Annotated in this window: 47 protein-coding genes and 2 tRNA genes (1 of these 49 running past the window's edge); 27 read left to right on the top strand and 22 right to left on the bottom strand. The window is 65.7% G+C overall.

Going from position 1 to position 57,671, the window contains the following annotated elements:
• Both J0H39_21675 and J0H39_21670 read right to left on the bottom strand, forming a co-directional pair.
• Positions 1 to 1,141, bottom strand: partial view of a TRAP transporter large permease subunit gene (locus J0H39_21675; GenBank protein MBN9499373.1) — the 5' portion only. Its footprint begins 686 nt before the window's first position; the window shows 1,141 of its 1,827 coding nt (coding positions 1–1,141); its start codon is at positions 1,139 to 1,141; its stop codon lies beyond the left edge, outside the window.
• Between the two features lie 8 nt (positions 1,142 to 1,149).
• On the bottom strand, positions 1,150 to 1,545 hold the full coding sequence (locus tag J0H39_21670; protein MBN9499372.1) for a phosphomannose isomerase type II C-terminal cupin domain: 396 nt from the start codon (positions 1,543 to 1,545) through the stop codon (positions 1,150 to 1,152).
• 85 nt (positions 1,546 to 1,630) lie between these two features.
• Here J0H39_21670 and J0H39_21665 point away from each other — a divergent pair, with 85 nt between their 5' ends.
• Positions 1,631 to 2,662 carry an ABC transporter substrate-binding protein gene (locus tag J0H39_21665; GenBank protein MBN9499371.1) on the top strand — a complete coding sequence of 344 codons (1,032 nt, stop codon included), beginning with the start codon at positions 1,631 to 1,633 and terminating at the stop codon, positions 2,660 to 2,662.
• Positions 2,662 to 3,240 (top strand): HutD family protein, encoded by a 579-nt coding sequence (locus J0H39_21660; protein ID MBN9499370.1) that lies wholly within the window; start codon positions 2,662 to 2,664, stop codon positions 3,238 to 3,240. The genes J0H39_21665 and J0H39_21660 overlap by 1 nt, the downstream gene beginning before the upstream one ends.
• Here the strand turns inward: J0H39_21660 and J0H39_21655 are convergent.
• The 3 genes from J0H39_21655 to J0H39_21645 are packed head-to-tail and all read right to left on the bottom strand — an operon-like array spanning position 3,227 to position 8,405.
• A complete protein-coding gene (locus J0H39_21655) occupies positions 3,227 to 4,564 on the bottom strand; it encodes an HlyD family type I secretion periplasmic adaptor subunit (protein ID MBN9499369.1) in 1,338 nt (445 codons plus the stop codon). The genes J0H39_21660 and J0H39_21655 overlap by 14 nt on opposite strands.
• A complete protein-coding gene (locus J0H39_21650; protein MBN9499368.1) occupies positions 4,561 to 6,741 on the bottom strand; it encodes an ATP-binding cassette domain-containing protein in 2,181 nt (726 codons plus the stop codon). The genes J0H39_21655 and J0H39_21650 overlap by 4 nt, the downstream gene beginning before the upstream one ends.
• A complete protein-coding gene (locus tag J0H39_21645; GenBank protein ID MBN9499367.1) occupies positions 6,738 to 8,405 on the bottom strand; it encodes an ATP-binding cassette domain-containing protein in 1,668 nt (555 codons plus the stop codon). Before J0H39_21645 ends, J0H39_21650 begins: the two co-directional genes overlap by 4 nt.
• A gap of 188 nt (positions 8,406 to 8,593) precedes the next feature.
• Between J0H39_21645 and J0H39_21640 the strand changes: the two genes are divergently transcribed.
• Positions 8,594 to 16,441, top strand: a complete 7,848-nt coding sequence (locus J0H39_21640) for a hypothetical protein (GenBank protein ID MBN9499366.1) — start codon at positions 8,594 to 8,596, stop codon at positions 16,439 to 16,441.
• A 156-nt stretch (positions 16,442 to 16,597) separates the two neighbouring features.
• Positions 16,598 to 17,884 (top strand): HlyC/CorC family transporter, encoded by a 1,287-nt coding sequence (locus J0H39_21635; GenBank protein MBN9499365.1) that lies wholly within the window; start codon positions 16,598 to 16,600, stop codon positions 17,882 to 17,884.
• Positions 17,885 to 17,887: 3 nt separating this feature from the next.
• On the opposite strand, the gene J0H39_21630 is transcribed toward J0H39_21635, so the two are convergent.
• Entirely contained in the window at positions 17,888 to 18,349 is a 462-nt protein-coding gene (locus J0H39_21630) for a cupin domain-containing protein (protein MBN9499364.1), read from the bottom strand.
• 109 nt (positions 18,350 to 18,458) lie between these two features.
• Between J0H39_21630 and gcvA the strand changes: the two genes are divergently transcribed.
• Entirely contained in the window at positions 18,459 to 19,412 is a 954-nt protein-coding gene (gcvA, locus tag J0H39_21625; GenBank protein MBN9499363.1) for a transcriptional regulator GcvA, read from the top strand.
• Positions 19,413 to 20,015: 603 nt separating this feature from the next.
• Positions 20,016 to 20,558: a hypothetical protein gene (locus J0H39_21620; protein MBN9499362.1), complete on the top strand. Its 543-nt coding sequence runs from the start codon at positions 20,016 to 20,018 to the stop codon at positions 20,556 to 20,558.
• Between the two features lie 4 nt (positions 20,559 to 20,562).
• On the opposite strand, the gene J0H39_21615 is transcribed toward J0H39_21620, so the two are convergent.
• Genes J0H39_21615 through J0H39_21605 form a run of 3 tightly spaced genes read right to left on the bottom strand, consistent with a single transcriptional unit; the run spans position 20,563 to position 23,031 of the window.
• A complete protein-coding gene (locus J0H39_21615; GenBank protein ID MBN9499361.1) occupies positions 20,563 to 21,069 on the bottom strand; it encodes a DUF934 domain-containing protein in 507 nt (168 codons plus the stop codon).
• Between the two features lie 2 nt (positions 21,070 to 21,071).
• Positions 21,072 to 22,730: a nitrite/sulfite reductase gene (locus J0H39_21610; GenBank protein MBN9499360.1), complete on the bottom strand. Its 1,659-nt coding sequence runs from the start codon at positions 22,728 to 22,730 to the stop codon at positions 21,072 to 21,074.
• Position 22,731: 1 nt separating this feature from the next.
• The gene (locus J0H39_21605) at positions 22,732 to 23,031 is read right to left on the bottom strand and encodes a DUF2849 domain-containing protein (protein ID MBN9499359.1); all 300 of its coding nucleotides are present in this window, start codon (positions 23,029 to 23,031) and stop codon (positions 22,732 to 22,734) included.
• Positions 23,032 to 23,190: 159 nt separating this feature from the next.
• Here J0H39_21605 and J0H39_21600 point away from each other — a divergent pair, with 159 nt between their 5' ends.
• The 3 genes from J0H39_21600 (at position 23,191) to J0H39_21590 (ending at position 27,023) form a co-directional block, all read left to right on the top strand.
• Complete coding sequence (locus J0H39_21600) at positions 23,191 to 24,354, top strand: adenylosuccinate lyase family protein (protein MBN9499358.1); 1,164 nt, start codon at positions 23,191 to 23,193, stop codon at positions 24,352 to 24,354.
• Position 24,355: 1 nt separating this feature from the next.
• Positions 24,356 to 25,534: a 3-oxoadipate enol-lactonase gene (pcaD, locus tag J0H39_21595; GenBank protein MBN9499357.1), complete on the top strand. Its 1,179-nt coding sequence runs from the start codon at positions 24,356 to 24,358 to the stop codon at positions 25,532 to 25,534.
• A gap of 73 nt (positions 25,535 to 25,607) precedes the next feature.
• Positions 25,608 to 27,023, top strand: a complete 1,416-nt coding sequence (locus J0H39_21590; protein ID MBN9499356.1) for an MFS transporter — start codon at positions 25,608 to 25,610, stop codon at positions 27,021 to 27,023.
• On the opposite strand, the gene J0H39_21585 is transcribed toward J0H39_21590, so the two are convergent.
• The 3 genes from J0H39_21585 to J0H39_21575 are packed head-to-tail and all read right to left on the bottom strand — an operon-like array spanning position 27,004 to position 29,358.
• Positions 27,004 to 27,456 (bottom strand): fucose-binding protein, encoded by a 453-nt coding sequence (locus J0H39_21585; protein ID MBN9499355.1) that lies wholly within the window; start codon positions 27,454 to 27,456, stop codon positions 27,004 to 27,006. The genes J0H39_21590 and J0H39_21585 overlap by 20 nt on opposite strands.
• Entirely contained in the window at positions 27,449 to 28,270 is an 822-nt protein-coding gene (locus tag J0H39_21580) for an amidohydrolase family protein (protein ID MBN9499354.1), read from the bottom strand. The genes J0H39_21585 and J0H39_21580 overlap by 8 nt, the downstream gene beginning before the upstream one ends.
• Positions 28,267 to 29,358, bottom strand: a complete 1,092-nt coding sequence (locus J0H39_21575; GenBank protein ID MBN9499353.1) for an aldo/keto reductase — start codon at positions 29,356 to 29,358, stop codon at positions 28,267 to 28,269. Before J0H39_21575 ends, J0H39_21580 begins: the two co-directional genes overlap by 4 nt.
• A gap of 33 nt (positions 29,359 to 29,391) precedes the next feature.
• Between J0H39_21575 and J0H39_21570 the strand changes: the two genes are divergently transcribed.
• From J0H39_21570 to J0H39_21530, 9 genes are all read left to right on the top strand, one after another.
• A complete protein-coding gene (locus J0H39_21570; GenBank protein MBN9499352.1) occupies positions 29,392 to 30,294 on the top strand; it encodes a dihydrodipicolinate synthase family protein in 903 nt (300 codons plus the stop codon).
• The gene (locus J0H39_21565; protein MBN9499351.1) at positions 30,294 to 30,962 is read left to right on the top strand and encodes a GntR family transcriptional regulator; all 669 of its coding nucleotides are present in this window, start codon (positions 30,294 to 30,296) and stop codon (positions 30,960 to 30,962) included. The genes J0H39_21570 and J0H39_21565 overlap by 1 nt, the downstream gene beginning before the upstream one ends.
• A 55-nt stretch (positions 30,963 to 31,017) precedes the next feature.
• The gene (locus J0H39_21560; GenBank protein ID MBN9499350.1) at positions 31,018 to 32,358 is read left to right on the top strand and encodes an extracellular solute-binding protein; all 1,341 of its coding nucleotides are present in this window, start codon (positions 31,018 to 31,020) and stop codon (positions 32,356 to 32,358) included.
• Between the two features lie 7 nt (positions 32,359 to 32,365).
• Positions 32,366 to 33,286, top strand: a complete 921-nt coding sequence (locus tag J0H39_21555; protein MBN9499349.1) for a sugar ABC transporter permease — start codon at positions 32,366 to 32,368, stop codon at positions 33,284 to 33,286.
• A gap of 1 nt (position 33,287) precedes the next feature.
• Positions 33,288 to 34,133, top strand: a complete 846-nt coding sequence (locus J0H39_21550; GenBank protein ID MBN9499348.1) for a carbohydrate ABC transporter permease — start codon at positions 33,288 to 33,290, stop codon at positions 34,131 to 34,133.
• 50 nt (positions 34,134 to 34,183) lie between these two features.
• The gene (locus J0H39_21545) at positions 34,184 to 35,176 is read left to right on the top strand and encodes a DctP family TRAP transporter solute-binding subunit (GenBank protein ID MBN9499347.1); all 993 of its coding nucleotides are present in this window, start codon (positions 34,184 to 34,186) and stop codon (positions 35,174 to 35,176) included.
• On the top strand, positions 35,176 to 35,667 hold the full coding sequence (locus tag J0H39_21540; GenBank protein MBN9499346.1) for a TRAP transporter small permease: 492 nt from the start codon (positions 35,176 to 35,178) through the stop codon (positions 35,665 to 35,667). Before J0H39_21545 ends, J0H39_21540 begins: the two co-directional genes overlap by 1 nt.
• An 8-nt stretch (positions 35,668 to 35,675) precedes the next feature.
• Positions 35,676 to 36,950, top strand: coding sequence for a TRAP transporter large permease (locus J0H39_21535; GenBank protein MBN9499345.1), 1,275 nt, complete (start codon positions 35,676 to 35,678; stop codon positions 36,948 to 36,950).
• A gap of 257 nt (positions 36,951 to 37,207) precedes the next feature.
• Positions 37,208 to 38,047: an NAD(P)-binding domain-containing protein gene (locus tag J0H39_21530; protein MBN9499344.1), complete on the top strand. Its 840-nt coding sequence runs from the start codon at positions 37,208 to 37,210 to the stop codon at positions 38,045 to 38,047.
• A 62-nt stretch (positions 38,048 to 38,109) separates the two neighbouring features.
• On the opposite strand, the gene J0H39_21525 is transcribed toward J0H39_21530, so the two are convergent.
• Both J0H39_21525 and J0H39_21520 read right to left on the bottom strand, forming a co-directional pair.
• A complete protein-coding gene (locus J0H39_21525; protein MBN9499343.1) occupies positions 38,110 to 39,630 on the bottom strand; it encodes an altronate dehydratase in 1,521 nt (506 codons plus the stop codon).
• Positions 39,631 to 39,665: 35 nt separating this feature from the next.
• Positions 39,666 to 40,904, bottom strand: coding sequence for an amidohydrolase family protein (locus tag J0H39_21520; GenBank protein ID MBN9499342.1), 1,239 nt, complete (start codon positions 40,902 to 40,904; stop codon positions 39,666 to 39,668).
• Between the two features lie 41 nt (positions 40,905 to 40,945).
• On the opposite strand from J0H39_21520, the gene J0H39_21515 reads away from it, so the two are divergent.
• Together J0H39_21515 and J0H39_21510 are read left to right on the top strand one after the other, a co-directional pair.
• Positions 40,946 to 43,603 carry an FkbM family methyltransferase gene (locus J0H39_21515; GenBank protein ID MBN9499341.1) on the top strand — a complete coding sequence of 886 codons (2,658 nt, stop codon included), beginning with the start codon at positions 40,946 to 40,948 and terminating at the stop codon, positions 43,601 to 43,603.
• A complete protein-coding gene (locus J0H39_21510; GenBank protein MBN9499340.1) occupies positions 43,600 to 44,541 on the top strand; it encodes a GDP-mannose 4,6-dehydratase in 942 nt (313 codons plus the stop codon). Before J0H39_21515 ends, J0H39_21510 begins: the two co-directional genes overlap by 4 nt.
• Here J0H39_21510 and J0H39_21505 read toward each other — a convergent pair.
• Positions 44,501 to 45,988 (bottom strand): beta-lactamase family protein, encoded by a 1,488-nt coding sequence (locus tag J0H39_21505; GenBank protein ID MBN9499339.1) that lies wholly within the window; start codon positions 45,986 to 45,988, stop codon positions 44,501 to 44,503. The two genes, J0H39_21510 and J0H39_21505, sit on opposite strands and share 41 nt — an antisense overlap.
• Before the next feature lie 137 nt (positions 45,989 to 46,125).
• Between J0H39_21505 and J0H39_21500 the strand changes: the two genes are divergently transcribed.
• Positions 46,126 to 47,739 (top strand): ABC transporter substrate-binding protein, encoded by a 1,614-nt coding sequence (locus tag J0H39_21500; GenBank protein MBN9499338.1) that lies wholly within the window; start codon positions 46,126 to 46,128, stop codon positions 47,737 to 47,739.
• A 58-nt stretch (positions 47,740 to 47,797) separates the two neighbouring features.
• Here the strand turns inward: J0H39_21500 and J0H39_21495 are convergent, their stop codons facing one another.
• Positions 47,798 to 48,991, bottom strand: coding sequence for an FAD-binding oxidoreductase (locus J0H39_21495; protein ID MBN9499337.1), 1,194 nt, complete (start codon positions 48,989 to 48,991; stop codon positions 47,798 to 47,800).
• 66 nt (positions 48,992 to 49,057) lie between these two features.
• Between J0H39_21495 and J0H39_21490 the strand changes: the two genes are divergently transcribed.
• Complete coding sequence (locus tag J0H39_21490) at positions 49,058 to 50,380, top strand: histidine--tRNA ligase (protein MBN9499336.1); 1,323 nt, start codon at positions 49,058 to 49,060, stop codon at positions 50,378 to 50,380.
• On the opposite strand, the gene J0H39_21485 is transcribed toward J0H39_21490, so the two are convergent.
• The 4 genes from J0H39_21485 to J0H39_21470 form a co-directional block, all read right to left on the bottom strand.
• On the bottom strand, positions 50,377 to 50,757 hold the full coding sequence (locus J0H39_21485; GenBank protein ID MBN9499335.1) for an MAPEG family protein: 381 nt from the start codon (positions 50,755 to 50,757) through the stop codon (positions 50,377 to 50,379). The two genes, J0H39_21490 and J0H39_21485, sit on opposite strands and share 4 nt — an antisense overlap.
• Positions 50,758 to 50,799: 42 nt before the next feature.
• On the bottom strand, positions 50,800 to 51,426 hold the full coding sequence (locus J0H39_21480; protein ID MBN9499334.1) for a hypothetical protein: 627 nt from the start codon (positions 51,424 to 51,426) through the stop codon (positions 50,800 to 50,802).
• 63 nt (positions 51,427 to 51,489) lie between these two features.
• A complete protein-coding gene (locus J0H39_21475) occupies positions 51,490 to 51,843 on the bottom strand; it encodes a hypothetical protein (protein ID MBN9499333.1) in 354 nt (117 codons plus the stop codon).
• On the bottom strand, positions 51,840 to 53,144 hold the full coding sequence (locus J0H39_21470; protein ID MBN9499332.1) for a hypothetical protein: 1,305 nt from the start codon (positions 53,142 to 53,144) through the stop codon (positions 51,840 to 51,842). The genes J0H39_21475 and J0H39_21470 overlap by 4 nt, the downstream gene beginning before the upstream one ends.
• Before the next feature lie 142 nt (positions 53,145 to 53,286).
• Here J0H39_21470 and J0H39_21465 point away from each other — a divergent pair, with 142 nt between their 5' ends.
• Positions 53,287 to 53,613 carry a multidrug efflux SMR transporter gene (locus tag J0H39_21465; GenBank protein MBN9499331.1) on the top strand — a complete coding sequence of 109 codons (327 nt, stop codon included), beginning with the start codon at positions 53,287 to 53,289 and terminating at the stop codon, positions 53,611 to 53,613.
• A 14-nt stretch (positions 53,614 to 53,627) separates the two neighbouring features.
• Positions 53,628 to 54,173 (top strand): HD domain-containing protein, encoded by a 546-nt coding sequence (locus J0H39_21460; protein MBN9499330.1) that lies wholly within the window; start codon positions 53,628 to 53,630, stop codon positions 54,171 to 54,173.
• Here J0H39_21460 and J0H39_21455 read toward each other — a convergent pair.
• Positions 54,170 to 55,465: a hypothetical protein gene (locus J0H39_21455; protein ID MBN9499329.1), complete on the bottom strand. Its 1,296-nt coding sequence runs from the start codon at positions 55,463 to 55,465 to the stop codon at positions 54,170 to 54,172. The two genes, J0H39_21460 and J0H39_21455, sit on opposite strands and share 4 nt — an antisense overlap.
• Positions 55,466 to 55,599: 134 nt before the next feature.
• Complete coding sequence (rlmB, locus tag J0H39_21450; protein ID MBN9499328.1) at positions 55,600 to 56,736, bottom strand: 23S rRNA (guanosine(2251)-2'-O)-methyltransferase RlmB; 1,137 nt, start codon at positions 56,734 to 56,736, stop codon at positions 55,600 to 55,602.
• A 422-nt stretch (positions 56,737 to 57,158) separates the two neighbouring features.
• Here rlmB and J0H39_21445 point away from each other — a divergent pair.
• From J0H39_21445 to tuf, 3 genes are all read left to right on the top strand, one after another.
• Positions 57,159 to 57,244 (top strand) — tRNA-Tyr (locus J0H39_21445).
• A 113-nt stretch (positions 57,245 to 57,357) separates the two neighbouring features.
• Positions 57,358 to 57,431: transfer RNA gene (locus tag J0H39_21440), tRNA-Gly, on the top strand.
• 92 nt (positions 57,432 to 57,523) lie between these two features.
• The coding region (gene tuf, locus J0H39_21435) for an elongation factor Tu (protein MBN9499327.1) at positions 57,524 to 57,671 on the top strand (148 nt) is incomplete at its 3' end.

Here is a 57,671-nt window from a genome sequence, read left to right as displayed (position 1 = left end):
TGTAGCCGCGCATGCGTGCGACCGCCCACACCGCCAGCATCAAGGCGCCCGCGAATAACAGGCCGGGCACAATGCCGGCGACGAACATCTGACCGACCGAAATGCCGGTGGCCGCCCCGACGATCAGCATGCCGACCGACGGCGGGATGATGTTGTCGGTCATCGACGCGGCGGCGCATACGGCGGCGGCGAAAGGCGGCTTGTAGCCGTCCTTCACCATCGCGGGATACATGAGGCGCGCGTTGAGCGCGGCGTTGGCGTTGGACGATCCCGACACGCCGCCATAAAGCGTCGCGGCGACGATGGTGACCTGTGCAAGGCCTGCGCGCATGTGGCGCACCAGCGTATGCGCGAAATCGATCAGGCGTTTGGCGAGGCCGCCCACATCCATCAACGCGCCCGCCAGCAGGAACAGCGGAATCGCCAGCAGCAGGAACTGCCCCGATCCGCGCACGACGTTTTGCGCGATGGCGGCGGGCGGCAGCACGCCCGCCGATAGATCGGCCAAGAAAACCGACAGCAACATCGCGAAGGCGATGGGCATGCCGAGCGCCATGCCGCCCAGGAACACGACGATCAGCATCGTCAGCGGGGCGATCGGCGGCAACGCGATCAAATCGGCGGCCAAGTGGAACGCGGCGCCCAAAGCGACGCCCAACGCGCCGAGATAACGGCCCGCGTCGCGGTCGAGATCGCGCAAAGCGATATACAGCAAGCCCGCCACGCAGCTCGCCGGAATGCCCGCATATTGCAGCCAAGCGGGCAAGGCGAGGGCGGTGGATTTGCCGCCGATCAGATCGAGCAATTCCTGCGCGCCGGTCATCAGCACGATCGTCGTATAGGCGACGGCGGCGTCGATCAGGACTTGATGGATTTTGCGCGCGCGCGGCGGCAGAAGTTTTTCGAAGCCGCCGATGGCGATATGCAAGCGACTGCGATGGGCAAGCGGCACGCCCAGGAAGATCAGGTAGATGAAAAGCCACTGGCCCGCTTCGCCGGTCCAGGTCAGCGATGCGGCGAAGATATAGCGCGAGATCACGCCCGCCAGCGTCGTCGCGGCGATGGCGACCAGGCAGAAGACGGCGGCGGCGCCCAGCCCCGCATCGAGCGCGTCGAGCAGCCGTGTCGCCGCCTTGCGCATCGCCCCGGTTAGCGCCGCTTGGGCGCGCGCGCGTAATCGTCGGACAGGCGTTCGATATCCGATTCTTCCAGGCGCGGACCGTATTGGATTTCGATCAGCACCAGCGGCGCTTTGCGGTCGTTCTCCAACCGATGGACGGTCTTGCGCGGGATCACCACCGTGCCGCCCACGCCCAAGCGCTTGCTGCGCGTGCCGAGCGTGACCTTGCCTTCGCCCGCGACCACGACCCAGCGTTCGGTGCGGCCTTCATGGCGCTGCAACGACAGGCGATGGCCGGGCGAAACCTCGATGCGTTTGACCGCGAAGCCGTCGCCCGTATCGGTCACGCGCCAATTTCCCCAGGGGCGTTTGCCCTTCTGGCCGGTCTTGTATCCATTCACTTGCTTCACGCGCGTCGCGGGCATGGGCGATATTCCACTCTTGGGGCTGTTCCGAGCCTTTGGCGAGCGGCATCATGCTCGCTTCAGTCCCCCAGCGCTAGAGTTGGAAATGCGCCCCCTTATCGCCGTCCTCGCCGTTTCCGCCGCCCTGATCTCGCCCGCCCGCGCCCAGGCGCCGGCCGGCGAATTGGCACTCGTCTGCTCGTTCCTGGAAGAATGGTGCCGCCTGATGGCGACCGAGTTCGAGCGCGAAACGGGGATGCGCGTCGCCATGCTGCGCAAATCGACCGGCGAGGCCTATGCCCAGATCAAGGCCGAAGCCCAGCGCCCGCGCATCGATGTGTGGTGGGGCGGGACGGGCGATCCGCATGTCCAGGCCGCCGCCGACGGGTTGACCGAAGCCTATCGCTCGCCGCGTCTGGCCGAGCTACGCCCCTGGGCGCGCGAACAGGCGGAAGCGACGGGCTATCGCGCCTATGGCGTCATCGCGGGGGCACTCGCGGTTGCCTATAACGCGCCGGCCTTGCGCGCCAAGAACATCGCCCCGCCGCGCTGCTGGGCCGATCTCGCCGACCCGCGCTTCAAGGGCCTGATCCAATCGAACGACCCGACCGCGTCGGGTACCGGCTACGCCTATCTCGCCACGGTCGTGACGCTGATGGGGGAGGACGGCGCCTTTGCCTATTTGAAGCAGGTTCACGCCAATGTGAATTCCTATGCGCGTTCGGGCTCGATCCCCGCGCGTTCGGTCGCCACGGGCGAATCGCCGGTCGGGATCACGTTCCTCGACAATGCGCTGTTCCAGATGGCGCAGGGGGCCCGCGACATGGTGCCGTTCGCGCCGTGCGAGGGCACGAGCTTCGAGGTCGGCTCCATGTCGATCGTGAAGGGGGCCCGCAATCTTGACGGCGCCAAGCGCTTCCACGATTGGGCGCTGTCGGCGGCGGCGCAAGCCTTGGGCGTGAAGGCGCGGATGTCGTTTTCGATCCCATCGAACATGAATGCGCCGTTGCCCGAAGGCTTGCCCGATCCCGCGACGATCAAAACCGTCGACTACGATCATGCCCGTTTCGGCGACCCGCAAACGCGGTCGCGTTTGCTGCGCCGCTTCGAAACCGAAATCCGAGGGAACGCCCCTTAATGGCCCGCATCACGCCGCTGCCGCCCGAAGGCTTCGGGCGCTATACCTGGAACAACGGCAAGGTCGCGGTGATCGACATCGCGTCGCGCTATCGCGAGGGTGCGGCGGAACGCGATTGGCCCGCCACGCTCTGGCGCCTGGGCCAAACCGCGATCGTCGAGGAATCGCGGTTCTCCGATCTGTCGGGCTTCGGCCGTTTGCAGGTCGTCACGCGCGGCAAGGGTTTGACGCTGCACACCGACGACGGCGCCGTGCATCGCGATTTGTCGCGCGCGTTCGACGTGGTGCGCTACGACGGTGCCACGAAGCTCACCGCCAAAATCGCCGACGGTCCGGTCGAGGTGTTGAATCTGATCTATCGCGCCGATTCGTTCGACGCCGATCTGTTCGTGCCGCTGGGCGATGTCACGCTGAAGCCGGGCGAAACCGTGCTCTACGCGTCGGGCAATCCCGCGCGCGTAACGATCGACGGCATGTTCTTCGAACTGCCCGCCGGGCACGCGTTGAAGATCGACGGCGCTGCGCGGTTGTCGACGACGGGCGGTCCGATCTTCGCGGCGAGCCTTATTTCTCGCTGAACGCGGCGTCGAGCGAGCGGTAGATCGGGTTCAGCAGATAGCGCAGCACCGTGCGCTCGTCGGTGCGGATATCGGCCAGCACCGTCATGCCGGGCACCAGGCGATTGCGCTGCGGATCGGTCCCCGCGTAATCGCGTTCCAGCGTCACGATCGCGCGATAGAACGGGCGGCCTTGCGGATCGGTGAAGGTCGAGGCGGAGATATGCCGCACCGTGCCGGGCACGTTGCCGAAGCGCGCGAAGTCGAAGGTCGAGACCTTGACCGCGACGCTCTGGCCGATACGGATCTGGCCGATATCGGAAGGCTGCACGCGCGCCTCGATCTCCAGCTCGCGCCCGACGGGGACGAGTTCCAGCAGCGTCTGACCCGGTGTCGCGACCGCCCCTTCCGAGCGCACGCGCAGTTCCTTGACCAGCCCGCGCACCGGCGCCTTCACTTCCGTGCGCGCGACGCGATCTTCCAGCCGCACGCGCGTTTCCTCGATCTGGCGAAGCTCGGTCGTGACCGAGCCGAATTCGCGCATCGATTCGGTGGCGAGGCGCGTGTCGAGTTCGATCAAGCGCTGCTCGGCCTCGGCGATGGCCTCGCGCGCGCGGGCGATGCCGATTTGCGCGTTCGAGATATCGCCCTGCACGCGCGATTGCTCGCGCTGCACGTCGAGCAGCGACAGGCGCGAATTCAGGCCCTGGTCGTAGAGCTTCTGGCGCATATCGGCCGCTTCGCTGATGAAGCGCAATTGGCGTTGCAGCGTTTCGCGCTGGCCTTCCAGCGCGGTCAAATCCTGGCGGCGCGCGCCCAATTGGCGTTCCAGCACGGCGCGCTGGCTGGTGCGCGATTGCTCCTGCGTGCGCAGAATCGCCGCTTGGTCGCGCGACATTTCCGCTTCGCCCGCGGAAACGAGATTGGCGCCGCGCCCTTCGGCGAAGGCGCGCAAGCGCTCGGCCTGCAAGCGCAGCGATGATTCGCGCGCCTTCATCTGATCGAGCTCGGCCAGCGCGCCCGTGCGATCGATCTCGACCAGAATCTGACCCGCTTCGACCAGATCGCCTTCGCGCACGTCGACGCGGCGCACGATGCCGCCTTCCAAATGCTGGACGGCGATGACGTTGCCGGCCGGCACGACCTCGCCGGGCGCGCGCGCGACTTGCGCCACCTCGGTGACCGAGGCCCAGGCCACGCCGCCGGCGAGCATGCCGAGGACGAGCCACACGGCCAAGCGCATCAACTTCGACTGGCCGCCTTCCTCCAACTGGATCGCGAGGCTCAATTGGCGGATGCGCGCGGGGTCGGCGCGCGTGGCCGACGGAACGGGAAGGTTGCTCATCTGACGGCTCCGGCTTTTTCGGGCTCGCTGGCTTTTTGCATCTTCACGATGCGGCCTTGGTCGAACACGGCCACGCGATCGCACAAGGCGAGATGGCTGGGGCGATGGGAAACGAGAAGGATGGTCTGCTTGCCTTTGCGGCGCTTCAGCGCCTCGATCAGCGCGCGATCGCCCGCTTGGTCGAGCCATTGGCCCGGCTCGTCAAGCATCAGCACCGCCGATTGGCGCAAATAGACGCGCGCGAGCGCGATACGCTGCAGCAAACCGGCGGGCAAACCGGCGGTTTCGGAATCGCCGAGCATGGTTTCGAGGCCTTTGGGCAGCGCCAGCGTTTCGTCGAGCGCGCCCGCTTCGGCCAGTGCATCGCGGATCGCGGCTTCGGTCGCGGTGGGGGCGGCGAGGCGCAAGTTCTGAAGGATCGTGCCGTAGAACAGATGCCGCACCTGCGGCGCGTAGGTGACGGCGTTGCGCAATTCGGCGGGCGACATCTGGCGGATGTCGAGCCCGTCGAGCGCCACATTGCCCGCCTGCGGCTGGTAAAGCCCGGCGATGACCTTCAGCACCGTCGACTTGCCCGCCCCCGAATTGCCGGTGAAGCCGATCATTTCGCCCGGCTTCACGTCGAGATCCACACCCAGCAAGGCGGGATCGGTATCCGGGCGATAGCGCAGCGACACGCGCGTCAAGCGCAAGGCGCCGCGGAATACGCGCTGCACGACGGAGGCGGTGGCGCGCTCCTGCAATTCGGGTTTGAGGCGCAGCAAGCCGTCGATCTGGCGCAGCGATTGGCGCATCGCGTCGAGGCGTTGCAGCGTGACGAGGCCCATTTGCAACGGCGCCAGCACGCGCCAAGTCAGCGCCATCACCGCGATCAAGGCGCCGACGGTCATCGTGCCTTCGATGATGAGGGCCGCCCCCCAGGCGAGCGTGGCCGCACCGGCGAGCATCATCAAGCCTTGCGCGGCGTTTTGCAGACCTTGCGAGATCAACTGGCCGCGATACCCGGCTTGTGCCGCTTCGGCCGACGCGGCGCGGAACCGGTCGAGCCAGGTGTTGCGCGCACCCAGCTGCTTGATCGCGCGCAAGTTCGAGACGATTTCGACCATCAAACCGTGGCGCGCCGAGCGCGCGCGGGCGAGGCGCTTATTCGCCGCCGCTTGGCGGGCGGCGGTCGCCCAGCCCAGCAACGCGATGGCCCCACCCAGCACGACGGGGATCGCGACCAGTGGGCCGCCCAGCCACGCGATGACGATCAGGAACAAAATCAGGAACGGCAGGTCGAGTGCGATGCCCGCCATCGGCCCCGTGAAGAATTCGCGGATCTGGTCGAACTCCTTGAGGCGCGAAAGCTGCTGGCCGATCGGGGCCGCTTCGACGAAGCCCGCCGGCAAACGTAGCAATTGGCGCAACACCGCGACCGCGACGAGACGCTCGACCCGCGCGCCGACAAAGGCGAGCAGCTTCGCGCGCACGCCGCGTAGCGCGAAATCGAACGCGAAGGCGCCCGCCACGCCGGCGAGAAGATAGAACAGCAGCGTGCGCGAGTCCGATCCGATGACCTTGTCGTAGACGGTCATCGAGAAGAACGGGAACAGCAAAGCCAGCGTGTCGGTCGCCAGTGTGATCAGCAGCAATTGCCAGACGATCGGCCGGAAGCGCTGGAACAGATCGGCGCCGAAGCTGCGCCCCTGCGCCTCGGCTTCCTTCGCCGTCTCGACCGCCTCGATCAGATAGGCCGTACCCGACGGCCCGCGTTTGCGCGTGGTTTCGACATGCGTGGCGCCGTCGAACACGCGTACGCCGTCGGCGTCGATGCTCAAGATCACGCGCGGGATGCCGTCGTCGCCGACATGCAGGCAGGGCAGCAAGCGCGGATCGACCTTGTGCAGCTTCGCGCGCGTCGGCTTGGTGACGTAGGAAAGCTCCGCCAGCACGTTGCGCAACGCTTCGAGGTCGAGATTGGCGGCGAAATGCGGCAGCGCCTCGACGATGTGACGCGGATCGCCGCGCCAGCCCAGCGCGTCGAGCAACGGCATCAAGCACGCGGCGAAGGGCGACAAAGCTTCGAAGTCGCCCATGCGGCCGCCGCGCAGCGCTTCGACCAGCGGCTCGGCGCGCACGACGCCGATATCGTCGGTGGTGCTGCGGATGGCGGGAACGGCGATCGGATCGGTCATGCGCGCCGCTCCACCAGAATGCCGTCCTTCAATTCGAAAATGCGGTCGGCGAGGCGCAAGACCGACGGCTGATAGCTGACCAGCACCAGCGTCGTGGTTCCCTTCATCTCGCGCAGCAGCGCCAGGAGCTTTTCGTTGGATTCGTGATCGAGGCCGTTATTCGCCTCGTCGAACAGCACGATGCGCGGATCGTCGGCGAGGGCGCGCACGATCGCCACGCGCTGGCGCACGCCGCCGGGCAGCGTTTCCGTCTGGCCGCCGCGTATTTCGGTCTCGTAGCCGTCGGGCAAGCCGGCGACATAGGCGTCGAGGCCCAATCGCATCGCGAGATCGAGCGCGCGATCGACCACGGGGCCGCGCCGGAAGGCGGTCAGATTGTCGATCAGCGAGCCATGGAACACCACGCCCTGGCGCGGTAGCACGGCGATTTCGCTGGGGCCGGGGCGCGGGTCTTTGACGCCCAACGCGCGCTCGTCATAGAGGATGCGGCCCGCTTGCGGGCGCAAGGCGCCCGAAATCAGCGACAGGATGGTCGAGCGGCCGCCGCCATTGGCGCCGACGATGGCGACGCAATCGCCCGGCGTGATCGCCAGATCGGCGTTTTGAAGGATCGGCGCTTTCGCGCCGGGATAGGCGAAGGTGACGCCATCGAAACGAATGGCGCCTTCGCCGACGATCGCGACTTGCTGGCCTTGCGACGGCTCCTGCGGCAGATCGTCGAGCGCCTTGAGCCGTTTGCGCGCCACCCGGATCGATTGGAAATTCGTCCAGATACCCATCGCGCGCAGCAGCGGCTGCATCATGCGCCCCGCCAGCAGCGTCGATGCGGCGAGCTGGCCTACGGTGATGACGCCGTCGAGCACCATCAGCGAGCCATAGGCGGCCAGCGCCACGACCGTCAGGTTCGAGAACAACCCGCCCAGGCTTTGCGAAACCGCCGAGATATAGGCGACGCGATGGGCGGCGGCCGCGGCGCCGTCCATCAGACGCTCGTAGCGGCGCATCATCTGGCGTTCCATCGTCAAGGCTTTGACGGTGGTGATGCCGCTCAGGATTTCGATCATGAAGCTGGTGCGCCGGTCGTCGGAATCGGCGCGCCGCGAAAGGGCACGATGCAAGGCACCGCCGATCATCAAGGCGAGGATCGCGAACAACGCGAAGGCGCCGAAGGCGACGTATGCCAGATCGCCCGCGATCAGCCAGATCAGCGCGCCGAAGACCAGCGCGAAGGGCAAATCGATCGCGATCGTCGCACCCTGGTTGGCGTAGAACTCGCGCAGCCGATCGATCGCGGCCAGGCGTTCCAATTGCTGGCCGGGAGATTCGTTGCGCAATGCCGCTTGATCGGCGTCGAGCAAGCGTTCGATGACGCGCACGCCGGTTTCGTGTTCGTAACGGGCCCCCGTCCACGCGGCGAGGTGGCCGCGCGCCGCGCGCATCAGCGCTTCGCCGACCAGCACGGCCAGCAGCAGGGCGGACAGCAGGGTCAGCGTATCGGTCGCCGCGTTGGGGATGACGCGGTCGTAGATTTGCAAGGTGAAAATGGGCAGCGCCGCGCCGAATAGGTTCAGCGCCAGCGAGGCGGCCATCACGCTGGGATGGAAGGCCATCGTGAATCCCGCGTCGGTCGCGGTCGATCGCACGGGCTTCGTCGTGGACGCCAATTTTTTCTCCCCGAGGACCGGGTTTGACGTTTGGGGGGCCCAATCCTGCGTCGGTGATATACGTTAAGGTTCTGACTGGCAATAAGAAATACCGATATAGACAATTTTATAGGAATTCCGTAGATTTAGCGGTGGGTTTCATTCGGGCGACCGGTGGATAGCCCCAACCGTGGACGGAGAAACCGTACGTGCCCGACGATCGCGCCCCCCAAGATCGCGCCGGACAAGTCCAGACGGACGAGCTGACCGTTCTCGCGAAGGATTCGGCCGCCGGCGAAGCCGCCGCCGTTCAACCGCCCGCCGCTCCGCCGCCGCCCGCGCCGGACAATTCCATCGCCCAATCCGCGCAAACGCTTGGCGCCGTCCAATACGGATCGCTGGTCGCCGACGACCGCACTTTCGCGGGCCAAGCGCCCGGCCAGATCGACGCAACGCCGCCGGTTGCGGGCGATTTCCTGGGTGTGGCCGGTGCCGCGATCGAAGCGCCCGACGAAGATTCGACGGACACGCCCGCCAATGCGGGCGAGACGCGCGGTCCTGGCATATCGCTGGCGCAGGCTGCCCAAGCGCGCGGCGACATCGCGAATGTCGAAATGCGCGCCGATATGCGCGGCGAAACGCATAGGGATGCGGGCAACGCGCCGGCCGCCGCCGCCGTGCCCGCCGCCGACGCGCCGCATGTCGCCGATCATGCGGGCCCCGCCGCCGATGCGCCCGCGAATGTGTCGGGCACCGATGCGAACGCGCCGACCGCTGCCGCGGTCGCAAGTGCTGCTGCCCCGGCGGCGTTGAACGCGCTGCTGCCGGGCCTTGCCAATATTCTGAATGCGGCGGCGGCCCCGGCGGTCGAAGCTGCCGTGCAGCCGGTATTGAACGAGTTGCGCGGCCAATTGCTCGATCGCCTCGCCCAGCTCGAGCGTGCGGATACGCCGGCACCGGCACCGGTATCGAACGAACCGCCGCCCGACACGACCGCCAGCCCGCCCGAACTCGACGTGGCGCCGGCTTCGGGTCTTGAAGATCATGCGGTGGCGCTGGATATCGCCGCCCAGCTTACGGACCGCGACGGATCGGAAACGCTAGGTGTGACCATCGCGGGCGTGCCCGAAGGGGCGACGCTGTCGGCGGGCACCGATTTGGGTGACGGCGCGTGGCTGCTCACGCCCGACGATTTGCCGGGCCTGACGATCACGCCGCCGCCCGATTTTTCGGGCACGCTAAACTTGACCGTCACCGCAACGTCGCATGAAGGCGGAGCGACCAGCAGCGTCACGTCGACTCTCGCGGTCGATATTGAAGCGGTGGCGGATACGCCCACGCTTTCCGCGACAAATGCGAGCGGTGCCGAAGATCACGCCATCGCGCTGAATATCGCCGCGTCGCTGTCCGATACGTCGGAAACGCTGGGTGTGACCATCGCGGGCGTGCCCGACGGCGCGACGTTGTCGGCAGGCACCGATCTTGGCGATGGCGCGTGGCTGCTGACGCCCGACGATCTGCCGGGCTTGACGATCACGCCGCCCGCCGATTTCAGCGGCCAGATCGATCTGACCGTCACGGCCACCACGACCGACGGCACATCGACCAGCAGCGCCACGTCGAATCTCGTCGTCGAGGTCGAAGGCGTTGCCGATACGCCGTCGCTGAATATCGCGAACGCGAGCGGTGCGGAAGATCACGCGATCGCGCTGGATCTTTCCGCGACGCTTTCCGACGCATCGGAAACGCTGGGTGTGACCATCGCGGGCGTGCCCGACGGCGCCACGCTTTCCGCCGGGACCGATCTCGGCGATGGCGCGTGGCTGCTCACGCCCGACGATCTGCCGGGCCTGACGATCACGCCACCCGCCGATTTCAGCGGCCAGATTGATCTGACCGTGACGGCCACCTCGACCGACGGCACATCGACCAGCAGCGCCACGTCGAATTTGACCGTCGAGGTCGAAGGTGTGGCCGATACGCCGACGCTGAATGTCGTAAACGCCACCGGCACCGAAGATCATTCGATCCCGCTCGATATCGCGGCGGGTTTATCGGACGTTTCGGAATCGCTGGGTGTGACCATCGCGGGCGTGCCCGAAGGCGGGCATTTGTCGGCCGGGACGGATCTCGGCGACGGCGCGTGGCTGCTCACGCCCGACGATCTGCCGGGCCTGACCTTCACGCCGCCCGCCGATTACGCGGGCACGGTCAATCTGACCGTCACGTCCACCTCGTCCGACGGCGGCTCGGTCAGCAGCAATACGGCGACGCTCGCCATCGTCATCGATGCGGTCGCCGATGCGCCGACCGATCTGTCGGTCGTCATCCAATCCGCGACCGGCAGCGACACGACCTTCTATCCCGACGAGGCGGGCACGATCCGCGTTCAAGCGAGCTACCCCGATCACGACGGATCCGAAACGCATGAAGCGCGGTTGAGCGTGCCCGACGGCATGCAAGTGACCGATGCGGCCGGCGGGTTGTGGATTCCGGGCGACGACGGCACGGGCGGCTATATCGAACTCTCCGACCAGATCGGCGCCGACGGCAAACTGGACGTGACGATCGGCGTGCGCGCGACCGAGATGGTCGAAGTGCCGTGGTCGGGCGATTTCGAATTGACCGCGACGGCCGCCGACGGCCAATCGGCCATCACCACGGCGGCCGAGGGCGCGATGGATGTCGCATTGCCGCCGGGTGTGGGTACGGTGCGCGACGACACGATGCTCGGCACGGCGGGCGCCGACAATTTCGACGGGCGCGGCGGCAGCGACACGCTTTCCTACGAGGATTCCAACGCCGGCGTGACCGTCAATCTCGGCACGGGGGCCGCATCGGGCGGTTACGCGCAAGGCGACACGATCGCCAATTTCGAGAACGTCACGGGTTCGAATTTCGCCGATCGTCTCACCGGCGACGCCAACGCGAATATCCTGTCGGGCGGTGCGGGTGCGGATACGCTCGACGGCGGGTCGGGCGACGACACGCTGATCGGCGGGGCCGGTGCGGATTCGATCGTCGGCGGCGCGGGGACCGATACGGTCAGCTATGCCGGTTCGGCGGCGGGCGTCACCGTCAATCTCGGCACGACCAGCGCGCAAACGTCGGCGGGCGACGCCTCGGGCGATCGTCTGTCGGGGATCGAGAATGTCCAAGGCTCGGCCTTCGCTGACTCGCTGACCGGCACGACCGGCGCGAACGTTCTGTCGGGCGGGGCGGGCGACGACACGCTGATCGGCGGGGCCGGGGCCGACACGCTGATTGGCGGCGAAGGCAGCGACACCGCGAGCTACGCGACCAGTTCGGCCGCCGTCACGGTCGATCTGCAAAACGGCACGGCCGGCGGCGATGCGGCGGGCGACGTTCTGCAAAGCATCGAGAATCTTCTCGGCGGATCGGGCAACGACACGCTCTACGGCGATGCGGGTGCGAACCGCATCGACGGCGGGTCGGGCAACGACACGATCGAAGGCGGTGCGGGGGCCGATACGCTGATCGGCGGGGCGGGCACCGATACGCTGTCCTATTCGCGTGCCGATGCGGGCGTGAACGTCAATCTCGCGACCGGCGCCAATTCCGAAGGCGATACGATCTCGAGCTTCGAGAACGTGTCGGGCTCGGCCTTTGCCGACACGCTGACGGGCGACGCCAACGCCAATCGCCTGGAAGGCGGGGCGGGCGACGATACGTTGGTCGGCGGCCTTGGCAACGACACGCTCGTGGGCGGAGCCGGGATCGACACGGCGGATTATTCGTCTTCCGGCGCGGGCGTGACGGTCAATCTCGCGACCGGGGCCGCCAGTGGCGGGGCGGGCACGGATAGCTTGTCGGGCATCGAAAACGTGATCGGCACGGCCTATGCCGACACGCTGACCGGCGACGCTAACGCCAACCGCCTCGACGGCGGGGCCGGCAACGATACGATTCAAGGCGGGGCTTCGAACGACACGCTGATCGGCGGCGACGGCACCGACACGTTGAGTTTCGCCGCCGACACGTCGGGCGTGAACGTGGATATGACCACGGGCTCGGCCACGGGATCGTCAACGGGCACGGACAGCTTCAGCGGTTTCGAAACCGTCATCGGCGGATCGGGGGCGGATACGCTGCGCGGCGATGCGGGCGCCAATCGCCTGGATGGCGGGTCGGGCAACGACATTCTGATCGGCGGTGCCGGCGCCGATACGCTGATCGGCAATGCCGGCAACGACACGGCCGATTACAGCGCCTCAGCCGACGCGGTTCAGGTCAATCTCGCTTTGACCACGGCGCAGGTTTCGACCGGCGACGCTTCGGGTGATGTGCTCTCGGCCATCGAAACCGTCATCGGCTCGGCCGGCGCCGATACGCTGACGGGCGACGCCAACGCCAATCGCCTGGACGGCGGTTCGGGCGACGACACGCTGCAAGGCGGCGGCGGTGCCGATACGCTGGCCGGCGGCGCGGGTATCGACACGGCGAGCTACGCGGCCTCGTCTCAGGGCGTGACGGTCGATCTCGCGCGCACGACGGCGCAAACATCCTCCGGCGACGCGTCGGGCGACGTGTTGTCGGGCATTGAGAATCTGCTCGGCTCGGCCGCCGCCGATATTCTGACCGGCGATGCCGGGGCGAACCGTATCGATGGCGGCGCGGGTGCCGACACGATTCAAGGCGGGGCGGGCGACGATACGCTCGCCGGTGGAGCTGGAAACGATACATTGACTTTCGCCGCCGATAGCGACGGCGTGAACGTCGATCTGGCCGCTGGTACGGCGATGGGTTCGGCGAGCGGCACCGACACGATCGACGGCTTCGAAACCGTGATCGGCGGGGCGGGGGCCGACACGCTGCGCGGCGACACGGGCGCCAATCGCCTTGATGGCGGGGCGGGCGACGATACGATCCATGGCGATGCCGGGGCCGATACGCTGGTCGGCGGCACGGGCACGGATACGCTCGATTATTCGGCGTCGAACACCGCCGTGCAGGTCAATCTCGGACTTACGACCGCGCAGGCCTCGACGGGCGACGCGTCGGGCGACGTGCTCTCGGGTTTCGAGAATGTCGTCGGCTCGGCGCAAGGCGACACGCTGACCGGCACGACCGGCGCCAACCGCATCGATGGCGGTGCGGGCGACGATACGCTGATCGGTGGTGCCGGTGCCGACACGCTGGTCGGCGGCGAAGGCAGCGACACCGCGAGCTACGCGACCAGCACCGCCAATCTTTCGGTCGATCTGCAAAACGGCACGACTGGCGGCGACGCCGCGGGCGATGTTCTGCAAAGCATCGAAAACCTGCTCGGCGGGTCGGGCAACGACACGCTTTTTGGCGACGCGGGTGCCAACCGCATCGATGGCGGATCGGGCAACGACACGATCGAAGGCGGGGCGGGGGCCGACACGCTGATCGGCGGTGCGGGCACGGATACGCTCGCCTATACGCGCGCCGAAGCGGGCGTCACCGTCGATCTGTCGTCGGGCGCCAATTCCGAAGGCGACACGATTTCGGGTTTCGAGAACGTCACTGGCGGCGATTTCGCCGATACGTTGGCGGGCGATGCCGGGGCGAACGTCCTGACCGGCGGCGCGGGCGACGATACGCTCGTGGGAGGATTGGGGAACGATACCCTGGTCGGCGGTGCGGGCATCGACACGGCGGATTATTCGTCCGCGGCCGCGGGCGTGACGGTCAATCTCGCGACCGGTGCCGCCAGCGGCGGTGCCGGGACCGATAGCCTGTCGGGCATCGAGAATGTGATCGGCACATCCGCCGCCGATAGTTTGACCGGCAGTTCCGTCGCCAACCGTTTGGATGGCGGTGCGGGGGCCGACACGATTCAAGGCGGGGCGGGCGACGACACGCTGATTGGCGGGGCCGATAACGATACGCTGAGCTTCGCCGCCGATACGGCGGGCGTGAATGTCGATCTCGCCGGCGGAACCGCGACGGGCAGTGCGACCGGCAGCGATACGATTTCGGGTTTTGAAACCGTCATTGGCGGTTCGGGGGCGGATACGATTTCCGGCACCGACGCGGCCGAACGCCTGGATGGCGGCGCAGGCAACGATATTCTGATCGGCGGCAAGGGTGCCGATACGCTGATCGGCGGAACCGGCAACGACACGGCCGATTACAGCGCCTCCGACGCCGCCGTGCAGGTCAATCTGAACCTGACGACCGCGCAGGTTTCGACCGGCGATGCGTCGGGCGACGTGCTCGCGACGATCGAAACGGTGGTCGGCTCGGCGTTCGACGATACGCTGATCGGCAACAGCGCCGCCAACCGTCTCGACGGCGGGGCAGGCGACGACACGATCACCGGCGGCTCGGCCAACGACACGCTGATCGGCGGCGACGGGATCGACACCGTCGATTTTTCCGCGTCGACCGCCGCCATCACGGCCAATCTCGCCACCGGTGTGGCGACCGGGGCCGGTACGGACACGCTGTCGGGCTTCGAAAATCTTACCGGCGGTTCGGGCGCCGATACGCTGACCGGCGATGCGGGCGCAAATCGCATCGACGGCGGCGCGGGCAACGACACGATCCAAGGCGGTGCGGGTGCCGATACGCTGATCGGCGGTGCCGGGAACGACACGTTGAACTACGCCGCCGACACGGCGGGCGTGAATATCAATCTCGCGACCAGCGCGGCTTCCGGCGGCGACGCGGCGGGCGACGCGATCTCGGGCTTCGAAAACGTCACCGGCGGTTCGGGGGCCGATACGCTGCGCGGCGACGCCAATGCCAATCGCCTCGATGGCGGTGCGGGCGACGACACGATCTTCGGCGATGCCGGCGCCGACACGCTCGTGGGCGGCACCGGCAACGACAGGCTCGATTATTCGGCGTCGAACGCGGCGATCAGCGTCAATCTTGCGACCAACGCGGTGTCGGGCGGTCACGCCCAAGGCGATTCGATTTCCGGTTTCGAACAGGTCGCCGGATCGGCGTTCAACGATACGCTGACCGGCTCCACCGGCGCGAACATCATCGATGGCGGTGCGGGTAACGACGTCATCCAAGGCGGTGCGGGGGCCGACACGCTGATCGGCGGCGACGGCCTCGATACGCTGTCCTATTCGGCGAGCGCGTCGGGCGTGAACGTCAATCTCGCGACGGGCGCCGTCTCGGGCGGCGACGCGGCGGGCGATACGATTTCGGGTTTCGAAACGCTGATCGGTTCGTCCAAGGCCGACACATTGACCGGATCGGCGGGCGACGAACGCATCGAGGGCGGGGCCGGCAACGATCTGATCACCGGTGGCGGCGGTAACGACACGTTCGTCGGCGGCGCCGGCTCGGACTCGATCATCGGCGGTTCGGGGACCGACACGGTCGATTTCTCCTACACCTCCAGCCGCGTGAACGTGAATCTCGAGACCGGTGTGGGCGCCACGGGCGATGCGGCCGGCGATCGCTACACGTCGATCGAAAACGTGCTCGGCTCCACCGGCAACGACACGATCACCGGCTCGGCCGACGCGAATTTGCTGGTCGGCAACGCCGGGAACGACAGCATTCTGGGCGGGGCGGGCGACGACACGATCCGGGGCGGTGCCGGCAACGACATCCTGCGCGGCGGGACGGGCAGCGATACGCTCGACTATTCCGACAGCACCGCCGGCGTGACGGTCAATCTCTCGAACAACACCGCGTCGGGCGGGTTCGCGCAGGGCGACAATATCGCCGAGTTCGAGAACGTCACTGGTTCCAGCTTCGCCGACCGGTTGACCGGCGATGCGGCCGACAATGTTTTCGACGGGCGCGGCGGCAACGACACGATCACCGGCGGGGCCGGGTCGGATATCGCGTATTTCGGTGTGGGCGGCGGGCGCGACACGTTCGACGGCGGGGCGGGCGGCGGCTGGACCGATACGGTCGTCGTCGATGGCGGCGGGGCCGGCCCCGGCCAAGGCGGCTGGACGGTCATCCTGTCGGACGGCACCGAGCTCGCGGCCGAAGGCGCGACGGGCGCCCTCGACCTTGGCCAGGACGCGTCGGGGACCATCGTCCTTGCCGACGGCAGCGAGATGACCTTCGACAATCTCGAGCGGATTAGCTGGTAATCACCGATCCTGGATTGTCGATTGTCCTATAAGGCACTGAAAATGCTCATATTTATATAATCGATGCCGCGCAATACACCGCGCGCGCTCGTGCTATACCTGTGCGCCTCGAAGCCGCCGCCAATCCGTCGCGGGCCGGCATCTTTGGAGTAAGAGGTGTACGTCGAGATCGCCGTCGTCGTGGTGCTGACGATCGTCAATGGCTTGCTCGCCATGTCGGAATTGGCCGTGGTTTCCGCCCGTTCGACCCGGCTTAAGGTTTTGCAGGATAAGGGTAATCGCGGGGCGGAAATCGCCATGCGTCTGGCGGCGGATCCCGGCCGCTTCCTGTCGACCGTTCAAATCGGCATCACCCTGGTCGGTATTTTGTCGGGTGCTTTTTCGGGCGCCACGCTTGGCTTACGTCTCTCCGGTTATCTATCGGAACTCGGGACGCCTCCGGCGGCGGCCGACGCCCTGGGCGTGGGCATCGTCGTCGTCGCCATCACCTATCTGTCGCTGATCGTCGGCGAACTCGTGCCCAAGCAGATCGCGCTGCGCGACCCCGAACGCGTCGCGGCGAAGGTCGCGGCCCCGATGCTGGCGCTGAGCCACGCGGCGGCACCGCTCGTCTGGCTGCTCGACCGTTCGGGCAAGACCGTCTTGCGCCTGTTCGGGCCGAAGGGCACGGCCAACGAAAGCGTGACCGAGGAGGAAGTGAAGAACGTGATCGCGGAAGCCGCGACCGCCGGCATCCTCGAAGGTCAGGAACACGAGATGATTTCGGGCGTCATGCGCTTGGCCGACCGCGCGGCCAAATCGCTGATGACCCCGCGCCACGAAGTCGAAACGCTCGACATCGCTTCGCCCCAGGACGTGCTGCGCAAACACTTGCTCGAGACGTCGCGCGTGCGCCTGCCGATGTGGGAAGGCGAGCGCGACGCGGTGATCGGCGTGCTCGACGTGAAGGCCGCGTTGGTCGAGTTGCTCGAACACGGCACGATCGACGCGCGCAAGCACACGCGCCCCGTGCCCGCCGTGCTCGACGGCATGGATGCGCTCGACGTCGTCAAGGCGATCCAGGAATCGTCGATGCATATGGCCCTCGTCGTCGACGAATACGGCCATTTCGAAGGCATCATCACCTCGACCGATATCCTGGTGGCGATCGCGGGCTCGTTCAAGGACGACCAAGACGAGGAACCCGCCCTGGTTGTGCGCGACGATTCCTCGTATCTCGTCGCGGGCTGGATGCGGGCCGACGAATTCGCCGCGCGCACGGGCGTGCCGACGGAGAAGGACGCGGATTACGAGACCGTCGCGGGGCTCGTTCTCCATCGCCTCGGCCGCCTGCCGCAAACCGGCGAGCGGGTCGAGATCGGCGAATGGACGCTCGAAGTCGTCGATATGGACGGGCGGCGCATCGACAAGCTGCTCGTCATGCGCAAGGCCGTCGCCGCCTAGGCCTCAGTGACGGTGGATCGGGTCGATCCACTTCACGTTTTCGGGCTTCTCGGCCGGTTCGATGTCGAGATTGATCGCGACCGCCTGACCGTCAGAACGGACGAGCACGCATTCCAGCGTTTCGTCCGCTTTCGCGTTGATCTCCTGATGCGGCACGTAAGGCGGCACGAAGATGAAATCGCCGGGGCCCGCCTCAGCGACGAATTCGAGATTGTCGCCCCAGCGCATCCGCGCGCGCCCGCGCACGACATAAATGACGCTTTCCAACGGCCCGTGGTGATGCGCGCCGGTCTTGGCGCCGGGATGGATATGGACCGTGCCGGCCCATAGTTTTTGGGCGCCCGCGCGCGCGAAATCGATCGCCGTGGCGCGGTTCATGCCCGCCGTTTTGCCCGCCGTGGTCGGGTCCAGCGAATCCGCCGGAATCACTTGCACCCCGTCATGCTTCCATTTCGGCTCGGTCATCACGCGTTCCCCTTTGGCGCTAAACGCGCCCAAGTCTAGCCTTGCGCGCACGGCGGGTGTGTCGAATTTTCGCGCGGAAAATTATTCATGGGGCGTTTAGAATACCGCCATGCGTCGCCGCCGTTTACCCCCGCTCAATTCCTTGCGCGCCTTCGAGGCCGTCGCCCGCCATCTCAGCGTGACGAAGGCGGCGGACGAGCTCGCGGTCACGCCCGCCGCGGTCAGCCACCAGATCAAGACGATCGAAGATCATCTGGAGATCGAGCTGTTCCAGCGCACCAAGGGCATTCTGCTGCTGACCGACGCGGGCCAGGCGATCCTGCCCGGCATTCGCGACGGGTTCGAAAGCCTGCAAGCCGCGATCGAGCAGATCGACAATCTGGGCGATGCCGGCGTGCTGACGATTTCGGTGGCGCCGTCCTTCGCCGCGAAATGGCTGTTGCCGCGCCTCGAACATTTCCAGGCGAAATACCCGGAGATCGACGTGCGCGTCGGCGCCTCGATGGCGCTGACGGATTTCCATTCCGACGGCGTCGATCTCGCCATCCGCTACGGGGCGGGGCGTTATCCCGATCTGCATTGCGAGCGTCTGCTCGCGGAAACCGTGTTTCCGGTGTGCAGCCCGAAGCTTTTGAAGGGCAAGCAGCGTCTCGACGCCGTGTCGGCGCTGAAGGATCAAACCTTGCTGCACGACGACAGCCCCGACGACGATCCGTCGTGCCCGAGTTGGACGATGTGGCTGAAGGCGGCGGGAGCGAGCGATATCGACGGCACGCGGGGCCCGCGCTTCAATCAATCGAGCTTGGTCGTGGAAGCCGCGGCGCTCGGGCGCGGCGTGGCGCTGGCCAAAGCATCGCTCGCCGCCGCCGATCTCGCCGACGGGCGCTTGATCAAGCCATTCGGTACGGCCGTGCCGGTCGATTTCGCCTATTGGCTCGTCTGCCCGGAGCCCAAGCTCGCCTTGCGCAAGGTCGCGTTGTTCGCCGATTGGCTCAAATCCGAAGCCTCGGCGTTTGCGGAAAAGGCGGGGGGCGCCGGCAAGGGCGGCAGCCAGCCCGTCTGATCCAATTCGCGCGCGGTCGCTTCGCGGATCGCGCGATGGTCCATGCCCTGCGCGCGCCAATTGCGGCGCTTGGCTTCCAGCAGGCCGAGGCGGATCGCCCACGCCGCACCGAACATTTTGCCGAGATAGGCCGCGAGCGCCCCGGCAAGGCCGGGCGCACGCCCGCCGGTCGCGACCGTCACGGTCAGATCGCCGCGCCGGATCAAAGCGGGCGTGTGGAAGTCGCACAGCTCGGTCACGTCCTCGACATTGACCAAGGCGCCCGCCGCGCGTGCCCGCGCCGCGATCTCGCGCGACCGGTCTTCGTCGAAATCGGCGAGATAGACGATGCGATAGCCCGAAAAATCGCCGTCCGGCGCCACGCGCGAGACCCGCAACGCCCCGGCTTCGACCAGCAATTCCAGGCGGCGCGCGGCGCGCTTGCCGTCCCCGACCAGGGCGATCGGCAATTTCGCGGCGTCGAGATTGATCGGCAACATGGTCGGATACTCGGATTTGCGGGGGAATTCGGGAATTGAGGTTTTTTAGGCGGGGGCCAAAGATTTACTCGCTCGCCAACCCGGCCGATCCGCCGTCTGATGAAGCTCTGAAACGGAGCGGATCATGGGCGTTCAAACGGCAATCTCCTCGGCGATCAAGGCGGCTTCCCGGACGGAAATCCGCGAAACTTTTACGGCCGACGAGCTGGGTTGGATCTTGGGCGAGGCGGCGATTCTGACCCGTAGCGCGCCTGCCGCCGCCGACGCGCATTTGCGCAGCGCCGGATTGGCCCTGCTGGCCCGCCATCCCGAACTTGCCGCTCCGGCGATCGCCGGTTTGGGCGCGCCCGTGAAGATCGCGGGCAGCGAATACCGCGCCCAATGGACCGGACGGATCGCCGCGCAAGCGGGCGAGATTGTCGCTTTGGTCGCGTTCTCCGGCGCCAATGTCGTGCTCGAACGCCAAGCGGGCTTCGCCGACAACGCGGCCCTGGAAGCGGGTGCCGTGATCGTGTTGCAGGCGGGTGAGGCCGTTTCGCCGCTGCCCGGCGGCTTCGCGGGCCCGGTCTTCGCCGTGCGCTATACGCGCGCGCAAGCAGGCGAAGCGCCCGTGGTGCCGATCGGCGAACACGCGTTGTGGCCCAGCGCCTGGGCCGTCGCCGGCTAATTCCTTACGCGGGGCGGCGGCGCCAAGCATAGCCGCCTTCCTGGCGCTCTTCGCGCGTCGCCGGCTGAAAATAGTGATCGACCGTCACGATTTTGCCGTCGCGCAACGCGGCGATCGTACCTTCATGCGTGGGCTGCAACGCGTCGAACCCGGCACGCAGCATCAGCGTAATCTGGTCGCGCAGCACGTCGCCGATGGCGCGCAGTTCACCCTTGAAGCCATGGCGCTCGCGCACGAGCCGGGCGAGCGAATAAGGCCGCCCGTCAGCATAACGCAGGAATCGGAGCGCGATCAGATCGAAGCGATTGAGGTCGTTCTCGATCCCGTCGAAGGTTTCGCCCGCGACGAGCACGAGGCCGAGCGGGGCATTGCGCGCCAGCAGCGCTTCGCGGTCGCGCAAGAATTGCGCCTTGGTGATCGCGGCCGGGCCTTGCGGCAAAGTTTCGTCGTCGGCAGGGAACGACCAGGCATCTTCGCCGAACGCACGGCGCTTCACGTCGTAAACATTCATGATCAAGCGTCCGCGTAGAGGGCGGCTTTGAAGGGCTCGGCGCCCACGCGGCGATAGGCGTCGAGGAAGTTTTCCTCGGGGCCCTTGCGCAAGCCGAGATAGACGTCGATCACCGCTTCGACCGCGTCGACGACCTTATCGGTCGGGAAGCCCGGCCCGATGATTTCGCCGATCGACGTATGCTCGTCGGCCGAGCCGCCCAGCGTGATCTGGTAGAGCTCCTTGCCCTTCTGATCGACGCCCAGCAGGCCGATATGGCCGACATGGTGATGGCCGCACGCGTTGATGCAGCCGGAAATCTTGATCTTCAGATCGCCGATTTCCTCCTGGCGCGCGATATCGGCGAAACGCTCCGACAAACGCTGCGCGACCGGGATAGAACGCGCATTGGCGAGCGCGCAATAGTCGAGGCCCGGGCAGGCGATAATGTCGGTGACGAGACCCGCGTTCGGCGTGGCGAGGTTGTGCTTGGCGAGTTCCGCGAACAGCGCCGGGATCTCGTCGAGCTTCACATGCGGCAGAACCAGGTTCTGCTCGTGGCTAACCCGAATCTCCGCATGCGAGAAGCGCTCGGCGATGTCGGCGATGGCGTCCATCTGCGCGGCCGTCGCGTCGCCCGGCGGTTCGCCCACCGGCTTCAACGAAACGGTGACGACGCCGTAGCCGGCATTGCGATGCGGCGTGACGTTATGGCGCACGAAGCGTTCCAGCGTCTTGTTCGCGGCCTTGGCCGTCTCAAGCGCGGTGGAAGTCGCGGGGAGCGCGTCGAGTGCGGGCGAGGCGAAATAGGCGCTGATCGCCTTCACGTCGGCTTCGGGCAGGGTCAGCGTCTTGCCCTTCAACTGCGCGAACTCGGCTTCGATCGCGGCGGCGATCTCCGCCTTGCCTTTTTCGTGCACCAGGATCTTGATGCGCGCCTTGTATTTGTTGTCGCGCCGGCCTTCGAGGTTGTAGACGCGCAAGATCGCCTCGCAATAGGCGAGCAGATCTTCCTCCGCCAGGAAGTCGCGGACCTTGTGCGCGATCAGCGGCGTGCGGCCCTGGCCGCCGCCGACATAGACGGCGAAACCGGTTTTGCCGTTGGGACCGCGCACCGCGTGCAGCCCGATATCGTGGACTTGCACGGCCGCGCGATCATGCGGGGCGCCCGTCACCGCGATCTTGAACTTGCGCGGCAGATAGGTGAATTCGGGGTGGATCGCCGACCATTGGCGCAGGATTTCGGCGTAGGGGCGCGGATCGACGATTTCGTCGGCGGCGGCGCCGGCGAAATGATCCGCCGTGACGTTGCGGATGCAATTGCCCGACGTTTGCAGCGCATGCATCTCGACTTCGGCCAGCTCGGCCAGCAGATCGGGAATGCGCGCGAGCTCGACCCAGTTGAATTGCAGGTTCTGACGCGTCGTGAAATGGCCATAGCCCTTGTCGTATTCGCGCGCGATATGGGCGAGCTTGCGCATCTGGCGCGACGAGAGCACGCCGTACGGAATGGCGATGCGCAGCATATAGGCGTGAAGCTGCAGATAGACGCCGTTCATCAATCGCAGCGGCTTGAACTGATCTTCGGTCAGTTCGCCCGACAGGCGGCGCGCGACTTGGTCGCGGAACTCGGCGACGCGTTCCAGGACGAAGCCCCGGTCGAATTCGTCATAGCGATACATGTCAGATGCTTCCGGGGATCGGGACGGTGGGGCCCTGGGCGCGGATGCGTTCGCGCAGCAGAACGGGCAGGCGCGATTCCGTGTCGAAGGCGACGGCGACGGGTTCGACCACGATATTGCGGTCGTGATCGAGCTTCGCCGCCGCCAGCAGCGTTTCGGCCTTGGCGGGATCCAGGGCGATTTCGGCGCGGGTCGCGTCCGTCACCCAATCGCCCGTTTCGGTGCGGAAAACGACGATACCCGAACGCAGATCGTTGGCCGTGATCGCGACCGGCCGGAACGGCTTGGCGGCTTTGCTCATGATCGGGGGACAATCGGTCCCGACCCCCCGGCGGGACAAACGAGAAATCCTCACAAGGCCGTTAAGTTTGGCTGGATACCCCGGTCATGGCTAATATGGCCATGAGGAGAAACGCATGATTTCCCAATCGGACCTGGCAGTCGCTACATTCGGCGCGCAATGACGTTTTCGGCACTCGATTCCGCCCTGACCGGGCCGTTTTACGCCGATCCGGCCGTGGCCGCGATTTTCGACGATCGCGCGCGGCTTGCGCGGTTTTTGCGCATCGAAGCCGCCTTGGCCGAAGCCCAAGGTCATGACGATGTCGCGAAAGCTTTGCGCGGTCTCGATCCCGCATCCTTCGATCTCGCCGCAATCGGTGCGGGCACGGCCGATCAAGCGGTCGCGTCGATCCCGTTTCTGGCGGCTGCGCGCAAGCAATTGCCTGAAGCGCTCGGCGCTTTGGTTCACAAAGGCGCCACCAGCCAAGATCTGATCGATACCGAAGCTTCGCTGGCCGCGAAGGAAGCCGATGCCGTCCTCGCCGCGAACTGGGCGAAGGCGCTGACCGGTCTCGCGGCGCTGGCGCGCACGCATCGCGATGTCGTGATGATGGGCCGCACCTATAATAAGCATGCCGCGACGATCACCTTCGGCTTCAAGGCCGCGATGTGGGGTATAGGCCTTGCCGAAGCGCTGGAATCGGCTCCCGCACCGATCTATCGCGCCACGCTGGGCGGGGCGGTGGGCACGCTCGCCGCGATGGGCAAATCGGCCCCGATCGTCGCCAAGCGCTTCGCGGAAATCCTCGGCCTCGACGCTTCGCCGTTTCCGATCCAGGTTTCGCGCGCCCCTTATGTGGCGGGCGGCCTGCGCCATGCGATGGCGATGGGCGCCGCCGCGAAGATCGCGACCGATATTCTGTTCCTGCAAGCTGACGAGATCGGCGAAGTGGCCGAGCCCGCGATTCCCGGGCGCGGCGGATCGTCGGCGATGCCGCATAAGCGCAATCCCGTCGGCTGTGCGGCGATCTTGGCCACACATATGGCCGCCGGCGGCCATGCGGCGACGCTGATCCAATCGATGGCCTCGGCCCAGGAACGCCCGGCGGGCGCTTGGCAGGCCGAATGGCTCGCCTTCGGCTCGCTGATCGGCCTTGCGTCAGGTTCGGCGCGCGAACTCGCGACGATCGCAACGGGTTTGACGATCGATGCCGTGCGGATGAAGGAAAACCTCGCGCGCACGCCCGATGTGGCCGCGCACCGGCCCGATGCCGCGCGCTGGGTCGAACCCGCCATCGTGCGCATCGAAGCTGCCGCGAAGAAACTGAACGCAGGAAATTGATATGCCCACGCTGACGACCGCCAACGGCACCACGCTGCGCTACGATCTGCTCGGCCCCGAAGACGGGCCGCCGGTGCTGTTCTCCAACTCGCTGGGCACGGCGCTGGAAATGTGGGATCGGCAGATACCGGCCCTCGCCGACAAATACCGTTTGATCCGCTACGACACGCGCGGCCATGGTTCGTCGCCGGTGAAGCCCGGGGCTTCGACGATCTTCGATTTGGCCGACGACGCGCTCGGCCTGCTCGATGCGTTGAAGATCGACGTGGCGCATATCGTCGGCCTGTCGATGGGCGGCATGACCGGTCAGGTTCTGGCAGCCAAATATCCCAAGCGCGTGCGCTCGCTGACGCTGATGGCAACGTCGGCGCATATGCCCCCGCCCGAAGGCTGGCGCACGCGCGCCGCCGCGGTGCGCAAGGATGGCACGGCGTCGATCGTCGAAGCCGTGCTGTCGCGCTGGTTCACCAAGGCGTGTCCGCCGGAATTGATCGCGAATGTGAAGGCGCAATTCCTGGCCTGTCCGGCCGAAGGCTATGCGCTGTGCTGCGAGGCGTTGGCCGAGATGGATCTGCGCGGCTTGATCCCGGCGATCGCGGCGCCCACGCTGATTATCGCGGGCGAGGACGATCCGGCGACGCCGCCGCAGATGATGCGCGATATCCAAGCGCTGGTCGCGGGCGCCGAACTCGTCACGCTGCGCCAGGCGGCACATCTATTGGCGATCGAGCAAGCGCCCGCCGTGAACCGCCATCTGCGCGCGTTCCTGGATGCGCAAGCACCGCAGGCGAAGTCGCGCGACGGTTCGTCTTTCGAGGCCGGGCTCGCCAATCGTAAATCGGTGCTGGGGGCGCCGCATGTCGATCGCTCGCTCGCATCGGCGACGGATTTCGACCGGCCTTGGCAGGAGTTCATCACCCGCACGGCGTGGGGCGATATCTGGGGCGATCCCACATTGCCGCGCAAAACGCGGTCGATGCTCACGCTCGCGTTGATGATCGCGCTGGGGCGGGAGGAGGAGTTCCGCCTGCATGTGAAACCGGCATTGCGCAACGGGGTGACGACGGAAGAATTGCGTTCGCTGGTGCTGCACGCGGCGGTCTATGCGGGCATCCCCGCGGGCAATGCAGCCATGCGCTGGGCGAAGCTCGAACTCGGGCTTCTGGAAGAAAAGAAATAGCGGTCACCGCGCGTAACCGGATGCCCCGCACGCGCCCTTGAGATAGGGCGCGTGGGGCGCGAAACTGCGGCCAATGGCACAAGACCCTTCCGAAGCGCCCCAGCAAGACTTGCCCCGCATCGTTCCGCTGATCGCCGCCAGCGCCCTGTTCCTGGAGAATATGGGTGCCACGGTGCTGGCGACGGCGTTGACCGAGATCGCGCGCGATTTCCAAGTCGACCCGATCGATCTCAAACTCGCGCTGACGTCGTATCTGATTTCGCTCGCGGTGTTCATCCCGGCTTCGGGTTGGGTCGCCGACCGGTTCGGGACGCGCACGGTTTTCTGCTGGGCGATGGGCGTCTTCGCCGTCGGGTCGATTGCCTGCGCGTTCTCCGGCCAGATTTGGGAACTCGTCGCGTCGCGCGTGGTGCAAGGGGCGGGCGGGGCGATGATGATCCCGGTCGCGCGGCTTGTCGTCGTGCGCAGCGTGTCGAAGGAAAAGCTGATCGCCGCGATGGCGGTGTTGACCATGCCGGGCCTGCTCGGCCCGATCGTCGGGCCGCCTTTGGGCGGGTTCTGCGCGACCTATCTTACCTGGCACTGGATCTTCTGGATCAATGTGCCCGTCGCGATACTCGGCATTCTCGCGGCGCGCGCGCGCCTGCCGCAGATCCACGGCGACGGTTCGGACGCGTTCGATCTGCGCGGATTCCTATTGAGCGGCCCCGGTCTGGCGCTGACGCTGATCGGTGCGACGACCATCGGCGTCGAACACACCGACCATCGTCTCGCCGCCGCGTGCTTGGCGGCGGGCGTCGTTTTGCTGATCGCCTATGTCCGCCATGCGCTTCGCCATCCCGCCCCGGTCATCGACCTGCGCCTGTTGAGCATCCGCAATTTCCGCATCGGCATGATCGGCGGGTTCCTGTTCCGCGTGGGCGGCGGCGCGGTGCCGTTCCTGCTGCCGCTTTATATCCAGCTCGGCCTCGACCGCACCGCGTTCGAAAGCGGCGCCATCACCTTCGCGGTCGGCATCGGCGCTTTCGCGATGAAGATTTGCGCCAACCGCATTTTGCGCTGGGTCGGGTTCCGCAACGTGCTGGTCGTCAACGGCTTGATCGCGGGCATGCTGGTCGCGATCCCGCTGGTCTTCCATGCCGGCATGCCCGGCTGGGTGATGATCGCGATTTTGATGCTGACCGGTTTCACGCGCTCGCTGCAATTCACCAGCTCGAACGCCGTGCTGTTCGCCGACGTGCCGGCCGACAAGATGTCGCGCGCGACCACGTTGATGGCGGTGGCGCAGGAAATGACCGGCTCGATCGGCATCACCATCGCGGCGGTGGCGCTGACGATCGCCGCGTCGGGCATGGCCACGGGGGCGACGGGCACGGCGCAATTCGTGCCCGCGTTCCTGACCGTCGCGGCGATCGCGACATCCTGCGCTTTCGTCTATATGACGCTGCCGCGCGACGTCGGCGCGGTGCTTACGGGACGCCGGCGATAACGCCTTTGCGCAGCAGGAAGCAGCCGTAAGGGCGCGGATCGCCGACCTGCACCACGGCGAAGGCGTTTTTCGCGGCTTCGTAGAAGGCGAAACGCTCGATCCCGGACAGCGGCGTTTTGGCGCCGAGCGCCTTGTCGATCTCGGCCTGCACGGCCTTCTGCACGTCGGGAATTTTCTTCTTGTCGCCGACGACTTCCATCCGGCGCAGGGGCTTGGGCTCGAAATCGTCGATCGGCAACACCGACAGAATGGCGCGCGCCGCGCGCTCCATCGTCAAACCCGGCAGGCGCACGAGCTTGCCGGTCGTCGTATGCGCCGCGATCGTCTCGGCCGGATGATTGGCGTCGACCAAGGCGAGATCGTCGCCGTGGCCCATCGCGTCGAGCACCCATAGAAGATCGGCCGACAGAACCGGATCGAGACCTTTAAGCATCGCGTCGTCCCCGTTTGTCCAAATAGATGCGCGCCGCGTTGGCGCCGAAAATGTCGTCGTGCGAACCAAGCAGACCTTGGGCCGCCGCGAACCAGCGATCGTAGCCGCCGGCCAGATCGACGACCGGCCAATCGCTGCCCCAGAGCAAGCGGGCGGGCCCGAACACGTCGAGCAAATGGAGCACGTAAGGCGCGAGATCGCCTTGCGTCCATTCGGGCGACGCTTCGGTCGCGAGGCCCGAAACCTTGCACACGACGTTCGGGCGTGCGGCGAGGGCGGCCATATCCGCGCGCCACGGATCGAGGCGCTTGTCCTTGATGAACGGCTTGGCGCCGTGATCGACGACGATGCGCAAACCCGGATGGCGCTCGGCCACCACCAGCAGGCGCGGCAAATGGCGCGGCAGCACCAGCGCATCGAAGACGAGGCCATAGGCGATCAGCGCGTCGAAGGCGGGGGCGAGCTTGGGCGAAGCGAGCCAATCGTCGTCGGCGAGGTCCTGCACCATCGGGCGCAAGCCGACGAGCAATTCGTCCTTCGCCAATTCGGCGATGCGCTCGGGCGTTTCGAAATCGGTCCAGCCGACCACGCCCGCCACGCTTTCGTCGCCCTCGGCGATATCGAGCAGGAACAGCGTTTCCGCTTCCGTGGGGGCCGCCTGCACCAGAATCGATTTGGCGATGTCGTGGCGTTTCAAAATGGGCGCGAGATCGGGCGGCAGGAAATCGCGATAGATGATTCCCTTGTCGGGCGTCAGCCAGCCGTAATCGCCGCGATCGACGCGCCAATAATGCTGATGCGCGTCGATCTTCATGCCGGCACCGGGCAGGATTTGTCGAGCAAGCCCTTGGCTTTGAGATCGCGCCACAACGCGGCGGGAATCTTCGCGCTGAAAGATTGGCGTTGGCGCTCGATTTCGGACGGCGCCACGGCGCCCAGCACGACGCTCGACACCGCCGGATGTGCCAGCGCGAAACGCAACGCCGCATCGGCGAGCGCCACATTATGCGCGCGGCAGACGGCTTCGATCTGACCGACCTTCGCCATCACATCGGGCGGGGCGGGCTTATAATTATACTTCGCCCCCGGGATCGGCCCGGTCGCCAGAATGCCGGAGTTGAACACGCCGCCCAGCATCACGCCGATGCGCCGTTCGACGGCCAGCGGCAGGAATTCGGCGGCGGCGGGCTGTTCGAGCAGCGAATAGCGCCCGGCGAGCAGCACGCAATCGATGTCGCATTCGCGCGCGAAGCGCACGCACATATCCGCTTCGTTGACGCCCACACCGACCGCGCGAATGACCTTTTCCTGTCGCAAACGATCGAGCGCCTTATAGGCGCCGGACACCGCCTCGCGGAAACGCTGGTCGATCATCGAAGCACCATGCGTCCAGACATCGACGTCGTGGATCAGCACCACGTCGATATGGCTCAACCCCATGCGCAGCATCGATTGTTCCAGCGAGCGCATCGCGCCGTCATAGGAATAATCGAAATTGGCGAGATGCTCGACGCCGCCGGCATAGCCTTCGCCGGGAACCTTGCGCTTGAAGGGATCCATCACGCGCCCGATTTTTGTGCAGAGCACGAATTTGGGCGGCTTGACGCGCCGCAATGCAGCACCGATGCGCAACTCCGACATGCCGTGGCCGTAAAGCGGCGACGTGTCGAGCAACGTCACGCCGTTGCGCAGCGCCGATTCGACCGTGCCGACCGCGACCGCTTCGTCGATGATCGAATAAAGATCGCCCAAGGGTGCGCCGCCGAAACCGTGTTCGGACACTTCGACGCCGCTTTTACCGAGAATTCGCGTGTCCACTCGCTTCCCCCAACTGCCCGCTTTAACGAACTGACATGTTACTTCTTGACGCGCGTCCGCGACATGGTCAACATCCGCGCCCATAAGACCATAACGCATCGGGAGAGATCGTCCATCATGTCCGCCAAATCCATCGGTCCGCGCATTGGCCTGTCCTGCGCCTTGTCGACCGCGTTCCTCGCCAACGGCGCCGTCGATCTGCCGCGCACCGTGGCACAGGCGAAATGGGTGCTGGCGAATGGCGGCGACGGTGTCACGATGTTCGGCACGACGGGCGAGGGCGCTTCGATCGATATCGGCGAGCGCCACGCGGCGTTGGGCGCACTCGCCGCTGGCGGGCTCGATCTGGGCAAGCAGGTCATCGCGGGCGTTTCGGCGGCGACGGTGGGCGAAGCGGTCGCGCAAGCGCGCGTCGGCTACGATCACGGCGTGCGCGGGCTTCTGATGACGCCGCCGTTCTATTTCCCCGAGCCCTCGGAAGAAGGCGTGTTCCGCTGGTACGCGTCGGTATTCGAGAAGCTGGGCGCGCAATTGCGCGACGTTTTGATCTATCACATCCCCAGCATGACGCGCGTGATGTTCACGCCCGCGATCATGACGCGCCTGCGCAAGGAATTCCCGAACGCCATCATCGGCATCAAGGATTCGACCGGCCAATGGGACTCGGCCAAGGGCTTCCTCGACACGCATAAGGATCTGCAAATCCTGGTCGGCGACGAGCGGTTGCTCGCCCGCGCGGTGCGCGAAGGCGGTTCCGGCACGATTTGCGGCATGGCGAATATCCGCCCCGATCTGCTGCGCCCGGCGGCGTGGGAAGGCAAGGACGATGCGCGCATCGGCGCGTGTGTGGCGGCGATCATCGCCGATCCGTTCATGCCGGCGGTCAAGGCGCTGATCGCGCATCGCGAAGGCGACGTGAATTGGCGCCGCATGCGTCCGCCGGTCGTCGAACTCGACGAAGCGCGCGCCAACGCGCTGGTCAAGCGCGTCGATGCGGCTTTGGCCCAGAAAGCGGCTTGATGGCCGAAACCGGGACCGATGCGCCCAAGCTGCGGGAACGCGCCTATGCCGCGTTCACCGATCGCTTGCTCGCGCGCCAAATCGTGCCCGGTCAGTTCGTCTCGCAGCGCGAGCTGGTGGAGATCACCGGCTTGCCGCTCGGGGCGATCCGCGAACTCGTGCCGCGTTTGGAAGCGGAAGGCTTGATCGTCACCATTCCCCAGCGCGGGATGCAGGTGGCGCATGTTGATCTGAGCCTGATCCGCAACGCCTTCCAGTTCCGCTTGATGATGGAGCGCGAGGCGGTCGAAGTGTTCGTGCGCGAAGCGCCCGATGCCGAGATCGAACGCCTGATGGAGACGCACGAGCGAATCATCAAGGACGCGAAGAAGAAGATCACGCCGGATGTGATTCGCCGCGCCCAGCTCGCCGATTGGGATATGCACGATACGATCGTGGATTTTCTGGGCAACGAAATCGTATCGAGCGCCTATCGCGTCAATTCGATCAAGATCCGCCTGATCCGGCAGGCGGAAGTCCGTCTCGACCCCGGCCGGGTCGAAACGGTGATGCGCGAGCATCTGGGGATCGTGCGCCGGATGGCGGCGCGCGATATCGAAGGTGCGCGCAGCGCGCTGGCCGCGCATATCCAAGACGCGAAAAATCGCGCAATGGGCCTGTCGCCTTAGCGGCGGCGGGACGCTAGAATTCGAGCAACCAAAACCTAAACAGGGGGAGACGACGATGAAGACGACGATGAATCGACGCAATCTGCTGAAGGGGGCCGCCGCCGCCGGCGTGTTCGCTTCGCCGATGCTCAACACCAAGACGCTGTTCGCGCAATCGGGCGCGTTCAACTGGAAGCGCTTCCAGGGCCAGTCGATCGAAGTGTCGCTGATCCGCAGCCCGCGCGGCGATCTTCTGAAGCGCCATCAGGCGGAATTCGAAGCGCTGACCGGCATCAAGGTCGGCGTCGAGGATATCCCCGAGCAGCAGCAGCGCCAGAAGGTCGTGATCGAGTTCAACTCGGGCCGCCCGAGCTTCGACGTCGTCCACCTGTCGTATCACGTGCAGAAGCGCCAATTCGCCAAGGCGCGCTGGCTGGCCGAAGTCGGCGGGTACCTCAACGACGCGCAACTCACGCCCGCCGAATGGGATCGCGCCGACGTGACCCAGCGCGGCCTCGACTACGCGACCGACGACGGCAAGATCAATTCGCTGCCCTGGTCCGTCGATTACTGGATGCTCTACTACAACAAGGAGCTATTCCAGGCGAAGGGTGTCGCGTACCCGAAGTCGATCGACGAGATCGTCGCCGCGGCCGCGAAGCTGCACGATCCGGCCAACGGCGTGGCGGGTTTCGTCGCGCGGGGCTTGCGCAACGCCAACGTGCCGGTGTGGACGCAGCTTCTGCTCGGCTGGGGCCAGGATACGACGACCGGCAATCCGCCGCGTCTGCTGACCGATACCGACGACGCGATCGCCGCGGCGCGCGTCTATCAGACGCTGCTGCGTAACTCCGGCCCGCAAGGCGTGGCCGGCTTCAACTGGAACGAAGCGCAGTCGCTGTTCGCGCAAGGCCGTGCGGCCATGTGGCTGGACGGCGTGGGCTTCGCCCCGCCGCTCGAAAACCGCGAGCGCAGCCGCATCGTCGGCAAGGTCGGCTACGGCATCTTCCCGGCGGGCCCCAAGGCCCATCACGCGGCGATGTTCGGCGACGGCATCGCCGTGGCGGGTGCGAGCCAGAAGAAGGAAGCGGCGTATCTCTACTGCCTGTGGGCGACCAACAAGCAGAACTCGAACCGCTTGCTGCAGACCGGTTCGGGCGTGCCGTTCCGCCGTTCGACTTTCAACGATCAGGCCACGCTCAGCGCGCTGACGGTGCCGAAGGATTGGGCCGATTGCGTGCGCGGCTCGGGCGAAATCGCCCGCGCGGCGCTGCCCGTCATCGGTCCGGTCACGGAGTTCCGCGACGTGTTCGGCACGGCGCTGACCAACACGATCGGCGGCGCCGATCCGGCGGCGGAAATGCGCCGCGCGACGGCGGAGTTCCGCCCGGTTCTGGAACGTTCGGAACAGGGTTGATCTCGGCTTGAACGCGACCGCTCAACAAACGGCCGGTGCGGCGATCCCCGCACCGGCCGGGGCGAAACTGGCGAAACCCCGGTATCACTGGTTCGTGATACCGGGGCTGCTGGTCACGCTCGCCATCATCATCTTCCCGTGGGTCTTCACGGTGTGGATGAGCCTCCACGAATGGAAGCTCGGCGGAGCCGCCCAATGGGTCGGCTTGCGCAACTACATCGAACTCGCGACCAATCAGCGATTCCTCGAATCGATCTGGCATACGTTCTATTTCACGGCCGTCGCCGTGGCGCTGCCGCTGGTGCTGGGCACCTACGCGGCCGTCGTCTTCCACCGCGAATTCCCGTTCCGCGGCGTGCTGCGCACGATCTTCATCATGCCGATGATGGCGACACCGGTCGCCATAGCACTGGTGTGGACGATGATGTTCCACCCGCAGCTCGGCGTGCTGAACTATCTGCTCAGCACGGTGGGCATCGGCCCGTCCGAATGGGTGTTCGCGCGCCACACCGTCATTCCCAGCTTGGCGCTGGTCGAAGTGTGGTTGTGGACGCCCTTCGTGATGATCATCGTGCTGGGCGGCCTGGCCGCCGTGCCGACCGAGCCCTATGAAAGCGCGCTGCTGGACGGCGCCACGCAGTGGCAGATGTTCTGGCGCATCACCTTTCCGCTGGTGCTGCCCTTCATCGTGGTGGCGGGCATCATCCGCACGATCGACGCGCTGAAAGCGTTCGAGGTGATTTACGTCATCTCCAACGGCGGGCCGGGCACGGCGTCGGAGACGATCAACCTCTATCTCTATTCGCAGGCCTTCGCCTATTACAACGTCGGCAACGCGTCCGCCGTCGTGGTCGTGTTCTTCGCGATCATCGTCGTGCTGTCGCTGGTGCTGCTGTGGGCGCGCGAACGCGCCAAGTGGAACAACTGACATGAGCGCCCTGGCCGCGAACTTCCATTGGCGCAAGGCGGTCGGGCACGCGGGGCTGGTGTTGTCGCTGATCGTCCTGCTCGCCCCTGTCGTGTTCGTATTCTTCTGGGTGATTTCGCTGTCGCTGAAATACGACATCGACAACACCGCCTATCCGCCGATCTTCATTCCGGAAGAGATCACCTTGGTGAATTTCCGGAAGCTGTTCGAGGAGACGCCGTTCTTTCTCTATTTCTGGAACTCGGTGCAGGTCTCGGGCGGCGCCACGGCGGCGGCTTTGCTGCTGGGCGTGCCGGCGGGCTACGGCATCGCCAAGTCGAAGGCGCATTCGATGGCGGTGCTGATGCTGATCAGCCGCATGACGCCGGGCCTTTCCTATCTCATCCCGCTGTTCACGCTGTTCCAGATGATCGGCCTGATCGGCACGGTGCTGCCCATCGCGATCACGCATATCGTCATCACGCTGCCGATCGTCGTCTACATCATGATCGGCTATTTCGAATCGCTGCCGGTGGAGCTGGAAGAAGCCGCGCGGATCGACGGCTGCACGACCTGGCAGACCTTCCTGCATGTGGCGCTGCCGCTGGCGCGTCCGGGCATCGTGGTCGGCGCGATCTTGTCGTTCATCTATTCCTGGAACAATTTCGTGTTCGGCGCCGTGTTCGCGGGGCGCACGACGCGCACCATGCCGGTCGCCGTCTACAACATGCTGACTTTCGAGCAGTTCGCCTGGGGGCCGCTCGCCGCGGCCGCCATCGTGGTGATGCTGCCCGTGCTGATTTTGACGATCTTCATCCAGAAGGAAATCGTCGGCGGATTGACCGCCGGCGGCGTAAAGGGCGCCTGATCCCGGAACCGGGACCGGCGTTTTTAAAAACCAAAAAAGGGAGAGAGACCATGTCCACATTCACGCGTCGTAATCTGCTCGGCGCCACGGCGGCCGGTGCGGCGTTGCTCGCCGCCCCCAGCATTCCGCGCGCCCAGGCGACCGCGGTGCGCTGGGGCGAAATGCTCGCGCCCAGCCATCCGCAGGTGCAGATGGTCGATCGCGTCGCCGCCGAGGTGAAGGAAAAGACCTCCGGCCGCATCGATATCCAGTCGTTCCCGAACGGCCAGCTCGGCTCGGGCCGCGACATGATGGAAGCGGTCTCCGCCGGCGCCTTGCACATGACGACGGACGGTGCGGGCGCGCTCGCCGCGTTGCTGCCCGCGCTGTCGGTCATCGAGGCGCCCTATCTGTGGCGCGACGCCGCCCATATGGCGAAGTCGGTTTCCTCGCCGCAGTTCAAGAAAATGAACGACGATCTGGTGGCGCGCCGCCAGATGCGTCTCGCCTCGGTCACCTATTACGGCAAGCGCCATCTGACGACGGGCACCAAGAACGTGCGTTCGCCCGCCGACATGAACGGCTTCAAGCTGCGTGTGCCCCCGGTGGACGTGTTCCGCGCGATGGCCGAAGCCTGGGGTGCCGTCGCCACGCCGGTGAACTTCAACGAGCTCTACCTCGCGCTCAACCAGGGTGCCGTCGACGGTCAGGAAAATCCGCTGCCGACGATCCAGAGCGGCAAGTTCTTCGAAGTGCAGAAGTTCCTGGTGCTGACCGAGCACATCATCACGCCGCGTCTCGTCATCGTGAACGAAGGCTTCTATCGCGGCTTGCGCAACGCCGATCGCGACATTCTGGAAACGGCGCTGGCCAACGGCGCCAAGTGGCAGGATGCGGAACTCCTCAAGCAGGAGGCCACGCTGGTCGATACGCTACGCGCGGCGGGCATGACCGTGGTGCAGCCCGACGTGAAGGCGTGGCGCGAGCCCGTCCTCGCCAAGGTGCCCGCGCGCTTCGCCCAAGTGTGGGGTGCGGGCACGTTCGACGCGCTGGCGGCGCTGTAATGGAAGGGCTGCGGCGCGTAAGCGACGGCGCATTGCGCGTCGCCGCCTTTCTCCTGCTGATGGCGTTGTTGGGTTGCGTCGTGCTGGGCGTCGTATCGCGCCAGCTCGGCGCGCCCGTTCCATGGACCGACGAAGCCGCCCAGTATCTTCTGGTCTGGACCGGCTTCGTCGGCTGGATCCTGGCGGCGCGACGGCGCAGCCATATCCGTATCGACGTAATCATCGACGCGTTGCCCGCGGTGCCGCGCCGCGCGGCCGAAGTGGTCATCCAGCTTTGCGTGGTGGGATTGACCGCCGCGATGGTTTGGTACGGCCCCGTGCTGATCGAACGCAATCTCGACGTGACCTGGATCAGCGTGCCGCTCTCGGCAGCGATCCTTTACATTCCGGTACCTTTGGCCGGGGCGGCCGTGCTGATCCAAGCTTGCGCGCAGATCGTCGAAGCGATCAAAGGCCCGTTGCCGACCGCGATGGTGGAGACGAAGCTGTGATCTCCACGATGACCGAAATCCTGATCGTCTGGTTCGTGGCGCTGATGCTGGGCGTACCGCTCTACGCGACGATGGGTTTGGCGGCGCTGGCCTTCGTATTCTTCGCCGGCATCACGCCGCAGATCGTGCCGCAGAAAATCGCGCAGGCCGCCAATTCCTTCCCGCTGCTCGCCGCCCCGTTGTTCATCCTGATGGGCAACATCATGAATTCGGGCGGCATCACCGAACGCATCTTCGCTTTCGCCACGGCTTGCGTGGGCTGGCTGCGCGGCGGCTTGTGCCACGCGAATATTCTCGCGAGCGTCATCTTCGCGGGCATGTCGGGCTCGGCCGTCGCGGATGCGGGCGGGGTAGGTACGCTCGAAATCAAGGCGATGAAGGACGAGGGCTACGACGCCGAAACGGCGGCCGCGATCACGGCCGCGTCGGCGACGATCGGGCCGATCATCCCGCCGTCGCTGCCGATGGTCATCTACGGCGTGTCGGCCGACGTTTCGATCGGCGGGCTGTTCCTGGCGGGCGTCATTCCGGGCCTGCTGATGGCGGGCGCCATGATGGCGATGGTCACGTGGATCGCGACCAAACGGAACCTGCCGCGCCATCCGTTCCCCGGCCTGCGCGATCTGTGGATCGCCTATCGCCGCGCGCATTGGGCGCTGATGACGCCGGTGATCCTGTTCGGCGGTATGATCGCCGGCATCTTCACGCCGACCGAAGCGGCGGGTGTCGCCACGCTCTACGCGCTGATCCTGGGCCTGTTCGTCTATCGCGAGTTCGATTTCCGCGATCTGCCGCGCATCGCGGTCGACACGGTGGAAACGACCGGCGTGGTGCTCGCGTTGGTGATGACCGCGTCGGCGCTGGGCTGGTGCCTGTCGCTATCGCGCATTCCGCAAACGCTGGGGCCGCAGATCGTCGATCTCGTCGGCAATCCGCTGGTCTTCCTGCTGGTCGTCAATGTGCTGCTGCTGTTCGTCGGCTGCTTCATGGAAGCGCTGGCGGCGATGCTGATCCTGATCCCGATCCTCACACCCGCCGCCGGCCAATTCGGCATCGATCCGATCCAGTTCGGCCTGATCTTCGTGCTGAATCTGATGATCGGCACGGTGACGCCGCCGGTCGGCGTGGTGCTGTTCGTGACCGCCAAAGTCGCGAATATCACCTTTGCGGCGATGTCGCGCGCGATCGTGCCGTGGCTCGTGCCCCTGCTGGCCGTGCTGATGGCCGTGACGCTGTGGCCGCCGCTGACGACGTGGCTGCCCAAACTGGTGATGGGGCGTTAACAGCGCTCCCTTCACCGCATCGGCGTCGGGGGTTTACGTGGCGGCACTTCGTGCTTAAATGACTCCCGTGATGCGCATGACCCCGATCCACGCACTGGCCTTCAAAACGTTCCGCTCCGGCGGGGCGCGGACGGGCTTGCGCGTGCCGATCTAGGCGGCGCATCCGGATCGCAAGCCCCGCGGCAGTCGCGGGGCCCGGTCCATCTCTCCTTTCCGGTCCGGTTTCCCGCACTCCGCTTTCGCATGGAGTGGAAATCATGGACCCGAGTTACACGATCCCCAAAACCCCGCGCGTCGGCATCGTCGGCGCTACCGGCAAGGTCGGCACGGCTTTGCGTCATCTTCTGACGTCGCGCGGCTTTCCGGCCGCCGAGTTGCGCCTGTTCGCCTCCGCGCGATCGGCGGGCAGCGCCGTGTCGGCGGCGTCGGGTGGCGCCTTGATCGTCGCCGACGCGACCGACGCCGCGTTCGACGATCTCGACATCGTGCTGTTCGCCGGCCCCGGCGCGGCGTCGCGCGAATTGGCGCCGCGTGCAGCACATACCGGCGCCGTCGTGATCGACGTTTCGCCGGCGTGGCGCGCCGATCCGCGCGTTCCGCTGGTCGCGGGCGGCGTCAACGCGCGCGCACTCGACGCGATCCCCCGCGGCATCGTCGCGGGACCGTGCGCAGTCGTGACGGCGGCGGCGGCGGCGTTGAAGCCGTTGCACGACGCGGCGGGGTTGACGCGCGTCGCGGTCGGCGACGGGGCGGCGCCGCCGTTCCTGCCGACGGCGAAATGGGTGCCGCCGCCCGCCGATACGGCGGCCGGGCGCTTGGCGGCCGAAACGCGGCGCGTGCTCGATCTGCCCGCGTTGCCGGTCGCCTGCGCCAGCGCCAACGGGGCGGGGCTGGCGATCGCGGCGTCCTTCGCGCGCGAATTGGCGGCGGACGAAGCGGCGGCGTTGATGTCGCAGGAATCGGGGTTCGCCCCGCGCTGGGTGCGCCCCGATCCGGAAGCGCCGAACGCGCTCGCCCTCGTCGTGGATGCGGGCGATCCGGCTTATGCGGCCGCCCTCAACGCCGTGCGGATCGCAGAAGCGATGCTGCCGAACTAGGCCCTAAAAGCGAAACGGCCGGGGTTTTGCCCCGGCCGCCATCGCTTTCAATGTAGCGTCGCTTACATCGTGGCGCCGATTTGCCACGGCACGAATTCGTTGTCGCCGTAGCCCAGCGCCTCGGATTTGGATTTCTCGCCCGAGGCGACCGCCAGGATCTTCTCGAAAATCTCCTGGCCCTTGGCTTGGACCGACACGCCGTCGACGATATCGCCGCAATTGATGTCCATGTCGTCGGGCATGCGCTTATAGATGTCGGTGTTGGTCGCAAGCTTGATCGACGGTGTGGGCTTGCAGCCATAGGCCGAGCCGCGGCCGGTGGTGAAGCACAGCACGTTGGCCCCGCCCGCGACCTGGCCGGTGGCCGAAACGGGGTCGTAGCCGGGCGTGTCCATGAACACGAAGCCCTTCGCGTCCACGCGCTCGGCGTAGTGATAGACGCCGCGCAGCGTGCGTGTACCCCCCTTGGCGGCGGCCCCCAGCGACTTCTCCAGAATGGTCGTCAAGCCGCCCGCCTTGTTGCCGGGCGAGGGGTTGTTGTCCATCGACCCGCTATGCTTGGTCGTGTACGCCTCCCACCATTTGATGATGCCGATCAGCTTCTCGCCGATCTCGCGGCTTTCGGCGCGGCGGGTGAGGAGGTGCTCCGCACCATAGATCTCCGGCGTTTCCGACAGGATCGCGGTGCCGCCCTGATCGACCAGCAGATCGACGGCGGCCCCCAAAGCCGGATTGGCGGTGATGCCCGAATACCCGTCCGAGCCGCCGCATTGAAGCGCCAGCATCAGTTCGGAGGCGGGGATCGCCTCGCGCTTCACGGCGTTGACCGTGGGCAGCATTTCCTTGATCGCGGCAAGGCCCGCTTCGATCGTCTTTTTCGTGCCGCCGCTGTCCTGGATGTTCATCGAGCGGAATGTCGCACTCTCGGCGATGTTGTAGGCCTTCTTCATCTCGGCGATTTGGAAGACTTCGCAGCCGAGGCCGACGAGCAGGACCGCGCCGACATTCGGGTTGGTCGCGTAGCCCCAGGCCGTGCGCTGGAGAATGTCGTAGCCTTCGCCTTTCGCGGCCATGCCGCAACCGGTGCCGTGCACCAGCGGCACCACGCCGTCGACATTCGGATAGTCGTTCAGCAGGCCCGACTTCACGACCGCTTCGCCGATGAAGCGCGCGACCGAAGCCGAGCAATTCACCGAGGTGAGGATGCCGATGTAATTGCGGGTGCCCGCGCGCCCGTTGGCGCGGCGATAGCCTTGGAACGTGCGGCGCTGCTCGAGCGGGATCGGGTCCCAGGGGCGCGCATTCTCGGCATAGGCGTAGTCGCGCGCGAAGGCGGCGAATTCGCAGTTATGCACGTGGACATGCTCGCCGGGCTTCGTGTCCTGCGTCGCGAAGCCGATGATCTGGCCGAATTTCTTGAACGGCGCGCCCTTGGGCGTGAACTCGATCGCCATCTTGTGACCGCGCATGACCTTCGCGGTCGCGACCGAGTTGTGCAGAACGGCACCCGGTTCGATCGGATCGACGGCGACGATCAGATTGTCCGATGGATTGAGATGGATCGTGCGCGGAGTGGCGGCCATGATGTTTCGTATCGCTCCCTAAATGCCGGCGTAAATTAGGCCAGCGTATTCTTGACGAAAACCCCATCCTTGAGGATGGCGGCTATGCGTTCGCCCTGACCGGTCAGGACGGAAATATCGGTAAGCGGGTTACCGTCAACGACCAGCAGATCGGCCAGCGCCCCCGGCGCCACGACGCCCAATTTGCCTTCCATGCGCAGCAGCTCCGCCGCGATCGTGGTGGCCGAGGCGATGATCTCGTGCGCGGGCAAAACCCGCGCGCGGATGGCGAATTCGGTCGATTGATGGCGATGCATTTCGCCCAAAAGATCGGTGCCGAACGCCATTTTGACGCCCGCTTGCCGGAAGATTTCCAGCGAGCGCAAACCGGCCCCGCGCACGTTTTCGATCTTGGCGACACTTTCGGGCGGCAAGCCCAGCGACGCGCCTTCGTTGGCCAGCGCATCATAGGTGACGAGCGTGGGCACGACATAGGCGCCCTTCTTGGCCATCAAGGCGGCGGTGGGCGCATCGACCAGATTGCCGTGCTCGATCGTGCGCACGCCAAGCTCCACCGCGCGCCCGATCGCTTCAGCCGTATAGGCGTGGGCGGCGACATAGGTTTTCGACTTGTCGGTTTCCTCGACGATCGCCAGGACCTCGTCGCGCGAATAGCCGAGCCAGTCGATCGGATCGGTGGGCGAGGCGACACCGCCCGACGCCATGATCTTGATGAAGTCGGCGCCGGCTTTCAGTTCTTCACGCACGGCTTTGCGCACGGCGTCCACGCCGTCGGCGACGCGGGAGAGAAGGCCCAGCCGCGCATGGCACAGGCAGAATTCGCGGTCGTCGAAACGCCCGCGCAGATCGCCGTGGCCGCCGGTCTGGCTCAGCGACTTGCCCGCAATGAACAGACGCGGGGCGCGGAACAAGCCTTCCTCGACCGCGAGCTTCAAACCGTAATCCGCCCCCGAGGCGTCGCGCACGGAGGTGAAGCCGCGCTTCAGCATGCCGTCCATCACCGCGACGGATTTCAGCGCCTGGAAGCTGGTCGGCATCGCCGCGTTGCGCGCGAGATTGGCCATCGTCGCCACGACATGTACATGGCAGTCGATCAGGCCCGGCATCAGCGTGCGGCCCTTGAGGTCGATTACCGCGGCCGATGGCGACGCGATCGGCGCGGCCGAGACCTCGCGGATCGTGTTGCCTTCGACCAGCACATAGTGGCCGGGCCGCGCCTCGGCCTGCGTGCCGTCGATCACGACGGCGTTCTCGAACAGAAGGGTATTCGTCATCGGGGTTTAGGCTAACATGCCGGGCGGACAGGAATCGAGGGATGGCGGCGCCCAAAATGGCTTTCGACCCCAGCGAATTGGCATCGGTTCAGGGATTGGCGCAAGCCTTGGCGGCGGGCGATCCCGCCGCCTTGCCGGCGTTGCGCAGCCTGCGCTGGAACCTCGCCGCCGCCTTGCTCGACGGGTCGGTCGATCCCGAAGCTGTGGCATCGCAGCAAGGGGCGGTATCCCTGGCCGAGGCGGGACTCACGCGCTTTCCGATCGAACCGGCCGAGGCGGTACTGGCCGGACAAGCCGCGGAACGCTTCGCCGAAAAAGCGCCGATGCTGGCGGCGTTGTTGCTGACGCCGCCGCAGGATTTGCCCGAAATTCCCGATCTCGCCACGTTGTCGCCCGCCTTGCGCGCCGTCGCGGGCCAAGCGCTGCTGACCGCCCCCGCATTGTTCAACGAAATCGGCGAGAGCGAGCGCTATGCCGCGAAGCTCGAAGCGATCGTCGCGGCGTTCCATGCGGCGGTGGTCGGCCATCCGGAAGATCCCTCGCGGTTGGCGCTGGGGTTGATGTTCGCCCAGCGGGCCAGTCTGCTGATGGCGTATTTCTCCACGCGAAACCTCAAGCGCATGATGCGTCTGCGCGGCGAGATCGTCGAAACCATGCTGGTCGCCGCGCGCCGCTTGCCCGCGCATGCGTCCGGCGAGCGGCGGCCGGGCCCGTTGCGATTGGGTGTGTTGACGCAAGCTTTGCGCCCGTTCACCGAAACCTATCTGGCGATCTCGCAATTCGAGGCGAAGGCCCCGGAGATCGAGCTTTCGGTCTACACGATCGACGCCGCCCCGGGCCCGATCGAGGATTTGGCGCGCGAGAAGGCCGATCGCTATGTCGTGCTCGGCGGCGATCTTGCCGCACAACTCGCAAGGCTGCGCCAAGACGACCTCGACGCGATCGCGATCCATTCGAATATCTCGGCGGTGGTCAATCCGGTGGCGCTGCTCGCCGCCTGCCGCTTGGCGCGGGTGCAGATCGTTTCGACCGCCACGCCGACGACCGGCGGATTTGCGTCCGGCGACGCGTATTTCTCGGGTGCGGATAACGAGCCGGGCGAATATCCGCAAAGCGACTACGTCGAAACGCTCTATCGCGCCCCGGGCTTCATCAACTACTACGCCTTCCAGCACGACAAGGATGCGGCGACGGCCGCACCCACGCGCGCCGCCTTGGGCCTGCCCGATGGCGTGCCGGTGTTTTTCTCCGGCGCCAATTTCTTCAAGCTGGGGCCGGAGCTGACGGCTTTGTGGGCGCGGTTGCTGGCCGAAGTGCCCGAAGCGCGGCTGGTCATCATGCCCTTCGCGCCGAGCTGGTCGGCGTCGTATTTCGCCGCACCCTTCTTCGCGCGGATCGAGAAGCAGTTTGGGGCGGCGGGCGTCGCGCGCGACCGCTGGTGTGCGGTGCCGCCGGTTCCCACGCGCGCCGATCTGCATCGCATCGCCGCCTTGTGCGACGTCTATATCGATGCGCATCCGTTCTCGGGTGCTTGCTCGCTGATCGATCCGCTGAGCGTGGGCTTGCCCATCGTCACGCTGGCGGGGGAGCGGTTCCGCGGCCATGTCGGCGCGGCGATGCTGACCGGGGCGGGGTTGGGCGAATTCGTCGCGGCGGGCGAGGACGATTACATCGCTAAAGCCGCCGCGCTGGCGCGCGATCCCGATTTCCGCGCCGCATCGGCCGCGAAAATCCGCGCGGCGATGTCGCCGATCTTGCCTTATTTCGACGTCGCGGCCGCCGGCAAGAAATTGGCGCAGGCCGCGAAGGATTTGACGGCGTCGCGCGACGAAGCGTTGACGCGGTTGCGCGCCAAATCGCCCGACGCATTGATCGCGACGATTTTGCATCTGGCCGACGCGGCGAAAGGCACGCCGTTGTTCCGCGCACTCACCGATCTCGAACTCGTGCGCCTGTTCGCCGTGCCCTATTTGAAGGATGCGGCCCCTGGCGGCCATGCGATCGACGTGGGTGCGTGCCTGGGCGAAACGGCGTTGCCGTTCCTCGATCTCGGCTGGTCGGCCGATCTGTTCGAACCCGACACGGCTTGCGCGCCCGCAATGGCGGAATTGGCGCGCCGCTACGGCGAGCGCATCCGCCATCATGCGATGCTGGTGACGGAGGCGAGCGGCTCTGCGGCATTTTTTCAAGCGGAAGTGGGCTTGTCCGGCCGGTCGCCGTCGCTGCTGTCGGCGACCAAGGATATGCGCAGCGTCGCGGCAACACGGCTCGACGATTTCGCCGCCGCGCAGGAATTGACCCAAGTCGATTGGCTGAAGGCCGATTGCGAAGGCTACGATTTCGACGCGTTGCTCAGCCACGATTACGTGAAATTGCCGCCGCGCTTGGCGCTCGCCGAATTCTCGACCGCGCATCCGCGCCAAGCGGGCGACGCGTTGGCGAAAACGCTAGCCGCGATGCGCGAACGCGGCTATGGCGCGCTGATTTTCAGCTACGAGGATGCGGGCAATTTCCATCGCCGCGTTTGGGATTATTGGTGCATCGGCCTGACGAGCGAAGCACCGGTCGCTTGTGCCGAAGGCCACGCGCACGGGAACATCCTGTTCTTCCGCCTCGACGATGCGGAATTCCTCGCGCGCACGGCGATGACGCTGGCCGAATTGCTGCCGGCCGAAACACGCGCGAAATTCCTCGAATGATGACCGCGCTGATCACCGGGGCGGGCGGGCAGGACGGGCGTTTGCTGTCGCGCCTGCTGCGCGCCGATCATTGGGATATCGCCGGCCTCGTGCGGCACGAAGATTCCGTCGTCGAGCCTGGCGTGCGCAAAATCGTCTGCGACGTGGGCGACGGCAAAGCGCTGCGCGAAACGCTCGATACGGTAAAGCCCGCGCGTGTGTTCCATCTCGCGGCCGCACATCATTCGTCGGAAGGCGGGGCGGGGGATAAATCCGCCGAAGTTTCCGCGATGATCCGCGTCAATTTCGAAGCGGCGGCGACGTTGCTCGAGTGGATCGCCGCGAGAAGCCGGACGACGCGCGCAGTGTTCGCCGGTTCGTCGCAAATGTATCAAGCGCAAGGCACCGATCTGATCGTGGACGAATCCACGCCGGCGAATCCGCGCACCTTCTATGGCCATACGAAGCTGTGGACGCGCGATCTCGTCCGCCACGCGCGCGAACGTTTGGGGTTGCACGCAAGCTTCGCCGTGTTGTTCAACCATGAAAGCGAGTTGCGGGGGTCGAGCTACGTCACCCGTAAGATCGTCGGCGCCGCCGTGTCGGGCGCGCCGCTGGAGTTGATGAATATCGGCGGGCGGGCCGATTGGTCCGCCGCGCGCGATATCGTCGCGGCCTTGGCCGCGATGGCCGAGCGCGCGAGCCCCGGCGAATATGTACTGGGCTCGGGCGAAGCGCATCGCGTGCGCGATTGGGTCGATGCCGCTTATGCGCGGATGGGCCGCGACCCCGCGACCGTCACCGCCAAAAGCGATATGGCCAACGCCATCCCGATCGCCAATCCGCGTAAAGCCCTGCTCGACGGCGTTTGGCGCCCGCAGCTTGCCTTCCATGCGTTGGTCGACAGCATGGTCGATTCTATTTCCGGAACAGGAAGCCCCGCGAGCGACCTGCATTGACCAGCAACGCGCCGTCGTCGTGCAATCGCGCGTCGAACACGCGTGGATACCATCCATCGCGCGCGCGGATGCGGAAACTCATGCCCGCCAGCGGTTCGAGATCCGCCATGACGCCGCCGCGCAGCGGCCCGTCGATGCGCAGCGCCGCACCGTCGATCGTGTAGGCGGCTCCCAACTCGGCATGGCGCCAAACCCCGTCGAGGCCCTTCGGCAATTCGCCCGGCGTATCGATGCGGCGATAGGCGATGCGATTGCCGTTGGCGCCGACGACGCCGCCGCCGTCCCAGCGAAACGCGAAGCCGCCGCGCAACGCGTTGCCCTCGGTATCGAGCGGAAACGTTCCGCCATGCTGGCGCGCGAGGGCGAAACCGTCCTGCGCCAACAGATCGAGCGACAAGCCGCAATCGTCGGACAGATACGTGCCGGGAACGATCGCCGCCGCCTTCAGGCGGATCGCGTCGGGATCGAGGCCGCGCGCGCGATCCAGGATTTCGCGCGCGATCAGCCATGGCTGGAAGCGGTCGGAATTGGCGATCACGATCACGGTCAGATCTTCGGCCGGCACGCGGATGAACTCGGTCAGGAAGCCCGGCATCAAGCCGCCATGGCCGATCGTGTCGAGCCCGCGCCAAGGCGAAACCTGAACGCCGCTGGCGTAGAAATTCCGCGTGCCGTTGGCGAAAGGGCGCCGAATGCAAATCGCGTCGAGCAATTCGCCGCCGATCTTCTGGGTCGACCAGTTGCGCGCCCATTCGATCATGTCGTCGAGGCTCGCCCGCAAGCCGCCTTCGCCGCCGCCGGGCCAAGCGTCGATCGCGCGGATCAACCTGTCGTCGCGCACCAGATAGCCGTTGCCGAAGCCGGGAATCACTTCGTCCTGGCGCGTGCCCAGGCGCGCCGTTTTCATGCCGACGGGGGCGAGGATGCGATCGTGGAGAATCTCGGCAAAGGGTTTGCCTTCGATACGCTCGGCGGCGTCGTGCAGATAGGCGAAATTGGTGTTGCAGTACGCGAAGTCGGTGCCCGCCTTGAAGTTGCGCGCCGATTGGCGGCGCACGAGGTCGAGCAACGCGGCGCGCGGGGCGGGCGACGACAGATCGCCGCCGCCCAGCGCGTAGGTCTCCATGATCTCCGGCAGACCGGAGGCGTTATGCATCAAATGCCGATAGGTGATGCCGGGCAGCGCCGCGCCGTCGAGATCGATGCGGCCTTCCCGTGCCAGCATATGCAGCGCCAAGCAGGTGAATTGCTTGGTGACCGATGCGACCGTCATCACGGTTTGCGGCGCCAGCGGAATTCCCAGTTCCACGCTGGCGAGGCCGAACGCATCGCGCAGCACGATTTCCGTCCCGCGCACGATGCCGATCGCGGCCCCGGGCCAGCCCGGCCGGTCCAGGCGTTCGCGAACGGTTCGGGCGGCGTTTACCAAGTCCGTGTCTGCGATCATGGATTTCCGTTTTGCCGCATCGCGGTCGTTTGGAATTCAATTGCACGGGACCCTGGGCTGTCGCAAAGTCGCCCGCAAGGTGCCGGGGGAAAACCCCGGGCCGCAACCATAACAGGTCCGAACAGGAGAGTATCATCATGACGATCACGGCTTCCCGCAAAACGGGTCGCGCCGCGTTGTTCGCCGCCGCCGCCTTCGCGGTCTTGGCGGCGGTCGCGCCCGCCCCGGCGGACGCGCAGATCTTCCGCTACGGCTCGGCGAACGACATTCTCGGCCTCGATCCGCACGCCAACAACCACGGCGTGACGAACGCGATGAAGTCGAACATGTACGACCCGCTGGTGCGCCGTAACTTCGACGGCTCGCTCCAGCCCGGCCTCGCCGAAAGCTGGACGCAGACCAACCCGACGACGTGGCGCTTCAACCTGCGCCGCAACGTGCGCTTCCACGGCGGCCAGCCCTTCACCGCCGACGACGTGATCACGTCGTTCGCGCGCGTGCGCCAGCAGACGTCGGACATGAGCTACACGGTCGTGTCGATCGACCGTATCGAGAAGGTCGACGACAACACGATCAACATCATCACCAAGGGGCCGAACCCGGTTCTGCTCCAGGATCTGACGCTGTTCTTCATCATGAGCAAGCCGTGGATCGAAGCGAACAACGCGATGGTCGTTTCGCGCTCGGGCCAGGCGGGTGCGGCGACCAATTTCGCCAATCTCAACGTCAACGGCACGGGGCCGTTCCGCTTCGTCGAGCGCGTGGCCGATGAGCGCACGGTGATGGAGATCAACCCGAACGCCTGGGATCCCGCGACCGCGACGGGCATCACCCGCGCGATCTGGCGCCCGGTCGCCAACCCGGCGACGCGCGTGGCCGCCGTGCGTTCGCGCGAACTCGACCTCATGTATCCCGTCCCGCTGCAGGACGTGAACGCGCTGCGCCAGCTCAGCGATCTTCGCGTCGTGCAAGGGCCGACGGCGCGCACCGTCTATTTCGCTTTCGACACGGTGCGCGACAATCTGCTCGACCAGCCGAACGTCAAGAACCCGCTGAAGGACGCGCGCGTGCGCCGCGCGATCTATCAGGCGATCAACAGCCAGGCGCTGATGCGCGTCACGATGCGCGGCTTCGGCCAAGCGTCGGGGCTGATCATCGCCCCGCAGGTCCAGGGCTGGGATCAGGAATCGAACCAGCGTCTGCCCTACGATCAAGCCGCCTCGCGCCGTCTGCTGGCCGAAGCGGGTTATCCCAACGGCGTGACGGTGCCGTTCCACTGCCCGAACAACCGCTACATCAACGACGAGGATATCTGCACCGCCGTCGTCTCGATGCTGGCGCAAGTGGGCATCACCGCGCGCCTCAACGCCATGCCGTTCAGCCAATTCATTCCGGCGGGCGGCCAGGGCCAGTTCCAGTTCTATCTGCTCGGCTGGACGCCCGGCAATTTCGACATCTCCAACCCGCTGCGCGAGTTGCTGACGATGACCGACGGGGCGGGCACCTTCAACTGGGGCAAGTATCAGAATCCCCAGGTCGAAGCTTTGCGCAACCAGATCGCGGTCGAAACCGACATGACCAAGCGCGCGGCCTTGTCGAAGCAGGTTTGGTCGATCATCCGCCAGGATGTGCCGATCGTTCCTTTGCACCAGGAGCCGCAGGTCTTCGCGATGCTCAACGACCGCATCGCGGAGTTCAAAATGCGCGTGCAGGAAGACGTCGAGCTGCGTCACGTCCGCCTGCGCCGCTAAACGCGCAAGCCGGTTGAACGCGAAGGGCCGTCCGGGACACCGGGCGGCCCTTTTCGTTTTACACGACGTTCTTCTCCAGCATCTTGGCGCCGGTCAGCAAGCGCGCGGGCGAAAGATCCGAAAGATCGAGCGTCGTGAATCGCCCGTGCCGGATCAATTCGGCGAGGCCTCGGCCCACGCCGGGGCTTTGCTGCAGCCCGTGTCCGGAGAAGCCGTTGGCGAGCAGCACGTTCGAAGTGCCCGGCACGAAACCGATCAGCGCGTTGGCGTCGAACAGGTTCATGTCGTAATGCCCGGCCCAAGCGCGGCCGCGCTTGATCGCTTCGAAGGCGGGCACGCGCGCGGCGAGGGCGGGCCAGACATATTCGTCGAAGAAATCGTAATCGACCTCGAAATCGTCGGGCGCGACGTCGGGGTCTTTGTCCTCGGGCGGTACCGTGCCGGCGATGAAGCCTTCGCCTTCGGGGCGGAAATAGACGCCGCCCGGATCGATGGTCAACGGCACGCCGTCGATGCGCGTGCGGCATTCGAAGGTGAACACGAAGCGCTTTTTCGCGTGGACGGGAATGTCGAAGCCGATCGCGCGCACGAGTTCGCGCGTGCCCGTGCCCGCCGCCAGCACGACATGGCCCGCCGAAATCGTCGTGCCGTCCGACAGTCGCAACGCCGCCGCGCGCTCGCCTTGCATGTCGATGCCAGTCAAAGCGGCCTTGCGATATTCGACGCCAAGCGTCCGCGCCTTGCGGCGCAACGCTTGGACCAATCCGTAACCGTCGAACCAGCCTTCGCCCGTGCGGCCCCAAGTGCCGGCGACCAGATCGTCGGTGGCGAGCCATGGAAACTTGGCGGCAAGGGCGGCGCGGTCGTAGAACGCAATATCGGCCCCCAGCGAAATTTGCAGCGCATGGTTCTCGCGTAAAGTCGCTTCGCCGCTGGGCGTGGCCATGAAGAGATAGCCGCCTTCGCGCAATCCGATCTCCGGCTTCTCGCCATCGACCGCAAGCCGTGTACCCAGATCGCGCAGGAAATCGATGCCGTAAAGCGACAGCTTGACGTTCACCGGGGCGGAGAATTGCTGGCGGATCGATGCGGCCGAACGGGCGGAAGCGGCGCGCTCGTAGCCGGGATCGGGCTCCAGCACCAGGATTCGGCCCTTGAAACCGGGATCGGCGGCGAGGTGATAGGCGAGCGACGAGCCGATGGCGGCCCCGCCGGCGACGACGACGTCGAAAACTTCGTTCATGGCCGCCATACGTTAGCGCATTGAAACGCGGTTTGCGCCGGGTTATGTGAAGGCGTCGGAATAGGGGTATTCGCCTTGATCGAGAAGCACAAATTGAAGGCCATCAGCGGTTATCCGGAATGGCTGCCGGAATTGCGCATGGTCGAGCTTTCGTGGATCGACCAGATCCGCAAGATCTTCGAAAGCTACGGCTACGCGCCGATCGAAACGCGCTCGGTCGAGCCGGTCGAAGTACTGCTGAAGCAGGGCGACACCGACAAGGAAATCTACGCCATCCGCCGTCTGATGGCCGAAGGCGACGAGGCGACCCAGCCGCCCGAACATGCGCTGCATTACGATATGACCGTGCCGATGGCGCGCTACGTGGCGGCGAATCTCAACGACCTTGTCTTTCCCTTCAAGCGCTATCAGATGCAGAAGGCCTGGCGCGGCGAACGCCCGCAGGAAGGCCGCTTCCGCGAATTCATCCAATGCGACGTCGACATCGTCGATACGCGCGACATTCCGCTGCATTACGACGCGGAAATGCCCGCGATCGTGTTCGAAACGCTCGACAAGCTCGGCGTGGGCGGTTCGGTCACGCGCATCAACAACCGTAAGATCCTTCAGGGCTATTACGAAGGCCTGGGCGTGGCCGATTATGGCAACGCGATGCGCATCGTCGACAAGCTCGACAAGATCGGCGTCAAGGGCGTGTCGGCGATGCTGGCCTCAGAAATGTCGCTCGACGATGCGACGATCGGAAAAATCTTGGCGCTGGCCGAGATCAAGGGCACGGATGCCGGCGTCGTCGGCAAGGTCGAAGCGTTGGGCGTGAAGTCGCAAGTGCTCGAACAAGGCCTGTCGGAACTTGGCTTCGTTATGGGCGAGCTCGCGCGTTTTCCGGAAGGGTCGTTCGTCGCGGATCTGTCGATCGCGCGCGGCCTCGCCTATTACACGGGCACGGTCTACGAAACGAAGCTCGCCGCGTTCCCCGATTATCCGACCGTGTGCGGCGGCGGGCGCTACGACAATCTCGTCGGCTCGCTGATCAACCGCCGTCTGCCGGGGCTCGGCATTTCGATCGGCCTCACGCGCATTTTCTGGAAGCTGCAGAAGGAAGGCGCGATCAAGCCCACGCGCAAGACGCCGACCGACGTGCTGGTCGTGTTTCCGCGCGGGGGGCAATACGCCCAGGTCGCGGCGACCGCGCGCGTGCTGCGCGGGCGCGGCCTGAAGGTCGAGCTGTGGCACGAGGAACGCAAAATGGACGCCCAGCTCAAATACGCCGGCGACAAGGGCATTCCGTTCGTGTGGTTCCCGCCGGTCGAACCGGGTGCGCCGCACCAGGTGAAGAACATGGAAAACGGCGTGCAATACGACGCCGATGCCGCTTCCTGGTCGCCCGAGAAGGGCTAAGCGCGGAAGATCGCGACGAGGGCCGCGAGCAGCATCGCGGTCGATGCGAACATCGCGATCATGAAGCCCGCCCCGCGCTTTTTCGGATCGGCGTAGTAGCCGCGCGCGTAGAGGGCGCGGCCGACGATCCACACCGCGCCGCCGATCCCGGCCCAAGAGTCGCCGACCCAGATCGCGCACAGCCAAATCGCGGGCAACGCGACGACGATCTGTTCCAGCGTGTTCATCTGCACGCGCAGATAACGCAGGAATTCCGGCGGCCCGTCGGTGGCGGGGGCGGGAACGGCGTATTTGCCGCGCGCGGAACCGACCTTGAAGCAAAGGACGGTGTAGAGGGTCAAAGCCGCGATCGTCGCAAGGCTGGCATAGACGTACATCGTGAAACTCCCCGATTCCGCGCGCGAACGGCGCGACGGGGATTATCGTCCTGCCTGCGCGCGGTTCAAGGCGCCATTGTCGATATAAAGCGCGTCGAGCAGGCGCTTTGCGGACGCTTCCGCGTCTGCGGCCGATCCGCCGACCGGCCCGCATTGCAGCCCGGCGAGATAGGCGCTGTAAAAGCCGCCATTGTCGTAAAACTGCAAATTCGACTGCGGATAGAGCTGGAACATCCAGCAATTCCGGTTGAAGCCGGCTGCGGCGATCATCGCGTATTCGCCCAGCCGCGCACGGCCGCGTTGCACCGTCGATCGGTTCGGCGTGAAGCCGAGTGCCGCGATGCGCGGCGCCACCATCGTATCGATCGCATTCGTCGAGCGATCATTTGCCATGCCGAACATCATGTTGGTGCCCGACACTTCGTGGATGATCCAGCCGTCCTGAAACTCGACGGTCGTTATCGTTCGGGCCTGCAAGCGGCGCTGCGAATATTTGGCGCCTAGTTTGCCGCCGCCATCGACGCTGAGCGGGCTTTCGCCGGGCGTTATGTCGCGCTGTTCGGCGTTGCCCACCACGCCGCCGCCGGTATCGCGGACCTGCGGGCCCTGCTCGACGCAGCCCGCCAAAGAAAGCCCGAGCAGCCCGGCGGCAAGCGTGAATACCTTCATATGTGGCTCCATCCTATTTATTCGATTATAAGATGGTGTTTGTGCGCTTGGCAATCGTCGCCGCTACGATGCGGCTTGTGCGGACGCCGCCAGATGATCGGCGAAAGCGCGCGCCCAGCGCGCCGACGGTTGCAGCCAGCGCAGCACGAGACCGCGCGGATCATGCGCCGTGACCGACGCGATCAACGCGAAGCGGCGCGGCCGCGCGGCCGGCGCGGCGCGGGGGATGCGCAACTCGACCGCGATCACGCCGCCGATATCGGCTTTGACCGCGCCGCCGTCGGTGCGAAGCCCGAGCACCGAGATATCGTGGATCGGCAATTCCCGGCCGCGCAGCACGATCGTGGCGCCAGCCAACGCGTAGCGCGGCGAACGGCGGCGTTCCGCACCCGTTTCCTTTCCGTCGGGCAGCGTCATCGTTTCCCCGCTTGGCGGCGGCGGCCGTTCGCTTCCCGGCGCGCGCGTTCGGCGGCCTGGGCGTCGCGCTTTTTCTGCGCGGCGCGCTTGTCGGCTTCTTCGCGTTCGAGCTTCGCCTTACGCGCCGCGTCGAGGCGGGATTCGAGTTCCTTGTCGGCCTTGCCGTCGATCCAATTGGTCAATTGGCGCACCATCTTCGAGCGCTGGAACGTCAACCCGTTCCACACGCGCTCGGACTCGGCGTCGGTCGCCTCCGTCGGCATGGTCGGCAGATAGAGCAGGATATGCTGGATCGCGAGATCGAGCACATAGGGATCCTTCTCCGCCTCGAACTTTTCCTGCGCCTTGTCCCAAACGTCGATCAACTCGCTCCATCCGTCCAACGCGAAGGCGATATCGCGCGCCCAGCCGGCGATGAGGTCGAGCACGATCTCGTGGTCGCGCACGACGGCGACGAAGAAGCTGAGTTTCTGTTCGATATCCGAAAGCCGGTCGGCGACGTAGTCGCGGAACTGCGCGGCCGAGAACTGCACGAGCAGCGCGCGATTGGCGGCTTCGTCGCGCGTTTCCTTTTCGTAGACGCGCAAGGCTTCGCGGAATTTCTCCAGCCGCGCGAACCCCAAAGCCAGATGCCCTTCCTGGCGCGCGCCTGGATCCGCGTCGAGATTGATGGCGCCGATCGGGGCGAGCGTTTCCGACACCGCCTCGATGCGCTTGATCACCAGCGGCGGCGCGATTTTCGCTTGCTGGCCGAGATAGCCGAAAACCTTCTCGGTCAACGCCTGGCCCGCGTCGGAATCCTGGCCGGGTGTGGCGCGGATCGCGGCCATCAGCATCATGCTGTTGGCCTTCGACATCACCGGATCGCCGCGCGCCACGCCGCATTCGCGCGTCGCTTGGGCGAGCAAGCTGATATAGGCCTGGAAGCGATCTTTGCGCGCGGAATCGAGCCGTGCCTTGGCGATCTCGCGCGTCGTGGGATCGCCGGCATGGTCGCGATCGGCGGTCAGCGCCAGCGTGCGCATGACCAGCGGGTCGAGCGGCGCGTCCGCGAAGGTTTCCGAAATCGCGTCGAACAACGCGCGGTCGCGGATCGCCATCTGGGTCCAGTTCGGCACATGGACCCATTGCATGATCAGATTCTGCCGCTCCTCCGAGCCCGCGTAGTTCTCGAAGATCGCTTCCCATTCCTTCGGGCGTTGACCGGGATGGGCGCGCAAACGCAGCGGCTTCAGGCGCGGGCTTTCGAAGGGCACCAGCACGCCGCGCGCTTGGAATGTATCCGGCAGCAAAGGTTTCATCGCACGGGATCGAACTCCGTTCGGTGGTCTTCGCGAAGCTAAGATCGCGATGCTGAATCCGCGATTAACGCGCATGCGATTCTCGCATTCGATGCGACGTCGGTTCTATTCTGGTGGCCGGAACGGGCGCGGAGTCATCGGAATGTCGAAAGCATGGATCTATCTTTTCACGGCCGGCGTGCTCGAAATCGTGTGGGCGATCGGCCTGAAGATGAGCGAAGGCTTCACCAAGCTCGTCCCCAGCGTGGTAACGATCGCCACGGCGGCCGCCAGTTTCTATTTGCTGGCGCTCGCCATGCGCGATCTACCGGTCGGCACGGGCTACGCCGTATGGGTCGGGATCGGCGCCGCGGGCACGGCGATTTTCGGTATCGTGCTGTTGGGCGAGGCGGCGAACGCGTTGCGTTTGGGCGGCATCGCCCTCATCATTGCGGGGGTGGCGTTGCTGAAATTCGCCGAAACGGCCTGAGCGGAGGGTTCGAGATGTCCGAAATCGTCGACCGCATCATCACCAAGATGGAGAGCCCCGACGCCGATCGTCATTACGGCGAAGGCGTGTCGGAACGCGAGCACGCGTTGCAGGCCGCCGCCTTGGCGCGCGGCGAAGGGGCGCCGCCCGCCTTGATCGCGGCGGCGTTGCTCCACGATATCGGCCATTTGCTGCACGGGCTCGACGAGGACATCGCCGATCGCGGCATCGACGGCAAGCACGAGGCGGTGGGGGCGGCGTTCCTCGCCAAGCATTTCGTCGAAGATGTCGTCGGGCCGGTGGCGCTGCATGTCGACGCCAAGCGCTTCCTGGTCGCGACCGAAGCCGACTATGCGGCGAAGCTGTCGCCCGCGTCGGTACAGTCGATGGCGCTGCAAGGCGGCGTGATGAGCGATGCGGAAGCCAAAGCCTTCGCCGCCAAGCGGCATTGTGCGGGGGCCGTGCGTCTGCGCCGCTGGGACGAGGAAGCGAAGATCGTCGGCCTTAAAGTGCCGCCGGTCGCATCCTATCGCGACGTGCTGGAAGCGAGCTTGCGCTAACCCGCCGTCGGAGCGCCGTCCGGCCGCTTGCCGATGAACGAGGATTTCAGCAGCAGGCAAAGCTGGCTCAGACGGCCGACATGCGGGTCGTCGAGCATGATCTTGATCATCTCGCGGACTTGAACGCGCCGGCGGGGAAGGCGCTGTTCGTCGCGCATTGCGGACGTGACGGAAGTGGGGGGCGGCAGAATCGCTTCGGCGACCATATCGCAGCTTTCGTCGCATTTCGTGTAATTATCGAGATCGAACAAGGTGCGCACCGAAATCTCGCGCAGCTTGTCGAGCTTGTCCGGTCCGACGGCTAGGACCAACTGCGCCTGCGAAATCCAGTCGACGATTTCGTAAAGCCCGTAGGGCGTTTCGATATAAAGCAGGATCGGGTTGATCGTCGCGAGGTTCTGCGCGTCCTCGATCTCGAACTCCGCCAGCCGGAACATGATGTTCTGGTCGATGCCGTCGATGATCTGCAAGGGCAGAATCCGGCAATGCCGGTAGGCGGTGGGATCGACGCGCTTCAATTGCAGCGCGGGATATCGGTTCATCAACGTCGTGATGCCGAGGGTGGGAAATAATCCGCAAAGGAAAGCGACGCCGAGCGTGACGCCGCCCGCCAATTCGTCGAGTTTTTCGATGCCCATCGATTGCCGCGCAGTGTGGAACAGATACGCGGCGACGAAACACGCCACGACCATCTGAAACGCGACGCGCACGAACGAGAACGCGTTCAGATCGTAATTCGACACGCGCTTGATCAGATAAAGTATGGCGAAGACATAGGCGCCCGCGAAGGCCGCCGCGACGACCGCCAACGATTCCGATTGGTATCGCCGCAATTCGGGCGAGATCGGACAAGCGATGTCCAGGCAGGCGATCTTCGCGCCGGCGACGAAGGGGATCACGTCGCGCAGCAAAGCCTGATCGGTGACCTGATAGAACAGCGCGTGCAGCCCCAGGAAAGTGATCGTGATGAAGATCGTCATGGGGATGACGTAATGCTGCCACGGGTCGTGGACGTGATAATGGCCCTGCGCCGTCGGCAACTCGTATTTGAATTTCGCCCCTTCGAGCGACAGCAACGAGCCGGATTCGAGTTTACCCTTGAACCAATCCTCCTCCATCGTGCGGAGCAGGTTCTGGCGTTTGCGGCGCACATGCATGCGCGCCAGCATGATCCCGATGGGCAGGATAACCGCCAATGTCGCGATCGCGATATTGGCCTGGTTTTGGGAAAGCCACGAAGGTTCCGTCGCGGGCGCCGCCGCGATTGCAATTGCCGCCGTTGCCGTCGTCATGATTCCGGCCCTCCATCGGGATGCGGGTCATGGTAGTCATATTTAAATAAAATAATACAAAAAAGATTCGTTGTACGCACGCGAATCCCGACGCCGGAGATCGAGCTCCGGCGTCGGGTCCGAATGAAGCGGGATTAAAGCGCGGTCGCGACGCGGCGCTGAAGCTCGTAGAGCGCGATCGCCGTGGCGTTCGAAACGTTGAGGCTTTCGAGCCCCTTGTCGATCGGGATGCGCACCAGCAGATCGCAATGCTCGCGCGTGAGCCGGCGCAGGCCTTCGCCTTCCGCACCCACGACCAGCGCGATCTTGCCGGTCATATCGGCTTGGTGGATCTCGGTGCTCGCTTCGCCGGCGAGGCCGACGCACCAATAGCCGGCCTTCTTCAGATGATCGAGGGCGCGGGCGAGATTGACCACGCGCACGAAGGGGACACGCTCCAGCGCACCCGACGCGGCCTTGGCCATCACGGCCGTGGCGCCGGGCGAATGCCGCTCGGGGCAAATCACGGCCGCGACGCCGAAGCCCGCGCACGAACGCAGAATGGCGCCGACGTTATGCGGATCGGTGACTTGATCGAGCACCACGACGCGCGCGGCGTCCTGACCTTCGGTCGCGCGAATGATGTCGTCGAGATCGGGATCGTCGAGCCCATCGACCAACGCCGCGAGGCCTTGGTGGACGGCGGCGCGCGGCATCATGCGGTCGAGCTGCTCGCGGTCGAGGATCTCGGCGTCGGGCAAGCCGATCGGATGCGCCTCGGCCAGCGTCTCGAGTTTCGGCCCGAGTTGGGCGTCGACTTCGCGCTGAATTGCGATGCGCAGAATCTTCCTGCGCGGGTTGGCGAGGGCGGCCAGAACGGGGTGAATCCCGTAGAGCCACACCCGGCCACCGCCTTCGCCCGGCCGTTCGCCGGGGAAGGGGCCGGCGCGCAGATTGCGGTCGCGGCGGGGGCCGCGCGGCCCGCGCTCGGGGCGGCCGCTCGACTGTTCGCCTTCTAGATGGTCGGCGCGGGCGGGACGGTCGAAGCGCGGCTTGTCGAAGCGGTTCGGGCGGTCGCTGCGCTCGCTACGCTCGGCGCGCTGGGTGCCGTCGAAACGGGCAGGCCGTTCGTCGCGCGGCTTCCCGAAACGGGGCTTCTCGAAGCGGTGGGGCTTGTCGCCGCGCTCGAGGGTCTCGGACCGGGCCGATTTTTCGGACCGGGCCGATTTTTCGAACCGGGCGGGTTTTTCGGCGCGGGGCTTGTCGCTGCGCGGCTTGCCGAAGCCGCCCATCGCGGCCGGGCTGGATTTGCCGAATCCAGGTTTTTCCGCGCGGGATTTGTCGAATCGCTTGCCGCCCGAAGGGCCGCCATGACGACCGTCTTCGCGGTTATTCCCGCCGCGACTGCCGTCGGATCGGGACCGGCCCCCATGCTTGCCATTTTTCATCGTGGCGCTTAATATGCGCAATTACAGTATTGTTCAAGTCGTCCCCACCCGCTGGGCCCGTTTTCGGGAAGGCGGAGGGGTGCGGCTTGTTTTGTCGTGAGGTTTTGCCGTTGACTCTACCCCCTTCTTCTTATTAAACCCCCTGTCCGCGAAGGCCGCCTTTCGGGAAACCGGAGGGCGGCCTCGCGCTACATTGGCCGACGAAAAAGCGCGCTTGTCTATGGCAACCCGCTGATTTGAAAGCCAAAAGGCGCGCCGGGTTGGATGGAGGGGTGGCCGAGCGGTCAATGGCAGCAGACTGTAAATCTGCCCTCTTCGGAGTTCGAAGGTTCGAATCCTTCCCCCTCCACCACCGGGCGAGTGCGCCCCTGGCCCCGTTCGGGCCGGACGACACGACGAGTTGAGAGACGAAAGAGTAAAGGCGAAAGGACGGTACGGCGCGATTGATCGAGGCGTTATCTCCGGGCGGGTGTAGCTCAATGGTAGAGCTCCAGCCTTCCAAGCTGGCTATGCGGGTTCGATTCCCGTCACCCGCTCCAGTCTTTCCGGAATTTCCGCCCAACGCGCGACCGATCTTCTAGCCCGAGCCCGAGCCACTTCGAACCGCCACCTCAAGCGACCGGAAGCGATCATGACGAAGACGAAATTCGAGCGGAACAAGCCGCACTGCAACATTGGGACGATCGGCCACGTCGACCATGGCAAGACGTCGCTGACGGCCGCGATCACGAAGGTGCTGGCTGAGTCGGGCGGCGCCACGTTCATGGCGTACGACCAGA

Source organism: Alphaproteobacteria bacterium (assembly GCA_017308135.1).
In the GTDB taxonomy this organism is placed as follows: domain Bacteria; phylum Pseudomonadota; class Alphaproteobacteria; order CACIAM-22H2; family CACIAM-22H2; genus Tagaea.
The sequence above is the reverse complement of the archived record's forward strand: the minus strand, read 5'-3'. Positions and strand labels throughout refer to the sequence as shown.

Excerpts from the sequence above, each read along its gene's own strand:
- J0H39_21670 (MBN9499372.1), bottom strand. The coding sequence starts at position 1,545 with ATGCCCGCGACGCGCGTGAAGCAAGTGAATGGATACAAGACCGGCCAG.
- J0H39_21665 (MBN9499371.1), top strand. The coding sequence starts at position 1,631 with ATGCGCCCCCTTATCGCCGTCCTCGCCGTTTCCGCCGCCCTGATCTCG.
- J0H39_21660 (MBN9499370.1), top strand. The coding sequence starts at position 2,662 with ATGGCCCGCATCACGCCGCTGCCGCCCGAAGGCTTCGGGCGCTATACC.
- J0H39_21655 (MBN9499369.1), bottom strand. The coding sequence starts at position 4,564 with ATGAGCAACCTTCCCGTTCCGTCGGCCACGCGCGCCGACCCCGCGCGC.
- J0H39_21650 (MBN9499368.1), bottom strand. The coding sequence starts at position 6,741 with ATGACCGATCCGATCGCCGTTCCCGCCATCCGCAGCACCACCGACGAT.
- J0H39_21630 (MBN9499364.1), bottom strand. The coding sequence starts at position 18,349 with ATGACCGAGCCGAAATGGAAGCATGACGGGGTGCAAGTGATTCCGGCG.
- gcvA (MBN9499363.1), top strand. The coding sequence starts at position 18,459 with ATGCGTCGCCGCCGTTTACCCCCGCTCAATTCCTTGCGCGCCTTCGAG.
- J0H39_21620 (MBN9499362.1), top strand. The coding sequence starts at position 20,016 with ATGGGCGTTCAAACGGCAATCTCCTCGGCGATCAAGGCGGCTTCCCGG.
- J0H39_21615 (MBN9499361.1), bottom strand. The coding sequence starts at position 21,069 with ATGAATGTTTACGACGTGAAGCGCCGTGCGTTCGGCGAAGATGCCTGG.
- J0H39_21610 (MBN9499360.1), bottom strand. The coding sequence starts at position 22,730 with ATGTATCGCTATGACGAATTCGACCGGGGCTTCGTCCTGGAACGCGTC.
- J0H39_21605 (MBN9499359.1), bottom strand. The coding sequence starts at position 23,031 with ATGAGCAAAGCCGCCAAGCCGTTCCGGCCGGTCGCGATCACGGCCAAC.
- J0H39_21600 (MBN9499358.1), top strand. The coding sequence starts at position 23,191 with ATGACGTTTTCGGCACTCGATTCCGCCCTGACCGGGCCGTTTTACGCC.
- pcaD (MBN9499357.1), top strand. The coding sequence starts at position 24,356 with ATGCCCACGCTGACGACCGCCAACGGCACCACGCTGCGCTACGATCTG.
- J0H39_21590 (MBN9499356.1), top strand. The coding sequence starts at position 25,608 with ATGGCACAAGACCCTTCCGAAGCGCCCCAGCAAGACTTGCCCCGCATC.
- J0H39_21585 (MBN9499355.1), bottom strand. The coding sequence starts at position 27,456 with ATGCTTAAAGGTCTCGATCCGGTTCTGTCGGCCGATCTTCTATGGGTG.
- J0H39_21580 (MBN9499354.1), bottom strand. The coding sequence starts at position 28,270 with ATGAAGATCGACGCGCATCAGCATTATTGGCGCGTCGATCGCGGCGAT.
- J0H39_21575 (MBN9499353.1), bottom strand. The coding sequence starts at position 29,358 with ATGGGCGCGGATGTTGACCATGTCGCGGACGCGCGTCAAGAAGTAACA.
- J0H39_21570 (MBN9499352.1), top strand. The coding sequence starts at position 29,392 with ATGTCCGCCAAATCCATCGGTCCGCGCATTGGCCTGTCCTGCGCCTTG.
- J0H39_21565 (MBN9499351.1), top strand. The coding sequence starts at position 30,294 with ATGGCCGAAACCGGGACCGATGCGCCCAAGCTGCGGGAACGCGCCTAT.
- J0H39_21560 (MBN9499350.1), top strand. The coding sequence starts at position 31,018 with ATGAAGACGACGATGAATCGACGCAATCTGCTGAAGGGGGCCGCCGCC.
- J0H39_21550 (MBN9499348.1), top strand. The coding sequence starts at position 33,288 with ATGAGCGCCCTGGCCGCGAACTTCCATTGGCGCAAGGCGGTCGGGCAC.
- J0H39_21545 (MBN9499347.1), top strand. The coding sequence starts at position 34,184 with ATGTCCACATTCACGCGTCGTAATCTGCTCGGCGCCACGGCGGCCGGT.
- J0H39_21540 (MBN9499346.1), top strand. The coding sequence starts at position 35,176 with ATGGAAGGGCTGCGGCGCGTAAGCGACGGCGCATTGCGCGTCGCCGCC.
- J0H39_21535 (MBN9499345.1), top strand. The coding sequence starts at position 35,676 with ATGACCGAAATCCTGATCGTCTGGTTCGTGGCGCTGATGCTGGGCGTA.
- J0H39_21530 (MBN9499344.1), top strand. The coding sequence starts at position 37,208 with ATGGACCCGAGTTACACGATCCCCAAAACCCCGCGCGTCGGCATCGTC.
- J0H39_21525 (MBN9499343.1), bottom strand. The coding sequence starts at position 39,630 with ATGGCCGCCACTCCGCGCACGATCCATCTCAATCCATCGGACAATCTG.
- J0H39_21520 (MBN9499342.1), bottom strand. The coding sequence starts at position 40,904 with ATGACGAATACCCTTCTGTTCGAGAACGCCGTCGTGATCGACGGCACG.
- J0H39_21515 (MBN9499341.1), top strand. The coding sequence starts at position 40,946 with ATGGCGGCGCCCAAAATGGCTTTCGACCCCAGCGAATTGGCATCGGTT.
- J0H39_21510 (MBN9499340.1), top strand. The coding sequence starts at position 43,600 with ATGATGACCGCGCTGATCACCGGGGCGGGCGGGCAGGACGGGCGTTTG.
- J0H39_21505 (MBN9499339.1), bottom strand. The coding sequence starts at position 45,988 with ATGATCGCAGACACGGACTTGGTAAACGCCGCCCGAACCGTTCGCGAA.
- J0H39_21500 (MBN9499338.1), top strand. The coding sequence starts at position 46,126 with ATGACGATCACGGCTTCCCGCAAAACGGGTCGCGCCGCGTTGTTCGCC.
- J0H39_21495 (MBN9499337.1), bottom strand. The coding sequence starts at position 48,991 with ATGGCGGCCATGAACGAAGTTTTCGACGTCGTCGTCGCCGGCGGGGCC.
- J0H39_21485 (MBN9499335.1), bottom strand. The coding sequence starts at position 50,757 with ATGTACGTCTATGCCAGCCTTGCGACGATCGCGGCTTTGACCCTCTAC.
- J0H39_21480 (MBN9499334.1), bottom strand. The coding sequence starts at position 51,426 with ATGAAGGTATTCACGCTTGCCGCCGGGCTGCTCGGGCTTTCTTTGGCG.
- J0H39_21475 (MBN9499333.1), bottom strand. The coding sequence starts at position 51,843 with ATGACGCTGCCCGACGGAAAGGAAACGGGTGCGGAACGCCGCCGTTCG.
- J0H39_21470 (MBN9499332.1), bottom strand. The coding sequence starts at position 53,144 with ATGAAACCTTTGCTGCCGGATACATTCCAAGCGCGCGGCGTGCTGGTG.
- J0H39_21465 (MBN9499331.1), top strand. The coding sequence starts at position 53,287 with ATGTCGAAAGCATGGATCTATCTTTTCACGGCCGGCGTGCTCGAAATC.
- J0H39_21460 (MBN9499330.1), top strand. The coding sequence starts at position 53,628 with ATGTCCGAAATCGTCGACCGCATCATCACCAAGATGGAGAGCCCCGAC.
- J0H39_21455 (MBN9499329.1), bottom strand. The coding sequence starts at position 55,465 with ATGACGACGGCAACGGCGGCAATTGCAATCGCGGCGGCGCCCGCGACG.
- rlmB (MBN9499328.1), bottom strand. The coding sequence starts at position 56,736 with ATGGGCGGCTTCGGCAAGCCGCGCAGCGACAAGCCCCGCGCCGAAAAA.